The sequence below is a fragment of the Paraburkholderia sp. CNPSo 3076 genome, assembly GCF_026343935.1.
Lineage (GTDB): Bacteria > Pseudomonadota > Gammaproteobacteria > Burkholderiales > Burkholderiaceae > Paraburkholderia > Paraburkholderia nodosa.
The window spans coordinates 1-56,093 of sequence record NZ_JAPMAL010000036.1 but is presented as its reverse complement, the minus strand read 5'-3'; the positions used below and the strand labels follow the sequence as shown (position 1 = coordinate 56,093).

Annotated in this window: 52 protein-coding genes, 2 tRNA genes and 5 pseudogenes (1 of these 59 running past the window's edge); 24 read left to right on the top strand and 35 right to left on the bottom strand. The window is 64.7% G+C overall.

Annotated features, from left to right (window positions below; all coding sequences use genetic code 11):
- Window positions 1–905, bottom strand: the 5' end (the start) of a protein-coding gene (locus tag M3A49_RS33615) for a PAS domain S-box protein (RefSeq protein ID WP_266232799.1). It extends 1,486 nt beyond the left edge of the window; only the first 905 of its 2,391 coding nucleotides appear in the window; it begins with the start codon at window positions 903–905; the stop codon falls past the left edge of the window.
- Window positions 906–1,684: 779 nt separating this feature from the next.
- Here M3A49_RS33615 and M3A49_RS33610 point away from each other — a divergent pair.
- The gene (locus tag M3A49_RS33610) at window positions 1,685–2,575 is read left to right on the top strand and encodes a phophatidylserine decarboxylase associated domain-containing protein (protein ID WP_323183453.1); all 891 of its coding nucleotides are present in this window, start codon (window positions 1,685–1,687) and stop codon (window positions 2,573–2,575) included.
- Here M3A49_RS33610 and M3A49_RS33605 read toward each other — a convergent pair.
- Window positions 2,549–3,283, bottom strand: a complete 735-nt coding sequence (locus M3A49_RS33605) for a PIG-L deacetylase family protein (protein ID WP_266232798.1) — start codon at window positions 3,281–3,283, stop codon at window positions 2,549–2,551. The two genes, M3A49_RS33610 and M3A49_RS33605, sit on opposite strands and share 27 nt — an antisense overlap.
- Window positions 3,284–3,425: 142 nt before the next feature.
- Window positions 3,426–4,005: pseudogene (locus M3A49_RS33600) on the bottom strand (hypothetical protein).
- 208 nt (window positions 4,006–4,213) lie between these two features.
- On the opposite strand from M3A49_RS33600, the gene M3A49_RS33595 reads away from it, so the two are divergent.
- The 3 genes from M3A49_RS33595 (at window position 4,214) to M3A49_RS33585 (ending at window position 6,496) form a co-directional block, all read left to right on the top strand.
- On the top strand, window positions 4,214–4,696 hold the full coding sequence (locus tag M3A49_RS33595) for a PRC-barrel domain-containing protein (RefSeq protein WP_266232797.1): 483 nt from the start codon (window positions 4,214–4,216) through the stop codon (window positions 4,694–4,696).
- A 118-nt stretch (window positions 4,697–4,814) separates the two neighbouring features.
- Window positions 4,815–5,855, top strand: coding sequence for an acyl-CoA dehydrogenase (locus M3A49_RS33590; RefSeq protein ID WP_266232796.1), 1,041 nt, complete (start codon window positions 4,815–4,817; stop codon window positions 5,853–5,855).
- A gap of 23 nt (window positions 5,856–5,878) precedes the next feature.
- A complete protein-coding gene (locus tag M3A49_RS33585; protein WP_266232795.1) occupies window positions 5,879–6,496 on the top strand; it encodes an SAM-dependent methyltransferase in 618 nt (205 codons plus the stop codon).
- Between the two features lie 14 nt (window positions 6,497–6,510).
- Here the strand turns inward: M3A49_RS33585 and M3A49_RS33580 are convergent, their stop codons facing one another.
- Both M3A49_RS33580 and M3A49_RS33575 read right to left on the bottom strand, forming a co-directional pair.
- Window positions 6,511–7,194, bottom strand: a complete 684-nt coding sequence (locus M3A49_RS33580; protein ID WP_266232794.1) for a glycosyltransferase — start codon at window positions 7,192–7,194, stop codon at window positions 6,511–6,513.
- 274 nt (window positions 7,195–7,468) lie between these two features.
- Window positions 7,469–8,590 carry an NRAMP family divalent metal transporter gene (locus M3A49_RS33575; RefSeq protein ID WP_266232793.1) on the bottom strand — a complete coding sequence of 374 codons (1,122 nt, stop codon included), beginning with the start codon at window positions 8,588–8,590 and terminating at the stop codon, window positions 7,469–7,471.
- Between the two features lie 129 nt (window positions 8,591–8,719).
- Between M3A49_RS33575 and M3A49_RS33570 the strand changes: the two are divergent.
- The 3 genes and pseudogenes from M3A49_RS33570 to M3A49_RS33560 all read left to right on the top strand — a co-directional run.
- A pseudogene (locus tag M3A49_RS33570) lies at window positions 8,720–8,962 on the top strand (pyridoxamine 5'-phosphate oxidase family protein); the annotation flags it as partial.
- Window positions 8,963–9,103: 141 nt separating this feature from the next.
- A complete protein-coding gene (locus tag M3A49_RS33565; protein WP_266232815.1) occupies window positions 9,104–9,298 on the top strand; it encodes a hypothetical protein in 195 nt (64 codons plus the stop codon).
- Window positions 9,299–9,371: 73 nt separating this feature from the next.
- A complete protein-coding gene (locus tag M3A49_RS33560; protein ID WP_266232792.1) occupies window positions 9,372–10,667 on the top strand; it encodes an Nramp family divalent metal transporter in 1,296 nt (431 codons plus the stop codon).
- Between the two features lie 53 nt (window positions 10,668–10,720).
- On the opposite strand, the gene M3A49_RS33555 is transcribed toward M3A49_RS33560, so the two are convergent.
- Window positions 10,721–11,158, bottom strand: a complete 438-nt coding sequence (locus tag M3A49_RS33555) for an ester cyclase (RefSeq protein WP_266232791.1) — start codon at window positions 11,156–11,158, stop codon at window positions 10,721–10,723.
- Window positions 11,159–11,251: 93 nt separating this feature from the next.
- Between M3A49_RS33555 and M3A49_RS33550 the strand changes: the two genes are divergently transcribed.
- Window positions 11,252–12,163, top strand: coding sequence for a LysR family transcriptional regulator (locus tag M3A49_RS33550; protein ID WP_266232790.1), 912 nt, complete (start codon window positions 11,252–11,254; stop codon window positions 12,161–12,163).
- Between the two features lie 122 nt (window positions 12,164–12,285).
- Here the strand turns inward: M3A49_RS33550 and M3A49_RS33545 are convergent, their stop codons facing one another.
- The 4 genes from M3A49_RS33545 to M3A49_RS33530 all read right to left on the bottom strand — a co-directional run bounded on the left by M3A49_RS33545 (window position 12,286) and on the right by M3A49_RS33530 (window position 14,998).
- A complete protein-coding gene (locus tag M3A49_RS33545) occupies window positions 12,286–12,618 on the bottom strand; it encodes a DUF4148 domain-containing protein (RefSeq protein ID WP_416339066.1) in 333 nt (110 codons plus the stop codon).
- Window positions 12,619–12,736: 118 nt separating this feature from the next.
- Complete coding sequence (locus M3A49_RS33540; RefSeq protein ID WP_266232789.1) at window positions 12,737–13,420, bottom strand: amino acid ABC transporter permease; 684 nt, start codon at window positions 13,418–13,420, stop codon at window positions 12,737–12,739.
- Complete coding sequence (locus tag M3A49_RS33535) at window positions 13,417–14,148, bottom strand: amino acid ABC transporter permease (RefSeq protein ID WP_266232788.1); 732 nt, start codon at window positions 14,146–14,148, stop codon at window positions 13,417–13,419. The genes M3A49_RS33540 and M3A49_RS33535 overlap by 4 nt, the downstream gene beginning before the upstream one ends.
- 16 nt (window positions 14,149–14,164) lie before the next feature.
- On the bottom strand, window positions 14,165–14,998 hold the full coding sequence (locus tag M3A49_RS33530) for an ABC transporter substrate-binding protein (protein WP_266232787.1): 834 nt from the start codon (window positions 14,996–14,998) through the stop codon (window positions 14,165–14,167).
- Between the two features lie 543 nt (window positions 14,999–15,541).
- Between M3A49_RS33530 and M3A49_RS33525 the strand changes: the two genes are divergently transcribed.
- Both M3A49_RS33525 and M3A49_RS33520 read left to right on the top strand, forming a co-directional pair.
- Window positions 15,542–15,961, top strand: a complete 420-nt coding sequence (locus M3A49_RS33525) for a hypothetical protein (RefSeq protein WP_266232786.1) — start codon at window positions 15,542–15,544, stop codon at window positions 15,959–15,961.
- Window positions 15,962–16,332: 371 nt separating this feature from the next.
- Entirely contained in the window at window positions 16,333–17,544 is a 1,212-nt protein-coding gene (locus M3A49_RS33520) for a GNAT family N-acetyltransferase (protein WP_266232785.1), read from the top strand.
- A 16-nt stretch (window positions 17,545–17,560) separates the two neighbouring features.
- On the opposite strand, the gene M3A49_RS33515 is transcribed toward M3A49_RS33520, so the two are convergent.
- Window positions 17,561–18,253 (bottom strand): pyridoxamine 5'-phosphate oxidase family protein, encoded by a 693-nt coding sequence (locus tag M3A49_RS33515; RefSeq protein WP_266232784.1) that lies wholly within the window; start codon window positions 18,251–18,253, stop codon window positions 17,561–17,563.
- Window positions 18,254–18,496: 243 nt separating this feature from the next.
- Here M3A49_RS33515 and M3A49_RS33510 point away from each other — a divergent pair.
- Together M3A49_RS33510 and M3A49_RS33505 are read left to right on the top strand one after the other, a co-directional pair.
- Window positions 18,497–18,572 (top strand) — tRNA-Asn (locus tag M3A49_RS33510).
- Window positions 18,573–18,577: 5 nt separating this feature from the next.
- Window positions 18,578–18,653 (top strand) — tRNA-Gly (locus M3A49_RS33505).
- Between the two features lie 39 nt (window positions 18,654–18,692).
- Here M3A49_RS33505 and M3A49_RS33500 read toward each other — a convergent pair.
- The gene (locus M3A49_RS33500; protein ID WP_323183452.1) at window positions 18,693–18,911 is read right to left on the bottom strand and encodes an ATP-binding protein; all 219 of its coding nucleotides are present in this window, start codon (window positions 18,909–18,911) and stop codon (window positions 18,693–18,695) included.
- A gap of 272 nt (window positions 18,912–19,183) precedes the next feature.
- On the opposite strand from M3A49_RS33500, the gene M3A49_RS33495 reads away from it, so the two are divergent.
- The 3 genes from M3A49_RS33495 to M3A49_RS33485 all read left to right on the top strand — a co-directional run bounded on the left by M3A49_RS33495 (window position 19,184) and on the right by M3A49_RS33485 (window position 21,246).
- A complete protein-coding gene (locus tag M3A49_RS33495; protein WP_266232783.1) occupies window positions 19,184–19,513 on the top strand; it encodes a hypothetical protein in 330 nt (109 codons plus the stop codon).
- A gap of 129 nt (window positions 19,514–19,642) precedes the next feature.
- A complete protein-coding gene (locus M3A49_RS33490; RefSeq protein ID WP_266232782.1) occupies window positions 19,643–20,572 on the top strand; it encodes an anti-sigma factor family protein in 930 nt (309 codons plus the stop codon).
- A 230-nt stretch (window positions 20,573–20,802) separates the two neighbouring features.
- Window positions 20,803–21,246, top strand: a complete 444-nt coding sequence (locus M3A49_RS33485; protein ID WP_266232781.1) for a universal stress protein — start codon at window positions 20,803–20,805, stop codon at window positions 21,244–21,246.
- Between the two features lie 47 nt (window positions 21,247–21,293).
- On the opposite strand, the pseudogene M3A49_RS33480 reads toward M3A49_RS33485, so the two are convergent.
- Window positions 21,294–21,518: pseudogene (locus M3A49_RS33480) on the bottom strand (sensor histidine kinase); the annotation flags it as partial.
- On the opposite strand from M3A49_RS33480, the gene M3A49_RS33475 reads away from it, so the two are divergent.
- Window positions 21,510–21,905, top strand: coding sequence for a ketopantoate reductase family protein (locus M3A49_RS33475; protein ID WP_416339065.1), 396 nt, complete (start codon window positions 21,510–21,512; stop codon window positions 21,903–21,905). The pseudogene M3A49_RS33480 and the gene M3A49_RS33475 sit on opposite strands and share 9 nt — an antisense overlap.
- 15 nt (window positions 21,906–21,920) lie before the next feature.
- Window positions 21,921–23,123: a cytochrome P450 gene (locus M3A49_RS33470; protein ID WP_266232780.1), complete on the top strand. Its 1,203-nt coding sequence runs from the start codon at window positions 21,921–21,923 to the stop codon at window positions 23,121–23,123.
- 78 nt (window positions 23,124–23,201) lie between these two features.
- On the opposite strand, the gene M3A49_RS33465 is transcribed toward M3A49_RS33470, so the two are convergent.
- The 3 genes and pseudogenes from M3A49_RS33465 to M3A49_RS33455 form a co-directional block, all read right to left on the bottom strand.
- Complete coding sequence (locus tag M3A49_RS33465) at window positions 23,202–23,567, bottom strand: cupin domain-containing protein (RefSeq protein WP_266232779.1); 366 nt, start codon at window positions 23,565–23,567, stop codon at window positions 23,202–23,204.
- A gap of 259 nt (window positions 23,568–23,826) precedes the next feature.
- Window positions 23,827–24,207 (bottom strand): annotated as a pseudogene (locus M3A49_RS33460) (alpha/beta hydrolase); the annotation flags it as partial.
- A 118-nt stretch (window positions 24,208–24,325) separates the two neighbouring features.
- Complete coding sequence (locus tag M3A49_RS33455) at window positions 24,326–24,829, bottom strand: DUF3331 domain-containing protein (RefSeq protein ID WP_266232778.1); 504 nt, start codon at window positions 24,827–24,829, stop codon at window positions 24,326–24,328.
- A 395-nt stretch (window positions 24,830–25,224) separates the two neighbouring features.
- Between M3A49_RS33455 and M3A49_RS33450 the strand changes: the two genes are divergently transcribed.
- The 6 genes from M3A49_RS33450 (at window position 25,225) to M3A49_RS33425 (ending at window position 31,099) form a co-directional block, all read left to right on the top strand.
- Window positions 25,225–26,298: a catalase family peroxidase gene (locus M3A49_RS33450; RefSeq protein WP_266232777.1), complete on the top strand. Its 1,074-nt coding sequence runs from the start codon at window positions 25,225–25,227 to the stop codon at window positions 26,296–26,298.
- A gap of 173 nt (window positions 26,299–26,471) precedes the next feature.
- Window positions 26,472–27,017: an RNA polymerase sigma factor gene (locus M3A49_RS33445; protein WP_266232776.1), complete on the top strand. Its 546-nt coding sequence runs from the start codon at window positions 26,472–26,474 to the stop codon at window positions 27,015–27,017.
- Window positions 27,014–27,937: an anti-sigma factor family protein gene (locus tag M3A49_RS33440; RefSeq protein WP_266232775.1), complete on the top strand. Its 924-nt coding sequence runs from the start codon at window positions 27,014–27,016 to the stop codon at window positions 27,935–27,937. The genes M3A49_RS33445 and M3A49_RS33440 overlap by 4 nt, the downstream gene beginning before the upstream one ends.
- 71 nt (window positions 27,938–28,008) lie before the next feature.
- On the top strand, window positions 28,009–28,845 hold the full coding sequence (locus M3A49_RS33435; RefSeq protein ID WP_266232774.1) for a hypothetical protein: 837 nt from the start codon (window positions 28,009–28,011) through the stop codon (window positions 28,843–28,845).
- A 19-nt stretch (window positions 28,846–28,864) separates the two neighbouring features.
- Window positions 28,865–29,758, top strand: coding sequence for a c-type heme family protein (locus tag M3A49_RS33430; RefSeq protein WP_266232773.1), 894 nt, complete (start codon window positions 28,865–28,867; stop codon window positions 29,756–29,758).
- 3 nt (window positions 29,759–29,761) lie between these two features.
- A complete protein-coding gene (locus tag M3A49_RS33425) occupies window positions 29,762–31,099 on the top strand; it encodes a serine/threonine-protein kinase (protein ID WP_266232772.1) in 1,338 nt (445 codons plus the stop codon).
- On the opposite strand, the gene tagF is transcribed toward M3A49_RS33425, so the two are convergent.
- The 15 genes from tagF to M3A49_RS33350 form a co-directional block, all read right to left on the bottom strand.
- Window positions 31,096–31,656 carry a type VI secretion system-associated protein TagF gene (gene tagF / locus M3A49_RS33420; RefSeq protein ID WP_266232771.1) on the bottom strand — a complete coding sequence of 187 codons (561 nt, stop codon included), beginning with the start codon at window positions 31,654–31,656 and terminating at the stop codon, window positions 31,096–31,098. The genes M3A49_RS33425 and tagF overlap by 4 nt on opposite strands.
- The gene (tssM, locus tag M3A49_RS33415) at window positions 31,653–35,177 is read right to left on the bottom strand and encodes a type VI secretion system membrane subunit TssM (protein WP_266232770.1); all 3,525 of its coding nucleotides are present in this window, start codon (window positions 35,175–35,177) and stop codon (window positions 31,653–31,655) included. The genes tagF and tssM overlap by 4 nt, the downstream gene beginning before the upstream one ends.
- The gene (tssL, locus tag M3A49_RS33410) at window positions 35,174–36,526 is read right to left on the bottom strand and encodes a type VI secretion system protein TssL, long form (protein ID WP_266232769.1); all 1,353 of its coding nucleotides are present in this window, start codon (window positions 36,524–36,526) and stop codon (window positions 35,174–35,176) included. Before tssL ends, tssM begins: the two co-directional genes overlap by 4 nt.
- A gap of 24 nt (window positions 36,527–36,550) precedes the next feature.
- Window positions 36,551–37,885 carry a type VI secretion system baseplate subunit TssK gene (gene tssK, locus M3A49_RS33405; protein ID WP_266232768.1) on the bottom strand — a complete coding sequence of 445 codons (1,335 nt, stop codon included), beginning with the start codon at window positions 37,883–37,885 and terminating at the stop codon, window positions 36,551–36,553.
- A gap of 8 nt (window positions 37,886–37,893) precedes the next feature.
- Window positions 37,894–39,255: a type VI secretion system-associated FHA domain protein TagH gene (tagH, locus tag M3A49_RS33400; RefSeq protein WP_266232767.1), complete on the bottom strand. Its 1,362-nt coding sequence runs from the start codon at window positions 39,253–39,255 to the stop codon at window positions 37,894–37,896.
- Complete coding sequence (locus M3A49_RS33395; protein ID WP_266232766.1) at window positions 39,252–41,237, bottom strand: type VI secretion system Vgr family protein; 1,986 nt, start codon at window positions 41,235–41,237, stop codon at window positions 39,252–39,254. Before M3A49_RS33395 ends, tagH begins: the two co-directional genes overlap by 4 nt.
- Window positions 41,224–43,827 carry a type VI secretion system ATPase TssH gene (gene tssH / locus M3A49_RS33390; RefSeq protein ID WP_266232765.1) on the bottom strand — a complete coding sequence of 868 codons (2,604 nt, stop codon included), beginning with the start codon at window positions 43,825–43,827 and terminating at the stop codon, window positions 41,224–41,226. The genes M3A49_RS33395 and tssH overlap by 14 nt, the downstream gene beginning before the upstream one ends.
- A 4-nt stretch (window positions 43,828–43,831) precedes the next feature.
- Window positions 43,832–44,848 (bottom strand): type VI secretion system baseplate subunit TssG, encoded by a 1,017-nt coding sequence (tssG, locus tag M3A49_RS33385; protein WP_266232764.1) that lies wholly within the window; start codon window positions 44,846–44,848, stop codon window positions 43,832–43,834.
- Window positions 44,833–46,686: a type VI secretion system baseplate subunit TssF gene (gene tssF / locus M3A49_RS33380; RefSeq protein WP_266232763.1), complete on the bottom strand. Its 1,854-nt coding sequence runs from the start codon at window positions 46,684–46,686 to the stop codon at window positions 44,833–44,835. The genes tssG and tssF overlap by 16 nt, the downstream gene beginning before the upstream one ends.
- Window positions 46,683–47,192 (bottom strand): type VI secretion system baseplate subunit TssE, encoded by a 510-nt coding sequence (gene tssE / locus M3A49_RS33375; RefSeq protein WP_254356072.1) that lies wholly within the window; start codon window positions 47,190–47,192, stop codon window positions 46,683–46,685. Before tssE ends, tssF begins: the two co-directional genes overlap by 4 nt.
- A 7-nt stretch (window positions 47,193–47,199) precedes the next feature.
- Entirely contained in the window at window positions 47,200–47,691 is a 492-nt protein-coding gene (locus M3A49_RS33370; RefSeq protein ID WP_028207605.1) for an Hcp family type VI secretion system effector, read from the bottom strand.
- A gap of 49 nt (window positions 47,692–47,740) precedes the next feature.
- The gene (gene tssC, locus M3A49_RS33365; protein ID WP_266232762.1) at window positions 47,741–49,255 is read right to left on the bottom strand and encodes a type VI secretion system contractile sheath large subunit; all 1,515 of its coding nucleotides are present in this window, start codon (window positions 49,253–49,255) and stop codon (window positions 47,741–47,743) included.
- 10 nt (window positions 49,256–49,265) lie between these two features.
- A complete protein-coding gene (gene tssB / locus M3A49_RS33360; RefSeq protein WP_133188563.1) occupies window positions 49,266–49,781 on the bottom strand; it encodes a type VI secretion system contractile sheath small subunit in 516 nt (171 codons plus the stop codon).
- Window positions 49,782–49,824: 43 nt separating this feature from the next.
- The gene (gene tssA, locus M3A49_RS33355; RefSeq protein ID WP_266232761.1) at window positions 49,825–50,874 is read right to left on the bottom strand and encodes a type VI secretion system protein TssA; all 1,050 of its coding nucleotides are present in this window, start codon (window positions 50,872–50,874) and stop codon (window positions 49,825–49,827) included.
- Between the two features lie 82 nt (window positions 50,875–50,956).
- Entirely contained in the window at window positions 50,957–51,460 is a 504-nt protein-coding gene (locus tag M3A49_RS33350; protein ID WP_254356077.1) for a DUF3455 domain-containing protein, read from the bottom strand.
- Between the two features lie 184 nt (window positions 51,461–51,644).
- On the opposite strand from M3A49_RS33350, the gene M3A49_RS33345 reads away from it, so the two are divergent.
- Complete coding sequence (locus tag M3A49_RS33345) at window positions 51,645–52,331, top strand: hypothetical protein (protein ID WP_254356078.1); 687 nt, start codon at window positions 51,645–51,647, stop codon at window positions 52,329–52,331.
- Between the two features lie 31 nt (window positions 52,332–52,362).
- On the opposite strand, the gene M3A49_RS33340 is transcribed toward M3A49_RS33345, so the two are convergent.
- The 4 genes and pseudogenes from M3A49_RS33340 to M3A49_RS33325 form a co-directional block, all read right to left on the bottom strand.
- A complete protein-coding gene (locus M3A49_RS33340) occupies window positions 52,363–53,250 on the bottom strand; it encodes a YopT-type cysteine protease domain-containing protein (protein WP_266232760.1) in 888 nt (295 codons plus the stop codon).
- A 77-nt stretch (window positions 53,251–53,327) separates the two neighbouring features.
- Window positions 53,328–54,338: a lysylphosphatidylglycerol synthase domain-containing protein gene (locus M3A49_RS33335; protein ID WP_254356080.1), complete on the bottom strand. Its 1,011-nt coding sequence runs from the start codon at window positions 54,336–54,338 to the stop codon at window positions 53,328–53,330.
- Window positions 54,339–54,397: 59 nt separating this feature from the next.
- Window positions 54,398–55,663 (bottom strand): bacteriohopanetetrol glucosamine biosynthesis glycosyltransferase HpnI, encoded by a 1,266-nt coding sequence (gene hpnI, locus M3A49_RS33330; RefSeq protein WP_266232759.1) that lies wholly within the window; start codon window positions 55,661–55,663, stop codon window positions 54,398–54,400.
- Window positions 55,663–56,093: pseudogene (locus M3A49_RS33325) on the bottom strand (hopanoid biosynthesis associated radical SAM protein HpnJ); the annotation flags it as partial. The gene hpnI and the pseudogene M3A49_RS33325, both read right to left, overlap by 1 nt.

Sequence of the window (56,093 nt, the reverse complement as noted above, 5' to 3'; positions counted from 1 at the left end):
TCCAGGTTACCGCGTAACACCTGCAGCACATTGTTGAAGTCGTGCGCGACGCCGCCGGTCAACTTTCCGAGGGCCTCCATCTTCTGCGACTGGAGCAGCGCCGCGCGCGCCTTTTCAAGTTCTTCCTGAGCGGTCTTGCGTTCCGTGACATCGCGCGTAATCTTGGCAAAGCCGATCAGCTTTCCTTCCTCGTCGCGTATCGCGTCAATGACGACATTGGCCCAGAACCTGCTGCCGTCTTTCCTGACCCGCCATCCCTCAGTCTCGAAGCGCCCCTCTGTCGCAGCGGTGCCCAGGCTGCGCTCTGGCAGCCCCTCTGCCGCGTCTTCGGCCGTATAAAACCGCCTGAAATGAGAGCCGATTATATCGCTCGCCTCATATCCCTTGACGCGTTCCGCTCCAAGGTTCCAGTTCGTCACATATCCTTCCGGTGACAACATGAATATCGAGTAGTCGGCCACGCCTTGCACCAGCAGCCTGAATCGCCGCTCGCTTTCCGTCACAGCTTCATGAGCGCGGCGCTTGTCGGTCATGTCACGCACGATCTTGCCGTAGCCGATGAATGTACCGCCAACCGTGCGGAGCGACGTGATCAGGACACTGGCCCAGAAACGCGTGCCGTCCTTACGCACCCGCCAGCCTTCGGTTTCGTATTGCCCGTGCTCCCGCGCGGCATGAAGCCCGGCTTCCGGGACGCCGTTGCGCCGGTCCTCCTCCGTGTAGAAGGTGGAGAATTGCCGGCCGATGATTTCGGCAGGGTCGTAGCCAGTGATACGCCTGGCGCCAGGATTCCAGCTGGCAACCTCCCCTAGCTCGGTGAGCCTGAAGATTGCGTATTCCGAAACGCGCATGACCAGGGACCGCAGCCATAAAGAATCGATGTCGTGGTACTGGTCGCCTTCCATCAGCCCCCCCTCGTCGATGTCGACGTCCGATAAAATTCAAGACTGCGCCCTTGCAGCGCATAGGCAGGCGGCCATTGCGCGTTCCGTCGTTACCAGGCGAAACGAACCGGCATGTTCCCCGGCCGCGAGTCCGCCGTCTACCAGATTATGCAACACGGGCAATCCGCATCCGCCTTGTGCACTGCGCAATGCCGATCCATGTGCGAAGCACGGCTCGGTAGCCTGCAGCGATTGGGCATCATGGCGTAGGATCAGGCTTGGCGTCGTGGCGTTCGCCGCACACAGCGCCCGGCAATCTGGGAGGGCCACCATGGCGCACACAAGGCCGATAGACGAACATGCCATGATCGACGCGAAGTTACGCGATTGCGAACAACGAATAGCGGACCAGGAGCATCGTCTTGAGTCGATCGGCCAAAGCCTACGCACCCGCGAGGATTCTGAAAAATGACTTGAAAACCTGATAGTCAGCCTGAAGGCACTTCAGGAGCTTCGAAGACTGGTCAGGAAGGAAGTGCAAGAAGACGAAAAAGGGCATGTCAATTTTTTCGGGCAATGAGACACGCTACGACTGCCGCCAGATCACCGGGAAGCCGCCTCGGACGGCGAGCGCACACGTGGAGGCTTTTTCGCTGCAGACGATCGCGCGGCCCGCGACGGCGGATTTCCCATCGCGGGTTTCTGCGGCTTCACCGCAACACCTTTTGCGGTGTCTTTTGAACCGTTCGCGCGCGCTTCCCGACTGGATCGCGCGAGCAGGCCGCTGAGGCTCGAGCCACTTGACGCCGTCGGGCTACGCCGTGTTTCGCGACCCTGCCTTCAATACGCAATTGCGCAACGTGCTCTCGTACTGGTGCAGTTTCCTGAGCGGTCCGCATTCGCGCTCGCATCTGACCACGCAGGCGCCGCACGGCTGGTTCAGCGAGCGAGCGCAGGAGACGATGCATCTGGACGACTACCTATGCGAACGCTCGCAGCCTTATTGGGGCTTCGCATCCTGGAACGACTTCTTCACGCGGCGCCTGCGCGAAGGCGCGCGCCCCGTCGACGACCCGTCGAACGCAGCCGTGATCGTCAACGCCTGCGAAGCGTCGCCCTACGACGTGAGCGACCGTTGCCAACTTCACGACCGCTTCTGGATCAAGGCGCAGCCGTATTCGCTGCGCGAAATTCTGGCCGGCACCGAACGAAGCGTGGCTGAACGCTTCGTGTGCGGCAGCGTGTATCAGGGCTATCTGAGCGCGTTCAACTACCACCGCTGGCACGCGCCCATCGCAGGGACGGTACGCGAGGCGTACAACGTGGATGGCACCTACTACTCAGAAATCGAGGCCGAGGGCACCGACGCACGCGGCCTGAACGATTCTCAGGGCTACACAACGGCGGTCGCGGCGCGCGCGGTCATGCTGATCGAAGCCGATGAAGCGGCGCTTGGGCTCGTGGCCTGCGTGTTTGTCGGCATGGCCGAGGTTTCTTCCTGCCGCATCGTGGCGCTGCCAGGCCAGCATGTGGACAAGGGCGAAGAACTCGGCTTCTTCCAGTATGGCGGCAGCACGTATTGCCTCATCTTCCAGCCCAACGTGATTCGCAGGTTCGAACCGCGCCCGCCGTACCGCGACGACGCTTGCGCTCTCAAGGTCAATTCACGGCTCGCGCTCGCCGCTGTTTGACCGCCGCTCCACCCGCCAGTAACGCTCGGCCCGCTCCACATCCGGTGGAAACGGCCCGAATGCACGCACCTGGCTCGGGTACGCCCCCACCGCACGCCGCTTGATCGCCGCGAGCCGCCGAGCCGGATACCGGCCGAACGCCTGCGCACTCATCGGGCTCACCCGCAGGCGCTCTGCTTCGAGGCGCCGGAAGCCCACGTCGAGCACACCAGGCATTGCGCGGTAAATAGCGTCCTCATAGGCGATATATCGTGTAAGACGCTCGGTTTGCAGCAGTAAACGGCACGCGGCGCCCACGAGTTGATGATCGGAATGCCACAGGCCGAACGGACACACGGGCAAATAGGCGCCAAAACGCGCAAACTGCTCGGCCAACGTGCGCGCAACGTCTTCGACAGCCGGCGTCGCGCCATACTGTCCATCCAGAAAATCCAGCCACATCGGTGTAGCGCCACACAGTGCAAGCGCACGTTCGTCCTCCCGCTTGCGTGCACGCACGGCTTCGTGCGCATCGGCAAAGCCGCCGGCTTCATCCCATTGCGTATGCATCGGCGCGGCAGGCTCGCCCGCGAACACCGTGCAAACGATCGAACCGGGGCACCTCGCAAGCAGACCTGTGCAGCCGAGTACTGCATCGTCCAGATGTGGCGAAACCACGATCAGCCGCGGCGCGCCGTCGCATATGTCGTGAGGCGCAGCATTCGACATCGTCTCTCCTTTTTTCGCTTCAAGCTCCAGACGCACAATGGGCATGCACGCGATATGGCGCAGTGGGGCTGCAATTCGTACAGCTTGCAGCGCTTGCACGTAGCTTCTACAACTGCACATTGCTGTGCAATGCTGAGCAGATTTATTTGGCACGCGGTGGCTCGATACTTTCGTCGGCGCAATGCAGCTTGCCTGCGCGGAGCGCGACCACCGCTTTCCCAGCCACCTCCTCCCGGAAGCGCATGTCGGCGTCGAGCGTGTCATGCGAGCTCGCGTAGGGTTCGCAGTAACCCATACGATCGATGCGCGCCATACCCGCGGCGATCCATCCAGTCGAGCCAGTCGGCAAGCGCGCGGCGCGTGCCTCGATGCCAGCCACATCGCCATGCACGATCGCGCCGTACGCACTCCCCGCAAGACGCTTAGGATAACGCCAGCCCGCCAGTTCAAGCGCCTTCGCTTCGTCCGGATGCTTGCCGTGGAGATCGGGTTCGCATTTCTCCCGGGCACGTATAGTCATTGCGCGACGAAGCATTCACCACGAGCGCGCGGGAGCGCGTACCGCCCTCCCGCTGGCGCCGCTGCGCGGCTTCAAGGCGCTCGTGCGTCAAGCCCCATTCCGTGGAGAGGTCATAATCGGAACCGGCGTAACCCTCCCCCGCCTTCGCGGTCAGCGGCGCCTTGCGTCCTTCGCTATAGGCGTCCCAGGCAATCGGTTTCATGATGGATTCCTTCTCGATTCGGCTCGTCGAACGTCTCTCCCACGCAATTGGCGTTCCGGCTGGCCCCGCTGCCATGGCGTGTCGACCCGGGCGCGCGGGTTGCGGAATGATCGATGCACCGTCTCCGCGCGGTCTGCGGGTAAAACCGCCGGGTCGCGCGGGCGATGCGAACGCTTCACGCAACCTTCGATCATTTCAGGAGCCCATCATGGCGATGAACCCCGATTCCCCGCAGACCGGCGCGCGTATCGTCGGCAAAGGCAGTGAGACCGCGGCCGGCCCAGGCCCATCCATCATGGCCTCGAGCACGCTCGAAGGCGATCGCGTCTTCAGTTCGGATAACGAAGAAATTGGCAAGATCAAGCACATCATGCTGGATGTCGAGCGCGGACGGATTGCCTACGCGGTCATGTCGAGCGGCGGCTTTCTCGGCATTGGCGACAAGCTGCTCGCGCTGCCGTGGGCCGCGCTCACGCTCGACACCACACAGAAATGCTTCGTGCTGAACGTGACCGGCGAGCGCGTCAAGAATGCGCCGGGCTTCGACAAGGACCACTGGCCTTCCATGGCCGACATCGGCTGGGCGGCCACGGTGCACGACTACTACGGCGCGCGCGCGCATTGGCAGGATGATCCGCTCGCGCCGGGCAGCGGCATCGAGCCTCCCGGGATGGGTGGCCCGAAGCTCTAGGACTGGCATGCGCCTGAATGAAGCGGGCTCGCACACGCGTCCTACCCATCCAGGGTGGGCGCGCGAAGGCATGCCGCTTGCTGAAATTCAGGCAACTCACATGGGTCAGGAGTCCACCATGTCCGATTTACCCGCGCACTGGCAGGCGGAACTCGATGCACTGTTGGTCAGCGAACCCATGCCGCTCGACACGACGACGCTCGCCGGCGCGACTGCGCGTCTTGCGGCGGCGTTTCCTGTCCTGCCGATGCCAGGCGCGGGCAACACGCTCGCGCGCTGGCAATTTCTCGCGGAGGTAGCAGCGCGCGACCTCGCACTAGTCAAGATTTATGAAGCGCACGCCGACGCCCGCGCGATCCTCGCCGAACTCGCGCCGGCTGCGCGCTGCGAAGCCCCTTCCCTTGCCAGGCAGCCTGTCTGGGCCGTCTGGGCCGCTCGCTCGCCGGGCAACGAATTGAGCTTTGCTTCGCGCGACGGCAAGGCCGTGAAGCTCGCTGGCACCAAGGCATGGTGCTCGGGCGCGCGCTTTGTTACGCATGCGCTCGTGACCTGCGTCGATGCAGACGGGAGCGACTGGCTCGCCGCCCTGCCCGTGGACCAGCCAGGCGTAACGGTCAGCGAGCGCGGCTGGGAAGCGGTCGGCATGGAAGCCACTCAAAGCGTGGAAGTCGACTTTGCCGATGCGCATGCAACGCTCGTGGGCGACCCTGGTGCGTATGTGCGCCGCCCCGGCTTCTGGCACGGCGGAGCGGGTATCGCGGCTTGCTGGTACGGTGCCGCTTCGGCGCTCGCGGCGAGACTGCGCGACGCGGCGCAGCGCCGCGACAATCCTTATTTGCGTGCACACCAGGGCGCCGCCGACGTGGCGCTCGTCGCCGCGCGTGCGTGCCTGCGCGAGTGCGCGGCCGCCATCGACGGCGCGCCGCGCGCGGACGCTACGCGGCACGCTTTGCGCGCGCGATGTGCCGTGGAAAGCGCTGTGGACAGTACCCTGCGTGCTTGCGCACGCGGCATGGGCGCGGCGCCGTTGTGCCGCGACCGCTGGGTCGCGCGCGTGAGCGCCGACCTGCCGGTCTTCGTGCGCCAGAGCCATGCGGAAGCCGATCTTGCCGCGCTCGCCGGCGCGGTACTCGAGTCCGGCGAAGACTGGCGGCTCTAAAACCGGTAATCGCAAGGATAACGATGGACGGTCCCCCCGCATCGCTCGCCAGCTATTTCGACAGCAAGTTCGCCGCGAGCCCCGATCCATGGCACTACCGCGACAGCTGGTACGAGGCGCGCAAGCGTGCGCTGCTGCTCGCGTCGCTGCCGCGCGAGCGGTATCGCAATGCGTTCGAGCCGGGTTGCGCAATCGGGGCCTTGTCCGCCGGCCTGGCGCGGCGTTGCGAGCATCTGCTTTGCGCGGACTTCTCGTCTCGCGCCGTGGCCGCGGCACGGGCGCGCCTTGCCGCGTTCGCGAACGTGGACGTGCACGCGCTCGCCATGCCGCGCGACTGGCCCGCCGGCCAGTTCGACTTGATCGTGATGAGCGAATTCGCGTACTACCTGAACGCAAGCGACTGCACTTCACTCGCCACGCTAGCCGCGTCCTCGCTCGCCGCCGATGGCACGCTTGCATGCTGCCACTGGCGTCACGGCGGCGAGACGTGGATGCTGCAAAGCGTCCAGGTGCACGGCATCTTCGCGCAGGCGGCGGCAAACGCCGCGCTGCTTGCCGTCGTTCAGGTCGAAGATACGGATTTCCTGCTCGATGTCTGGAGCCGCGATCGGCTCAGCGTCGCGCGCCGCGAACGCGCGTGAAGACACGCTGAGACTCAAGGCGCAACCGGCCGCTCGCTGTCGTCCACACCGTCTGCCCACGCGGCGAGCGTGTCGCCGAAGCCGCCGCGCGCACGCGCGTCGCGCCGCCCGCTGGTCACCACGCGCGGCGCCGCGCTCCACGCGAGCGTGGCGCCCGTCGCGATCAGCAGGTCGACCAGCGCGACGTCTTCGCTGCAGGCAAGCGGCGGAAACCCTCCAGCGCGCAAATACGCGTGCGCCGCGACGCCCAGGTTTGCGCCATGAATGTGGCGATGCCCGTCTGCGTCGCGGTAGCGCCGTTCCCAGGCCGCGCGGGCGCAAGGCGCCAGCGCGCTCCAGTCGTCCACGCTCACGGGCCCGCACACGGCGTCCGCGGCAAGCGCGAGTTGGGCGGCAAGCCAATCGGGCGCGACGTGGCTGTCGGCGTCGGTAAAGGCCAGCCAGCGGGCGCCGCATGCAAGCAGAGCCTGCGCACCGGCGGCCCGGGCGACGCCAACGTTGCGGGCTTCTACGCATAGCGCCTCGAACCCGAAGTCCAAGACGATCGCAGCCGTTGTATCCGTGCAGGCGTCGAGCACCACGAGCAGACGAACCGCTTCGCCTCGCAGCGCAGGATGCGACGCGGCGCACCGCACCGAGGCAAGACACGCGGCGATCAGGCGCGCTTCGTTGTGTGCAGGAATAACTACCCCGATCATTCGAACTCCCTAGTATTGGCGTGACATTGCGTCATGCCACCCGAAGTCCGATCGTGGCGTACGCAGCAAAGGCCAGACTGCATGCGCATGCCGGATGCCTGCGCCCACCGCCTATGCGCTCGCCTGTGTCCATCGACGCAGCGCGCGAAATGCTGGGATTTTGATTGGGCGAGGCGCGGAAGGACAGGCGAGCACCTGCGAGCTTGTGCGCGCCAGGACGCGGATATCCAGACACAAGATACCGGTTGCGCGTGACTTCGCCATTCATGGGCTCTCATGTGAACTGCAAAACGGTATGCACTGCCAACGCCGCGCCCGTAGCAAGGGTGGCCAGCCAGCATAATGCGCGAGTGATCGCGCGCGCCTTCATTTCACCCACCGCCTCGCGGCGCCGGCTCAACAGCAAGAGCAGGATGAGGACCGGCGCAACGGTCATGCCATTGGCCAAGGCACTCCAATAGCAGGCCTTGACTGGATCGACCCCGGAAACATGGAACAGCAACGCAATGGCCGCACTCACCACCATGAGCACAACGAGAACGCCGGCAATGCGGCGGTCTCGCCGCGCACCCTGCGGCCAGCCGAACGAACTGGCGGCAGCGTGCGCCGCCGAACCCGCCAGAGGCGGGAGCGCAAGCAGCGCGGTGCCGAGGAGCGCAAGACCGAGCACAGGCGACGCGTATCCACGCGCGATCGGAGCGATCGCAAGTGCAGCGGCCTGGGTGCTGCTGACCGGCTGGTGCGCGGCGTGGAGCGTAACGGCAGCCGCGACGAGGATAAGCGCCCCGCAGGCGTTGGAAAACAGCGTGCGCACGAGCGTATCGCGTCGCATCTTTTTCAGCTGAGGTGGGTCTTCATGACGCCGTTCGCAGCTTTCCCCCGCGCGCGTACGCTCTTCGACTTCCTGTTCCGCCTGCGAAAACAGCAGATACGGGCTGACCGTGGTGCCAAGCACCGCAAGCAGCATCCCGAAGTAGTCTTCGGACCAGGTGAAACCGGGCACCAGGGCATGCCACGCCACGACGCGCCACGGCACGTCGGTCACGAACATCACGCCGGCATACGCGAACAGCGAGAGCGCTAGCCACTTGAGCACGTTAGCGTAGCGCGCATAGTGCTCGCGCATGTTCTCCGTAAGGCCCTTGCCCGTGACAGCGGCGACGCGCGTCGCGATCAACTGGAGCGCTACCATCGACGGATACGAAAGAACGCACACCCATAGCAGATCGAAACCATATTGCGCGCCGGCCAGCGAATACGTCAGGATGCCGCCCGGGTCATTGTCCGTTGCGACTGTGCCGAGACCCGGGCCAATGTCCGCCGCCCAGGCGTGCGCCGGGAGTTCGCTTCGATTGGCATGCTCGCGTCGAAAACGTAGGCTCAGGCCGGCTTTCATCGAGAAGAGGTACAAGACGTGCGGAGTGCACCCTGCCCCGCAGGGCACGTTCCCGGGCATTGAGCGTGCTCTTCTCTTCTGATTCCGGTCCGTCGTCACGTCATAGTCAGCCTGCCAGGAACGAACTCGATGAACCTCGATCAGATTTATGCCCGAATCTGGGATTGCCTCGCTGCCGCTGTACGCGAAGATGGCCAGCCGTTCAAGGTGATGCAGGCAGCGACGATCAGCCTTGATGGTTCCCCGAATGTGCGCACCGTCCTGCTTCGGAGCGCCAATGAAGCCGAGAACCGGCTTACTTTCCATACCGACCTGCGCTCGCCGAAGATTGCCGAACTAAGCCGGGAACCTCGCATCGCGCTCGTCGGTTGCGATCCCGTACGCAACCTGCAAATCCGCGTATATGGCGAAACCCGAATCCTTCGCGACGGGCGAGCGCGAATCGATGCATGGAGGTCCAGTCCAGACCACGATCTTATTGTCTACCGCACGCGCCTCCCGCCCGGAACTCCCATGAGCCATTCGGGTGATGCGTTCGACGAGACACACGATATTCCTGGTCAGGCCGAAGGCCTCAAACATTTCGGCGTCGTCGAGTTGCGTCCCGCGCGCCTGGATTGGCTAGACCTTTCGTCGACGGATCGTCAGCAGCGCGCGCTGTTTGTCCGTCACGGTGACGTCTGGATCCACAGCTGGATCGCCCCCTGATCAGGCCATCATGCGGCACGAGACTTGCGAGTTCATCGCGACGCTGCATCCCGAGCGCTCCAGGAAGATCTCCGTGGCCGACAACGAAAAACTTGAACCTGAAAGCGCCGTCACTGATCGGACGGAACGCTCGTGGCTGTCGCGGCTAGGGCCCGGGCTCGTAACGGGCGGCGCGGATGACGATCCGAGCGGAATTGGCACGTACTCCCAGGCCGGCGCGAAATTCGGTTTCGCGCTGCTATGGACGCTTCTGTTGACCTATCCGCTGATGGTCGCCATCCAGATGATCAGCGCACGAATTGGACGTGTGACTGGCAAAGGACTTGCCTCCAACATGCGAGCTTTTGGTCCCCGCTGGCTTGTGATCGTTCTGGTGCTGCTTCTCGCGGTCGCCAACACGATCAACATTGCCGCGGACCTGGCGGCCATGGGCGCAGCCATCGGTTTGCTGGTGCGTGGCCCTGAGCAACTTTACGTGGTCGCGCTGGGCGCGTTTTCCGCAATCCTCCAGATCTGCGTTCCCTACGAAAGTTACGCACGCTTCCTGAAGTGGCTGACCATCGTGCTCTTTGCGTACGTCGCAGTGGCGTTCGTCGTTCCGGTCGACTGGGCGCAAGTCGCTCTTTCCGTGGTCCGCCCGCGTGCACCACTGTCTGGCGACTATCTCACCACCGTCGTCGCCGTCCTCGGAACCACGATCAGCCCTTACCTGTTCTTTTGGCAAGCTTCACAGGAAGTCGAGGAACTTCGATCGAAGCCGGGCGAACATCCGTTACGCTGGGTCTCGTCATTCCGTGCATACAGGCAGCTCGACAGGATCACCGCCGATACCTGGATCGGCATGGGCGTCTCGAATGGCGTGGGATTTTTCATCATGTTGACCGCAGCCGCAACGCTGCACGCGCACAATATCAGCATCCAGACTTCGGCGGATGCGGCGAAGGCGCTTGCTCCCATTGCCGGGCATTTCACAGCGTTAGTGTTTGCCGCGGGTATCCTGGGAACCGGGCTGCTCGCGCTGCCCGTGCTGGCCGGTTCGGCGGCCTATGGTGCGGCGGGCGCGTTTCGGTGGCGCAATAGCCTGTCTTTACACCTCACGCTGGCGCGCGAGTTCTATTCCGTCATCGTCGTGGCCATCCTGGGCGGCGTCGCGATTACGTTCTGCCACCTCGACCCGGTGAAAGCGCTTTACTGGAGCGCTGTCGTCAATGGGCTTGCCGCCGTACCCGTCATGATCGTCGTCATGTTGATGGGAACCAGTCGCCGCGTGATGGGAAAGTTCGCAATATCAGGGGTCCTGAAATTTGGCGGCTGGACTGCAACTGCCGTTATGGCCGTAGCAGCCATCGGCATGTTCATTCCCGCATAGCTGTGCGACTGTTTTTTGCCTTGCACCTGTCAGCTCTGCGCACCTGCGTTGGTTCAGGGTTGCGCCGGAAATTGGCCGATCTGAAGAAAAAGGCCAAACCAGTCCTCCATGTGCCACGTGGTGGTCACGCGCTGGCCGTCCAGCGCGTGAAACTCATGCAGACGGAAGCTGACCTGCTTGCCGGTGGGCGCAATGCCGAACAGCTCGCCGTGATGCGTGCCGCTGATTTCGGCACGCACCGCGATCTGGCCGGGCACCTGGATCAGGTCATGGATGACGATGCGGACATCTGGGAAGGCCTGACTCAGGCTACGGATAATCGGCTTGATGCCTTCGGGTCCGGGACCTTGCCCCGGTGCCAGAGGAATGTCGCTCCAGTCGGGGGCCAACACAGTGTCGACGAGATCGGGGTCCTTTTCGCTGAACGCGCGGTACAGCGTTTCCACGGCCAGGCGCTCAGTGCGGAGACGGTCGGAGTCGAGTGCATTCATAGGTTTGCTCGCGGATAGTTAGCGATGGCGAGAGTGTGCGAGCCCCTGCCAAATCCGTCCAACAACTACACGATATAAACTATTATTCGCCATATGGATTTTCATGGCATTGATTTGAACCTGCTGGCGGCCTTTGACGCCCTGATGAGCGAGTGCAACGTGACGCGTGCCGCCACACAGGTCGGCGTGAGCCAGCCGGCCATGAGCGCGGCGCTGTCGCGGCTGCGCAGGCTGTTCGGCGATCCGCTGTTCCTGCGCAGCTCTGACGGTCTGTTGCCGACGCCACGCGCGCGGGAGCTGGCCGGGCCCATCTCGCGGGCGCTCCGCGAGATCGAAGCCACGTTGGTAAAGAAGCCCGAATTCGTGCCCGGCAACGCGGCGCTGACGTTCAACCTGGGCCTGTCCGATTACCCGGCCCACGTGTTTCTGCCAACGTTGCTGCAGGCGGTCGGGCAACAGGCACCCAGTATCTCGATCAATGTGCGCGCCTTCACCGACCGCGACCATGCCGTCGACTTGCTCGATGCCGGCATGATCGACGCGGCCATCGGCGTCACGCCCACGCATCCGGAAGGTCGAATATTGACGCGCCCGATTCTGCGCGACGAGTTCGTCACGATCATCGCCCGCGATCATCCCGCGGCACGCCGCGGGATGAACATGAAGACGTATCTCGCCCTGCCCCATGTGCTTGTGTCGCCCGAAGGTGATCGGCATGGCCTGGTGGATCAGGCGCTGGCGCAACAGGGCAAGCAGCGCACCCTCGCGCTGACCCTGCCGCAGATGTTCGCGGTGCCGGCCGTCGTCGCGCGCACGGGCATGGCCGCCACGGTCATGAAGCGGGTTGCGCTCAATTCGCCGGCAGGCAGGCAACTGGCATTGTTTCCACCGCCTGTCGCACTGCCAGAGATCGTCTTCCATTTGATCTGGCATCGCCGAAGCGATGCCAATCCTGCGCAGCAGTGGCTGAGGACTCTGATTGAATCCATCGCGTCATCGTTGTGACAGGCTTGATCAGAGCGCTAGCCACGCCCGTGGGATCTGGCCCGTTGGCTGTCAGCCGAAAGTCTGCCCAGGGTAGATCAGGGTCATCGAGCCGACGCGGCCGTCCTCGGCAATCCGGTGAGTCATTGGCCGCTGTAGATCGGTCGCAGACCCGGAATATCCGCCTGGGGTGCGGCCGGCGCGGCTTGCCCGGATGAGGAAGTCCCACTGGCCACCCCGCCATAGCCGCTCGACGCCGCCGCCGAACCGGCCACCCGCGCTTCGGCCTGCTGGATCTGCTGAGGATAAGTCGTCTGATCGCCGTCTCCGGGCCGATATCCTGCCCTTTCGAGCTGGACGAGCTGATTGCGAACCTGCGCACGGGTGAGTGCGCCGTTAGATTGAGCCAATGCGATTGCAGGCGCGGCGAGCGCCACTGCGATTGACAGGGCCGAAGCCACAACTTTCACTTTCATGATTCACCTCGATGTCTATGAAGGGCTGCAGACGGTCGTTTGCAGCAGCTGAACGCATCGTAGACAGGTGAGCACTCGAGATAAAGAACCGCACGGGAACAACATTTGTGCGCATCGGTTAAAAGCGTGGCTCACGGCGCGCGAGCAGCGCATTGGCGCCCCATTGCAACGCACCGCACAGCAGCAGATAGACGAGCCCGACGAACAGGAAGATTTGCGCCGGGTACACCAGCAGACGGTTATTGAGCTGATTGGCGAGGAACGTGAATTCCGGCACGCCGACGATATAGGCGAGCGACGTATCCTTGATCAACGCCACCCCCTGATTGACGAACGACGGCATCATCACCCGCACGGCTTGCGGCAGGATGACTTCGCGTAATGCCTGCCAGCGCGTCAAGCCAAGCGAGAGCGCTGCCTGCCGCTGCCCTGCGGCGATCGACGTGATGCCCGCATAGACCGAATGCGACAGATACGCGCCGCCGATCAGCGCCAGCGCACACACGACCGTTGCAAGACCAGGAACGTCGACGTGCAGCAGGATTGGCATCAGGAAGAAGGTCCAGAAAATCAGCATCAGCACGGGTATCGCGCGAAAGAACGCGACCGCCGCGGTCAGCGCGAGACGGACGACTCCGCGCGTCATTGCGAGCGCAACGCCAAGCGCGAATCCGATCAGGGCCGCGAGAAGCGCCGACACCACCGAAAGCGCGATCGTTAGCGCAACGCCTCCCAGCGGTCCCGCCGGAAACGCGCCGATCAGCAAATAACGCAAAGCCGGTAACCACGCGAACCCGTTCACGCACGGCCTCGCTGCGAACCGTGCTGGCCGGCGCGTTGCCAGAGCACCAGCGCGACCTCGATGACCGCGATGGCCAGCACATAGAATACGGTCGCGGTGCCGAATGCCTGGAAGGTCCTGAAGCTTTCGGTATCGACCTGCCGCGACATGTACGATAGTTCGCCGATGCCTATCGCCATCGTCAGCGACGAGTTTTTGATCACGTTCATGTATTGGCCAGCGAGTGGCGGCGTCGCGATGTGCAACGCCTGCGGCAGGATCACGTAGCGCAGGCTCGCGTACCGGCGCATGCCAAGCGCGGTGGCCGCCTGCCACTGTGCGTGGTTCACGCCGCGCATGCCGGCCAGAAACTCTTCGCCGATGAACGCCGTGGTGTAGCACGTCAATCCGACCCAGCCGGCGAACAGTTCGAAACTCGGCCAGCGCAGCGTGAGCGGTCCAAACGTCGCCAGGTGCGGCATGTTAAGCCAGGTCATCCATCCGGACGGCAAGACGGCCGCGACGCCGAAGTACCAGAACAGCAATTGAACGAGCAGCGGAGAATTGCGGAAGACGAACACGTAGAGCACCGCAGCGCGCGCAATCGCGCCAGTGCGCGCCGTGCGCGCAACCGCCAGCAGAAAGCCCAGCGGCGTCGCACACGACGCCGCGCAGGCAGAGAGCATCAGCGTGACGAAGAAACCTTGTTCGAGCCACGCGAGATACTTCGGTTCAAGCCAGTTATGCATGAATCGGGCGCCGCGCTCAACCGTTCTTTTGCGGGTCGCCGATCTTGAACAGACGGGGCAGCGGTGCCGCACTCTTCGGGCCGAACCACTTGTCGTAAATCTGCGCGGCTTCGCCGTCGCTTTCCAGGTGCGTCAGCGTGCTGTTCACCGCATCGAGCAGCCGCGTCTCGCCTTTGGGCACGCCAACGCCTTCGTAGTCGTTCGAGATCGTGAACGGGGAAATCTCGTAGCCCGCCTTGTCCGGCGCGCGTGCAAGCAGCGCGACGAGCTTCGGGCCGTCCTGCGTGATGGCCTGCACGTTGCCCGTACGCAGCGCAGCGAAAGCGAAAGGCGTGTCATCGTAAGCGACGATGGTTGCGCCAGGGAATTTCGCACGCACCTGCTGTTCGTTGGTCGTCCCTTTATCCGCGCCGATACGCAGACCATTGAGCTGTTCCGAAGACTTCAACACACCCTTCTTCGCAATGAACTGGGTGCCGGACGCGAAGTACGGTGTGCTGAAATCCACTTCCTTCCTGCGATCGTCGGTAATCGTAAAGTTGGCGAATACCAGATCGACCTTGCCCGACTTCAGAAAGGCGATGCGATTGGCGGGATTGGTGGGCTGAACTTCGAGTTTCACACCCAGGCTTTCGGCGACGGCGCGCGCATAGTCCACGTCGAGCCCAACGATTTGATTGTCGTTCGGATCGACGAAACCGAACGGCGGATTGCTGTCGAATGCAGCAACGCGCAACACGCCCGCGCGTTTGATGTCGTCCAGACGATCCGCATGCGCGGACGTCGATGCCACGACCAGAAGTGCCGTCAACAGTGCGCCTGGCACTGCGCCCCAGATGCTGCTTTTCATTATCGGTTTTCCTTCTCTTCTCATTGCCGTTGCGCTGACACCGAACCTGCGCGCTGGCGAAGTACGCAGCCTATCTGCATGACGGGTGCGAACGAACCAACATTTTTTCAGATCGAAAGCGCTGCTGGCGATATGGACCAACGGCATGCTGTAACCGTGTATTACGCCGCGTTATAAGCGCCGGGATACAGCGTTTCAGTGACCCACTCCCGCTCCCCACGAGCCGCAAGTAACGTTGACGCATGCTTCTTTGCATGCAGCCTCGCGCTGCAACTCTTGCCGGGAAAATCGCATCGAGCCGGTAATGTCGACTATCGCCCATGCCATCGACGTGCATTTCTTTCGCGCGAGAAATTGAATGCGAACAGGTTCGTAAGTTCTTACAACTTCAAGGGGCTATCACGCTTGACCTGGGCACATCGGCTGCTTAGGATCAACGTGGGACTTTGCTTTGAGCTTATTCATCGATGAGTCGATGAGTCAGTTTCAGACGTCAGCATGGCTCACTGCGAAGCCCGGTTTGTCTGCATTAGGGGGACTTTTATGTCTTACCGCCGCTGGACGTCTCCTGCCGAGACCGCAGAATGGATCATCCTCGTCGGCGCAGCTTTCGCAGTGCTGGGCGGGTGGATACCATGGATGGGCCACGCGCCTTATTACTTCGTTGCCGGCGTTGCACTGATCGGCGCTGGCATCCTCATGCTATGGAACCGCTCAGCGGGACTATGGTGGTATTTCGGCATGTTCGCCGCCGCCCTCGGCTGGTCGATCTTCAAGGTTGGGCTGGATGGCTGGAGTCTGCTGCCGCGACTCTTCGTGCTCGCCCTGATCGGCATCGGGATAAGCCTGGTCATTATCACCAACAGTTCGGCAGTCGGCCGGCCACTGCGCGTGGCGGCGATCACCACGGCAGTGTTCTACCTCGTCGCAATCGCCAGCATGCTCTGGTCCGCCATCGCCTGATCAGCACCGCACGCGTCCACTCGCAAACCAGGTTTGCGGGCTCGGCAATAACCGTATTCGTCGTCGGTCGAATCTCCACATAGTTGATCATTCAACCGACTCGAGCGGCAACTCATGCCGAAGGCAAAACGCATCCATGCGATGGTGCGGTGCGTTTTACCACAAGTCCGCATTCCTGCTACCACGCTTGCACCACGCATTAGTCGTCAACCGCCAATTTCAAGCAATCGGAATACTTTCGCGCGCTGCGCAAGTTATTTCGATGGATCATATGGATATGCCTCCGATGTTCATACGCATCTTGTTCGGAGTCCATATCGATAAGCAAAATGTGAGATTGACGCTCCGCCGAATCGGACTACCGGGACAACATGATGCGAAACTCACCGACCGAGACTGCTTTCCTTCCCGACGTCGCCACCCGCGCGAACACGGGTAGTATTCGCCATGAGATCCGCGTATGCAGCACCCACGCGGACTTCCTGAAACTGCGCCCTTCCTGGGAAGCCGTCTGCACTGCGTGCCCAGCCACGCTCGAATTCGCCTACTGCGAACTTGCAGCGGCCAAGGCATTCGCCCGTGGCGCGGCAGTCAGTGTCGCGCTTGTCTACGACGGCGCCGCGCTCATCGCGCTCTGGCCGCTGTGCATTGCGCGCGAACGCGCATGCCGGGTCGCGCGCGCGCTCGGCTGCGGAAGCAACGAGGAATATGGCGGCCCGCTCGTATCCGATCGAGGCGACAGGCGCTTCTATGATGCCGCCGTTGATGCATTGCGCAGCGTCGACGCCGACGTGCTGGAGATCCGGTTCGTCGAAAGCGGTAGCCCGCTTCACCAGGCGCTCTCGCGTGCGCCCCTGTCGTGGGTCTTGCGCGCGCTTCCTGAGCGCTGGCGCCTGCTGTCCGGGTACGCCATGGAGCTGTCCCGGTTCCCCACCTTCGACGCCTTCATCGCCACGAGGCCCGACTCGCTGCGGCGCCCATTGCGACGCCTCGCAAGGCGGCTTTCGGAAGACGGCGCGGTTGAATACGGCTGGTGCAAGGACGTTGACGACGCCCGAGCGGTGCTCACGTGGCTCTTTGCGACGAAGCGCCACTGGGTGCTCTCACGTGGCCTCGACGCGCCTTATCTGATGAACGACGACGTGCGCGACTTCTTCATCGAACTCGCCGGGCGGACCGATCTCGTTACGACTCCGCTGGTCTCGTTCGTCAAACTGGACGGCGTACCCATTGCGGCATCGGTGAACCTGACCGGGCCGCGCAGACTGGAGTATTTCATCACGACGTATGACGAAGCCTATGCCGCGCGCTCCGTCGGCAACCTGCTGGTCGACAGCATGGCGCGATGGGCGCTCGCGAACGGCCGTGATTTCGACTTCCGCCCATACTTCTCTAGCTACAAGGAGCGTTGGTCAAATCATAAAAGCTGGTACGAGTCGCATTTCGTCATACTCACCTGGCGCGGCAGGCTCGTTGAGTTTCCCCTTGCCGCGGAGCAGCTTCGGCGCGTATTGCGCAGAGCGCGCGAGTTCGCCATCGACCCGCTGCGCGCAAAGCTACGTGCCCTCACGTCGGCGCGGTGAACGCGGCAATCCGCGGTCAGCCGTCGTGCGGGTTTGACCAGGCCTTCACGTAAGCCGGGGCCTCGCGCTCCGGCGCGACTGTGTCGACCACGGGCGGCAACGGTGCGAGCGTCAAAGGCAACACGCCAGCCCAGACGGGCCGATCCATGTCCTCCTCGTCGTCCTTTGGGCCGCCCATGCGGATCTTCGTCACCGATTCCGCGAGCGCAATGCGCATGACCGTGGTCGCCGCCAGCTCCTTGCGATTGCCCGCACGCACTTCATGCCTGCGGCCCGGCGCGATGTGCTCCATGAAGGCATCGAGCACGGCCGCCTTGTGCTCCTCTGTCACCACCTCGAACACGCCGTAGATCACGGCGGAACGATAGTTCATCGAATGATTGAACGCCGAGCGCGCGAGCACGAGGCCATCGAGATGTGTGACGGTCACGCAAACCTGGGCGCCATCGGCCGCGAGGCGCAGCATGCGGCTGCCGTTCGAACCGTGAATGTAGAGATGATCGCCCTCGCGCCAGCATGCGGTGGGGATGCAATGCACGCCGTGCCCGTCGGCGAAGGCGACATGGCAGACGTAGGCTTCGTCAAGAATCGCGTGCAGCGTCTGTGCGTCGTAGTGCGCGCGCTGCGCGACCCGGCGCACGCGCGTGCGTTGCGAAGGTGCCGCGCTGGTGTCGGCGGCGGGTTCGTTGACGGCATCGGCGAGGGACATCGTTTTGCTTCCTTTACGTTCGGGTTGAGATGCCGCCTACGATAGACAAGGCGTGGCCCCATGGGTAGATCCAGACTTGCCTTGCGCGCTGGAGCCACGAAATGGCCGGAAGCCAATTGACCGTATGTAATACACCGTAAACCGTTAAATTTCCCACTAAATCATCCCCAATACGCCTCACGAGATTCATCAGGAAAAAGCTGCAAGATCAAAAAATCTCCTGTACAATCCGGCCTCCTTGATTCCCCGATAGCTCAGTCGGTAGAGCGCCGGACTGTTAATCCGTAGGTCCCTGGTTCGAGCCCAGGTCGGGGAGCCAGCCATGCGGGAGTAGCTCAGTTGGTAGAGCGCAACCTTGCCAAGGTTGAGGTCGCGAGTTCGAGACTCGTCTCCCGCTCCAGCATCCAGGCAGGCCATCCGCCTGCGATCAGCGCAGCTTCTAATCGCCCCTGCCCCAGCCTTGCGGCAGCGAAAACCGCAAGCACGCCCCTTTCCCCTCCAGCGAAGCCACTTCGATCTGTCCGCCGTGCGCCTCGACAATCGACTTGCAGATCGACAGCCCCATCCCCATGCCCGCTTCTTTAGTGGTCGCGAGCGAGTCGAACCGATGGTGCACGGCCTTCGCGGCAATACCTGGGCCCGTATCGGTGACCGACACCCACACGCCGCGTGCGCATCGCCGCCCATGCCGTCCAGCACCGAATGATGGGCGGCGAGAATGGTGGCTGAGCCACTTTCGCCCTGCAACAAGGTTGCGCGCACAAGCGGTGCAGTCGACCAATCGAAGGGCGTGTTCAGTTCCCCCGCGGCCTCGGCTTGCCACGATGCCCGCGCATTTTCGACCACGCGCAGCGGAATCCGTGCGTCGGGATCACGATAAAAGGCAGGAGCCGCCCCACCATCGGCGACGATACGCGTGGAGAGCAAGGGATGCCGCTGCTGGAGCGCAAGCAACACCGCTTGCCAGGCGCTGGGCTCGAACACGCGGTCGATTTACGCGACCAGTGCGATATGAATCGCGCGATTGCGGTCGAGCAGCCAGAACAGATGTTCCATACCGCCGAGTGCCCGCACCAGAGCGGTCGCCTGCTTCAGGTTGTTTTCGCTATCCGTTTGCTGATTTCGCATCTGAATTCCGTGTTCTTCAGAAGAGAGGGAAACGTTGAACGCAATCGTTGGCGCGTACGGAATTTTGTTCGCCCGCCGGGTGTTCTGCTCAAGGCGACGGTTTCGCCGCTTTACCCTATCGTCGAAAAATGAAATCTACCGAGACGATGACTGTCGCCGAATTGGCCGGGTGTGCGCGCGCTCGAACGTGCGCATCAACTCGAACCCGGAACGGCGCCACTGAGCTGGAAAAGACGCGGCGAACAGCAAGCAAATTGGGGCATGACGATGGATGACATCCTGCTCATGGCTTACGTCGACGGCGAACTCGCGCCGCATGAGCGCGAGGACGTGGAGAAGACGATCAGCGCGTCGCCCGAGATCGCGGAGCGCGTTGCGCTAATCGCGGCCTCGGCGCTGCGGTATCAGCACGCATTTGCGCACCAGAAGCTACCACCCGTGCCCGAGCGGCTCACGCTCAAGATCGCGCAGCTCAGGCGCGCGTATGCCGATGCGCCGGAAGCCTCGGGCAGCGCTCGACGCAGCGCTGCCGAACCTGCGGGGTTTTCGCGGCTTTTCGCGCGCTTGGCCTTTCGCTTTCCGCTCAATTTATCGCTGCCGGGTCTCGCCATGACTTTTGCCGCGGGCGCGTTAAGCTGCGCGCTGGTGCTGCGCTTCGCGACAGACTGGTCACATAACGACCACGGCGCAAGCTCCAGCGCGTTGCACGCCGCGGCCGCGAGAGTCTCGCCGTGGGTCGCGGCGGCGGTGAACTATCAACAGCTTTACACGCGCGACACCGTAGCATTCGACGCGCTCACACCGGAAGTGGCCTCGCAGGTGATCTCGCAGATTCACAGCAACGACGGCGTGCCGATACGCGTGCCCGACCTGCGCCCGGCGGGGCTCACGTTCACGCGCATTCAACGGCTGCGCTTTCACAACAGGCCGCTCGTGCAGATCGTGTATCTGCCCAAAACGGGTTTGCCCGTGGCCCTGTGCGTCATGAAGGACGAAAAACCGGACGCGAGCATGACGCATGAGCATGTCGAAAGCATGAACGTTTTGACGTGGCGGCGCGCCAAGCTCAGCTACGCGTTGATTGCGTCGCTCGACGACGATCAGCTGCTGGCAATCGGCAAACAGATTGCCAAAGGCCAGACGGACGAAACCGTGGGTCAGGTGGCGCCGCGCGGCAACGCCGCGGGTTGAATGACTGCGCGCACTGTCCGTTACTCCGGAGCCCGAATTATGTCGGAATATATCCTCTCCGACGAGAACACCGCGGCGTAAACCAAACCAGTCCGCCACCTGGAATAAACACCGATAACGGACTGTTCTGATTGCGCGGCCAGGCAGCTCGCCCTCCGGGGCGAATGCACTGGCCAACCTTCATGTTCAGTCAGGCGCCGCCAGCGGCTCCGTTACGTTATCGGCACATCATGTCTTCCTTTTCCCGCATGCTGCTCGTGTATGACGGCACGAGCGAGGCCCAGGCCGCGCTGCACCGCTGCTCGCAGCTTTCGCTTGCCTTGTCCGCGCCTGTCGATGTGGTCGCCGTCGTCGATACCGAAGCGGTGAATGCGAGCTGCGGCGGTCTGCTGACCGACGTTGCCTATAGCCACCTCGAGGAAATCGCCCGCAATACGCTGAGCGATGCCGTCTCGCAGCTGGCCAATATTGGTATTGCCGCGAACGGCTGCGTCAAATACGGGCGAATCGCCGATGTCGTGGCGCGCCACGCGCAAACGTTCAACCCCGACCTCATCGTGCTCGGTCACCGCGCGCGAGCAAGGCGCTGGTGGAGCGGGCGCCCCGCTCATGTCGATCTCGCCGAGCGTCTGCGCGGAACGACCATCGTCACCGTGACGCTGGCGTCTACGTAGTCATGCGTAACGCAGCGCCGATGGTCCGACGATTCAACATGCCAGCTTCACGTTGCGGCCAACGGCAGCGTGAGGCGCGCCTGCAGACCGCCTGTGCGCCGGTTTTCGAGTTCGAGCTCGCCGTGCATCGCGAGCGTGATGCGTCGAGCAATGGTGAGGCCAAGCCCCGAGCCCGACGCCGCCGTCTCGGGCGCGCGAGACCACGCGGCGAAAACCGCTTCCAGACGGGCGGGAACGATCCCCGGCCCCGAATCGAGTACCGTGTGCACGAGACGCTATGGCAAAAGCTCATTCTCAACTGCGCCTATAACGCGGTCTCCGCCATCGTCCAGTTGCCGCTCGGCGCCATGGCGCATCGCGACGCACTGCGCGAAACCATGCGCGAAGTGGTTGCCGAGTGCCTCGCCGTCGCAGCCGCCGAAGGCGTGCATTTCGAGCACGATGCCGCGCGCATGATCGAGCAGATCGAAGCCACGATTCCCGGTAGTCAGTATTCGTCCACCGCCCAGGATCTCGCGCGCGGCAAACACAGCGAAATTGACTTTCTCAACGGCGCGATCGTGCGGCGCGCTATGATCGCGGGAATCGCGACGCCTGCCAACCGCACGCTCCACACCCTCGTCAAGGTGCTGGAAGGGAAACCCACCGCTCACGCCTAACCGTCTCCCATACCCATGCAATTCTCCGACTTCTCCTCGCTCGCCTTCTACGCCAATCCTTATCCCCTGTACGAAAAGATTCGTGCAGCAGGGCCGATTCTGCCGGTTGGACCCAAGGCATTCGTAACCGGGCGCTTCGAGATCATCGACGCCTTGCTGCGCGACTCGCGCATGGGCAAGACCTATCTGCAGAGCGTGGCCGCGCGCTACGGCGAGGCGGCGACCGCGCAGCCGGTTTTTCAGTCGCTGAGCCGGACATTGCTGATGATGAATCCGCCCGCGCATACACGGCTGCGCGCCCTGTTGATGAAGACGTTCAACGCGCGCGGCATCGAGAAGCTGACTGCGGTTGTCGAGGCCACGACGCATGAACTGCTCGAACGCGTGGACTCGCGCGCCGAGTTCGATCTGGTCAGCGACTACGCGTTCCCCTTGCCGGTGCGGATCATCTGCCGGCTGCTCGATGTCCCCGTGGCGGACGCGACCGCGCTAGGCGACGCGGCAAGCCAGCTCGTCGCGGCATTCGATCTCGCGCCGCTCGACGAAAACGGCTTGCGCGCGGCCGACGAAGCCGCGCTCACGCTCGAGCGTTACTTTCACGGCGTAATCGAACAGCGCCGCGCACAGCCCGGCGACGATCTGATTTCCGCCATGCTCAGCGTGGAAGACGAGGGTGCGCGGCTCACCGACGAAGAAGTCGTAGCGAATGCCGTGCTGCTATTCATTGCCGGCCACGAAACGACGTCGAACATGATCGGCAACATGATGATCGCGCTCTTTCGCCATCCTCAGCAGATGGAGGCGTTGAAGCAGGACCCGAAGCTGTTGCCGCGGGCGATCGCGGAGTGCATGCGTTACGACGGCGCGGTGCAGATGCTGGTCCGCACGGCGCTGGAAGACATCACGCTTGGGGAAGCCTCCCTCGCGCGCGGCTCCGTGGTGTTCATGCTGATCGGCTCGGCCAACCGCGATCCTGCCGCATTCCCCGCGCCCGACACGCTGGACTTCGCGCGCGGCGCGAGCACGCCTTCGCTCGCGTTCGGCGCGGGCATTCACTATTGCCTGGGCGCACGGCTCGCCGCGCTCGAACTGGATGTCGCGATGCGGTCCCTGCTTGCGCGTTTCCCGGAACTCCGCCCTGTGGATCTGGACGGTCTGGTCTGGCATCGGCGCAACAATTTGCGCGGCGTGACGTCCTTGCGCGTGTACACGCGTTGACGTCGGGTGGAGCCGGGTCAGCTTCGTCCTGCCCGCTCCATGAAAATTCCGTCGATCGCCATTGCGGCGCGCGCGGCCTTATTGCTTCGCATCGTCGGGGCTATACGTCACGTACAGCTTTGTATAGCCCTGCGTGTCGAATTGGCCCGTCCATCCTTTGGGAAGCGTCACGGCTTCGCCTGTCCCGACGTTCAGCACCGAGCCGTCCGACGAGGTGAGCTTCACGCCGCCAGAAAGAAAATACAGAAGCTCGGTGTAGGCGAGCCCCTGCGGTCCCTTGATGACCTCGTGCGACGGGCCTGACTTGAACACGCCGGTTTGATAAGCCTTGTCCGGCGACGTAAAGCCGACCACGTCGGTCATCTGCGTGCCGTTTTCAACCGACTTTTGTGCGTCCTTGCGGTTGAAGACGGCGCCGTCGAGATCGGCTTTCGAAAGCTTCACAGGCTTTACCGTCTGTGTCTGTGTCTGTGCCTGTGCCTGTGCGCAAACGCATGCAAACAAGGAGACCGCCAGCACCGCAGCGAGAGCGGATCTACGAGTCTTGGCCATGACCATGAGTCATCCGTTGAATTTGCCCCGGATCGCTTCGAGATCTTCGGGGCTCAGGTTGATATCCTTTGTGTCGGATTGCGAATCGACAAGCCTTACCTCCCAACGATACGTCGAGCGCTCACCAATGCCTTAAGCGCCGGAAGCGTCGCTACAGATGCTGGACTTGCAGCATAGCATCGGCAAACGCCTTGGGCGCTTCTTGCGGCAGATTGTGGCCAATGCCGCCGCTGATGTCCTGATGCTGATATTTGCCCGTGAACTTCCCGGCGTAAGCCGCCGGCTGCGGATGCGGCGCGCCGTTCGCGTCCCCTTCCATCGTGATGGTGGGCACCGCAATCGTGGGCGACAGCGCCAGCTTCCTTTCGATGTCGTCGTACTTCGACTCCCCTTGCGCGAGACCCAGCCGCCAGCGATAGCTATGAATCACCACCGCGACATGATCGAGGTTCTCGAAGGAAGCCGCCGTGCGATCGTAGGTGGGATCGTCGAAATGCCACTGCGGCGAAGCGAGGCGCCAGATCAGCTTGTTGCGTGTTCTACAGTGTTACGGTGTGCGCGTTTGGCGGGAGAAACTGAATCGGACCAGGAAATCCCAGATAATGAGTTTTGTGTGCCGGAATTTAGTGCCTTTGCGGCGCCATGCCTGGCTATTCTGGCGATTCGGGGTCGGCCAGGCGAGCGCCCCGCGCCTCCAGCGCCGCGGCGAGGATCATCGCCCCCGAATTCAACGGGATCTTGTAGCGGCGCGCGAGCGGCCGGAAAACCGCATCGCCTCGCTTGATGTGCTCCCCGGACAGCACACAGATGCCCGACTTTCTGGCGATTGCGCGTTTCCAGACCTGCTCGCGGTAGCTGCAGCGCGTCGGGTCGCTCCACGAGAGCGTGAACGACGAATTGGCCAGTCGCTCTTCTATCTTGACCGTGCAACTTGCGTAGGTGTTGTGATCCGCGGCCCGCAGATCGCTGCGCGTGCGCACCGCGGGCGCGCAGCGGGCAACGCTGGTCCTCGAAGCCGGGGAGGCTAGCAGGCCAGAGACCACGTGCGCCCACGGACTGCGCGCGCAGTCCGGCGCAGTGGCGGCTGCGTCGTCGTCCGGCGCGTGTGTTGGATCGTTGGCGTCATCGGCACCAGCGGGCTGCACGAGGCGCATGTTTTCGCCAGGGCCGCCGCCATCGAGTGCGCCTCCCGCATATGTCGACCTCCACGAATCCAATCTCACCACGGCTAACTCCCATTTTCTGGGTGAGCGTGTCTGTCACGCGTGTCCCGTCGCCCGAAACCGGAACGGCCTGTGTATTGCGCCCACTCATTTCGAATGAGTGAAGCTTAAGGAGAAGCGCGGCGAGTCGCTATTCTTCCCGCGCATAAACGGATAGACGCTTTTGGATGACGACCCCATACGTAGGTATACCTTCGTCGTTCAGTGCACACTGAATAGCGGCAAGCGGATTACCATAGCGGCGTCGCCGCACGACGGCACCGCACGAGATTCATAGAGGGCCTTTTCCATGCATCAGCGGCTGTATGAGGCCCCTGCGCTGATTTATGTCCCGTCTTTCGCTTTCGCAACTTCTTGTCCGATACGCATTCATCGCGATCACGCTCGCGGCCTTTGCCGCGGCGTTCGCATGGGCCGCGGGCTGGATACACTGGCCCGGCGCCCAGGCCGCGCTCACGCCCGACCGGCTCATCGACGCCTTCGAACGCAGCGCCGGCAAGCATCCCGGGTTTCGCCGCAACCATGCAAAAGGCATCTGCGTGAGCGGCTATTTCGACAGCAACGGCAACGGCACGGCGCTTTCTCGCGCGGGCGTATTCGAGCGCGGCCGCACGCCGTTGATTGGCCGCTTCTCCGCGCCCGGCGGCAATCCCGCCGAAGACGACGCGGACACGACCGTGCGCAGCTTTGCGCTGCTTTTCGCGCTGCGCGACGGCGAGCAATGGCGCACCGGCATGAATTCCGCGCCCGTCTTCGCGGTGCGCACGCCACAAGCGGTTTACGAACTGCAAGAGGCAATGCAGCACGACAAGCGCACGGGCCGCCCCGACCCCGCGAGACTCGACGCGTTCTTTGCGAGCCACCCCGAAACCGACGCGCTGCGCGACTGGCTCGCGGCGCACCCGCCGGCTTCCGCGTTCTATAACGCGAGCTACTACAGCATCGATGCGTTTCGCTTCACCAATGCAAGCGGCAACATGCGATTCGTGCGCTGGAGTGTCGTGCCCGATACGCCTTACGCGCCGCTGGACACCCGCAATTCGAACGCGAGAGACCCCGACTTTCTCGCGCACGACCTGAAAGTGCAATTGCAATCGGCTCCGGTGCGCTGGCACCTCATGCTGACGCCCGCGGGTGCCGGCGATCCGGTGGACGACGCCACCCGCGCCTGGCCCGTCGAACGCGAGCAGCATCGCGTCGATGCGGGTACCATCGTCATCGAGCATGCGCAGTCGCAGATCGACGGCCCCTGCCGCGACATCAATTTCGACCCGACGCTCCTGCCGGTGGGCATCGCGCCCTCTGACGACCCGCTGCTCGCCGCGCGCGCGGCCGCTTACGCGGTGTCGTTCGACCGGCGCACGAGCGAAGAAGCGCACGCCGACGTGAAAGCCCGCTGAAGGCAGCGCGGGCGCAACCCAAACGAAAGCATGGAATAAAGCCCACCGGCCAGGTGTTTCGTTTCAAGTTCACCCAAATGGCCCGAGCCGCGCGCCCCTGACCAGACGGTCGCACACGACCGCTAAGCGCGCGCCGGTCCGGATTGAACGGGGATCGTGGAGAAAACCCTTCGATGAGCGGTACAGACTTACCGGGCATGCTTCCCGCCATGATTCCGCGGCTGTGGGCGTTTGCGCTGCGCCTGTCCGGGGACCACCACGATGCCGAAGACCTCGTGCAGCGCGCCTGCCTGCGCGGGCTCGAACGCGCGCATCAGCTTCAACCCGACACGGCTCCGCTGAGCTGGATGTACTCCATCATGCATTCCACATGGATCAACGAATTGCGAGCCCGCAGCGTGCGCAAGCGCGCGAGCTTCGAATGGGACGACGATTTCCTCGAAAACCTCCCCGATCCCGTTGATAAAGGCCCCGAAACGCAACTCATGCACAGCCAGATCATCGAGGCGGTCGAGCGCCTGCCCGAAGCCCAGCGTGTGGTGATGCTGCTCGTCGCGGTCGAAGGCATGACGTACCAGCAGGCCGCCGACGTGCTCAAGGTACCCATTGGCACCGTGATGAGCCGGCTCTCGCGAGCGCGGCAATCGGTCGGCGCCATGTTCAGCGGTGCAGCGCCCAAGGCGCCGCCCGCCCCGCAGCACAAGGACTCACTCGCATGATTGCCGACGACGCACAGTTACTCGCCTATGTGGACGGCCGCCTGTCGCCGGACGAGCGCGCCGCGATCGAAGCGCAGTTGCGCGAGTCCGCCGAGGCGCGCAAGAAGGTCACGCTGCTGCGCACCTCGCAGGTCGATTTCGCCGCTGCCTTCGCCCAGCAAACGCTGCCGCCCGTGCCCGAATCGCTGCGCCTTGGCATCGAGGAAATGGTGCGCGCACAACCCGGGCAGCCTGCGCAACCGTCTTCGAGCGCGAACGACGCGGCGATACCAGCCGCGGAACAACAGACTTCCGCGCCCGTGAGATCGCGCCTGCGCCGCGTGCCGGTCTGGCTCGCGGCGGCGTGCGTGGCGGGCGCGTTCCTGGCAGGCCAGTTCGTGCGCTTCGACGGGCTGTTCGGGCCTGCCGGTCAAGGCTCCGGCGCCTCGCAGCTCGCGAGCGCATCGGAGCTGTCGCCGTGGGTGAAGGCGGCGGTTGGCTACCAGAAGCTCTATACGCGGGAGACCGTCGCCTACCGTCAGGACGATCCGGCGCTCGCCGCCAGGGTCGTCGAGGACATCCGCCGCGACGACCGTCTCGCGCTGCGCGTGCCCGATCTGAGCAACGCCGGGCTCACCTTCAAGTCGGTGCAGCGCCTGCGCTTTCACGACAAGCCGCTCGTGCAGATCGTTTATCTGCCGCGCAACGGGCCACCTATCGCGTTGTGCGTGATGAAGGACGCGCGCCCGGACGAAGCGGTCGCCTCGCGCACCGTCGACTCGATGGGCGTCACCACGTGGCGGCAGAACGAGCTGACCTACGCGCTCATCGGCCAGGCGGGCGATGTCGATCTCGCCGCGCTCGGCAAGCGCATCTCGAACCTCGATACGGCCGCGCTATTCAGCGAGGCGCAGGAAGCCGTACCGCCGCACAACGGGTAGCGCCAAGGTCGGCGCGGAATAATTTCGCCGCCGGGCTGTTGTGTTGAGGAACCCTCGACCAATGGCTCGGCATGATTCATCGATGGCACCTCTGGGCAGCGGGCATCGTCATCGCGGCGGCGCTTGCGTCGCCCGCGCACGCCGCCTGGCGGCTCGCGAGCAGCGATGCACCCGTCAGCGTCGTGCGCGGCACGAACGCGACCTCGGCAGCGGCGGGCGACACCTTGCGCGACGGCGACCTGCTCGAATCTCGCGAAGGCGTGACGCATCTGCAGGACGAGCACGGCACGCTCGTCGCGCTCGGTCCGCGAACTCGCGCGATGCTCATGGCCGACGCCCATGTGGCCTTGCTCAGCGGCTGGCTGAAGATCGCCGCTGCCGCGTGCGCCACCGCGCCCTGTGCCCAGGTGCGGGTGGACTCGGAATCCGGAGCGCTCGATGTTGGATCGAGCGCAGCGGCGATCGTCGCAGCGCCCGAGGGCACGCAAACGGTCGACGTATTCAGCGAAACCGGAACGCAGACCTTCGCGGCCAAGCCGCCCACGTCGATACCAAACGGCCGCTTCGCGAGCATCGGCAGCCTTGGGCATGTGCAATTATCGGGGCGCCCCACCGACGCCTTCGTCACGGCCATGCCGGTCGCGTTTCGCGACGCCTTGCAGCCGCTCGCCGTCGCCAGGCCCGCACGCAGTGCGCCGCCCTCGCACGCCGCCACTTACGACGACATCGCGCCGTGGCTGGGCAGCAGGCTGCCCGCGCGCAAGAGCTTTCCCGCACGCTTTCGCTCGCGTCTGACCGATCGTGCATTTCGCCACGATGTTCAGGCGCATCTGAACACCCTGCCCGACTGGCGTGCCCTGCTCTATCCGCCAGAGCGCCCGGCCGTTCGCAAAGTGCGCTATCCATAAGGCTCGATCCTTCACCGCCATGAAGCCCGGACTCTCGCTCAGCGTCAAATTCAACCTGGTATTCCTGATCATCTTCGCGATCGCGCTGGTGGTGATCGGCGTGGTCTCCGACCGTCTGCTGCAAAAGCAGGCGCTCGAAGAAACCGCGCACGACGCCAACATCCTCGCGAGCGCTGCATCGTCGATGCAGAGCTACACCGCGGCGCACGTCACGCCGCTGCTCGCCACGCAGATCAAGTACAGCTTCGTGCCCGAATCGATCCCCGCGTTTTCGGCCATCGAGATGCTCAAACTGCTGGGGAAGGACTTCCCGAACTTCTCGTACAACGCCACGATGCTCAACCCGACCAATCCGCGCGACCGCCCGACCGACTGGGAGACCGACGTCATCCGCCATCTGCACGATCATCCGGAACTCAAGGAACTGACCGGCCAGCGCGATGCGCCGGGCGGCCGCTCGTTCTTCCTCGCGCGGCCCAGCAGCATTACCGACACCGCCTGCATGCAGTGCCATAGCACGCCGAACGCCGCGCCCGCGACGGTGATCGAGAAGTACGGCACCTCGAACGGCTTCGGCTGGACCATGAACGAGGTGATCGGCGCAGAGTTCGTGTCCGTGCCGATGGCGCAGCCCATTGCGCGCGGTCGCGCCGTCTGGCGCACGTTTATGCTTTCGCTCAGCGCCGTGTTCGCGGTCGTGCTGATCGTCATGAACGTGATGATGCACGTGCTGATCACGCGCCCCATTCGTGCGCTGTCGCGCGCCGCCGACGAAATGAGCCTCGGCAAGCTCGACGCAACCACGCTGCCAACGGGCGGATCGGACGAAATCGCCTCGCTCGCGGTGTCCTTCGGACGCATGCAGACCAGCCTCATCGAAGCGTTCCGCATTCTCGACGAAGAGCAGACGTAAGCGATGTCCCACTCCGCCGACATCCCCACGACATTCGACCGCTACGTGATCGAGCGCGTGCTCGGGCGCGGCGCAATGGGCGTGGTGTATCTGGCGTTCGACCCGCGCATCGAGCGCAAGGTGGCGCTCAAGACCATCGAGCGGCCCGCAGGCGGCGAAACGGACCATGAACTCACCGCGCGCTTTCTGAACGAGGCGCGCGCCGCAGGACGTCTCGCCCACCCGCACATCGTGGCGGTGTACGACTATGGCGAAACGGGCGACACCGCCTTCATCACGATGGAATACGTGCGCGGCGAAACCCTCGCTGCGCATCTCGCGCAGCACGCGAGCGCGGGCACGCAGATGAATCCGCGGGCCGCCCTGCGCTGGTTCGCGCAACTACTCGATGCACTCGACTACGCGCACGGCTCAGGCATCGTTCACCGCGACATCAAGCCCGCCAATCTGCTGATCTCGCCGCGCGGCGAATGCAAGGTCGCGGACTTCGGCATCGCGCAGCTCGACACATCCACGCTCACGCAAACCGGCACGCTGCTCGGCACGCCGAGCTATATGTCGCCGGAGCAGTTCACCGGCGACGCCGTCGATGCACGCTCCGATCTCTTTAGCGCCGCCGTCGTGCTCTACGAAATGCTCACCGGCGTGTGCCCGTTCACGGGAACGCCGGGCGCTGTGATGCGCAAGATTCTCGACGAGATGCCGCCGCCCCCTTCCGCAGTCGTGCCCGGCTTGCCTGCGTACGTCGACGCACTGGTGATGAAGGGCATGGGGAAGCGCCCCCCAATGCGCTACGCCGGCGCGCGCGAATGGCGCGATACGCTGCTTGCGGTGCTCACGACCGATGTCCATGAGGATGCCGAACGAACCGTGCTCGCGCATGCGGCCTTTGAATCGCCGATCCCCACGCCGCCAACGCAGACCCCACTTGACCCCGAACTCATCGCGCACCTGGAGAAGCGCCTCGCGAGCCATGTCGGGCCCGTGGCGTCGCTGCTGGTACGGCGTGCGTGCGCAGGCGCGACGAACATCGATATGCTGCGCGAACGCCTCAGCGCTCACTTGCCCACCGACGATGCGCGGCGCGACTTCGATTCGCTGTTGATTCCGGTGGGCGCGGGCGCGCCGCGCACGATCGGCGCGCACATCATCAGCGCCGAAAGCGTGAGCGAAGCCGCCTCGCGCCTCTCGACGCTGCTGGGCCCCATCGCCCGTATCGTGGCGCGCCGTGCCGCAACCCAGGCCACCGATCTGCGCACCTTCCACGCGCAACTGCTCGACGCCGTGCCGGAGTCGCACCGCGAAGCGCTGCGCCGCGAATGGGGCATCGACGGCGACTAGTCCACGCTGTCGTGCGCTTCGAGCAGATCCAGGAACATGCGCGCATCGAGCGGTCCCTCGTGCCGATGCGTCACGCCATCCTCGTGAGTCCACCACACGCTGGCGCCTTCGCACGATGCCAACGCGACTGACTGCTCGCGCAGCGCAGCCAGGTTCGACTCGAACGCCTTCAGCGAAAACGAAGGCGCCAGCGTGGACAGGGCCAGCGCGCATGCCTCGTCGTGCCAGCGCGAATCGACGGCGCGCGCTGCGCTTTCGATCTGCCGCGCGATCACGAATGGAAAATAGCGCCCCACAGCGTCGATGCCCGGCATGAGCACGCCGGTGCAGGCGCAGTCGTCGATAACGGAGGGCGGAGCCGAAAAGCGCCACACGGGCATCTCCAGGTAACGCTCGAGCCAGCCTCCGGCATGGCGCTCGCGCGCGGCGAGCAAGCCGCGTTGCAGCCACGCGTCCCAACGGCCGACGAAAGCCGCGGAAAGGCCGCGTCCGACGAAATCGCCATGCGTGCGGACCTTGCCGTAAAAACCGGCGTCGATTCGATCATCTGCGTTCATAGCGACGTCGGGCAACGAAAGCCATTGAGCACGCCCGCGCGCAACGGATTGTTCACGCTGCCGGCCACGAGCGCGAGCGTCACCTTGCCGCCGTCGAAGGTGGCGTTGAAATGATCGGCCTGTCCGGTCTGCTCGATGCGCGCGGCGTCGAGCAGATGGAACAGCGCCCAGGGTCCTTCCGCGCGAGGCGGCGGCGCAGCTGCGGGGTCGAGTTCGACATGCGCCTGCCCCGTGCCCTTCCCGCTCGGCCACTGGAACGCGGCGGTGGCGTTGGGCGCATCGCTCGTCGCGCTCAGTTGAGTGCCGTCGATATCGAGCACGAAGCGCTTCACCGAAGGATCGAGCGTGACCACCTTCGCCGAGAACCGCACGGACACGTCGTGGCCGCCGTCGCGGAACAAGGCGTCCCGCAGCGTCGCCGCACGCTGGAACGCCACCGGCACATCGTCAGGAATGCCGAGGGCTTTCGCTTCGGGCCGCCACTTCCATACCGTGCCGGACGTATCCACCCGATTCTGCAGGTTCTTCTGGAAGAACGCGTCGATCAGGCCGCCAGGCGCCAGCACGCGCGCGAAGTCGTCGGGCGCGGCGTCGCGCGCCGACGCCCTCACGAGCGGATAGCGGCCGTCGAGCGCCTGCCTGCACGCGGGCGCGACGGTCGTGGCCCACAGTGTCTGCAACTGCGCACGTTGGCCCTGAATCTGCACGGTATCGGCATTGCCCGCTACGCCTTGCAGCACCGCCGCGAGCGGCGCGGGCGCGTTCTGCGAGAGCAGCTTCAGGCGGTCGAGCGGGCCCGTGGCGGGCGGCGGCAGCGACTGCTTGCGCGCCGTGTCTTCCGCCTGCAGGGTCGCGGCGGCGTCCTTGAGCGCGTTGATGTATTCGTCCAGTGCCGCGCCAGCCAGATCGTGCAGCGCCTGAAAATGCGTATCGACGGGCGTCGGCGCGGCGGGCTGCTCTGCATCCGCGCCGATGCGGTTCTTGAGCGCGTCGAGTTTGCCGGGCGCGGCGGCCGGCGGCGTGAAGGTCGTTTCGCGCGCAACGGCCTGAATCAGCGCACGCAACGGCGAATTCGCCGAGCCGAGCAGGTTCGCGATGCGCGCGCCCTGATCCGGCGCACTGAACGGCACAACGGCGATATCGACAAGCAACGCGTCCCACTGGCGGATCGCCTCCTCGCTGTAGAGCCGCGTGAGCGCCGCGCGCAATGCCTCGGTGCTCTGCGCATCCGTATGCGTCTGGCCCGCGCCGAGCACCCAGTCGTCCTTCGACAGATTGGCGAGCGCATCTTCGCGCAAACGCACGAACGCGTCGAAGCCCGCACGCGTGTAGGCGCCCTCTATGCCTTGCGTGAGCGGCGCGCCGCTCCTTCTCACGAACACGATCTGCCCGCTCGGCCCCGCCGCTTTCGCCACGGTGAATTCCGGCAGGCGCAGTTGTGCCAGTTGCTGATCGATACGGCCATCCAGGCGCTGCGCGAGCGGCACGCGATTGAGCACGGCGCGCGCCTGTGAAATCAGGTTCTGATCGAGCGGCAAGTTCGAATCGAACTCGCCACGCCGGAACAACGCCTGCAAATGCTGCTCGATGTCCGCGCGCTGCGCGTCGCTCGCATCTTTCATCGAACCCGTTCGCCAGGTACGCAGCGCCCAGACCTGCAGCGCGTCCGGGTCGAAATGCGTCGGGTCGCCCAGCATCAGGTACGCGCGTAGCGCCTCATAAAGCGTGGCGGGATCTTCCGCGCTGCCGCGGCGAAGCTGGTCCTCCATGCGTTGCACGACGATCGGCAGCAAGGTCTGCCGCAACAGGCGCTGGTACACACGCTGCGCCTCCTGGCCGAGTTTCTGACGCTGATCGAGGCCGAGACCGGCCCACCACGGCGCGTCACGCGAAGCGCGCTCCGCTTCGCCGCCGGGCAAATCGCGCGCTGCGTCGAGCAGCGGCAGGACCGCAAGCGGACTGTCACCCGCGCTGGTCTTCTTCGCAAGCTCGGCGAGCGCGGCGATCTGCTGACGGCTTGCATCGACGAAGCGGCGATTCGCGCGATCGCTCGCGAACAGGGCGATCAACCCCGCCGCCAGCAACACGGCGATACCCGCGATCGCTGCCTGCTGAAAGCGCGCGCGCCGCCGCAGCGCGCGCGGATCGCTGCCCGCGATGCCCTGCTCGGCGAAGATCACGTCGCGCAGCAGCCGCTTGACGAAATACGCGCGCCCGCTCGAGGCGTCCGCCATCACGACCTCGCGACTCAAGCCCAGCGATGCCCCCATCGCGCTCATCATGCGGTCGAGCGGACGTCCGCTCTGCGTGCCGCTCGTGAAGTACACGCCGCGCAGCGATGCCGCGCGCGCGAAACGCGATTCACCGAATGCCTCTTCGAGAAACCGCCGCAACGCTCGCTCGATGCCCGCGAACTGCTGCGGGAACGCATAGATCAGCGCGCGCCGCCGCGCATCGGTTTCCTGCTGCATGCGTTGCAGCACGCGGCCTTGCAGTTGCGCGTGCAACAAGCCGAACTCCTCGGAGAAGCGCGCGAGCGGCGCACTGCCTTCGCCCGCCTCGTTCTCAGACGCGAGCGGGAACGTCATGCCCCACACCTGCTCGCGCTCGTCGCGCCCGAAGTCGTCGAAATACTCGGAGAAGCCTGCGAGCATGTCGGTCTTCGTCACGACGACGTACACCGGCAGGTGCACGCCGAGTTGCTGGTTCAGTTCGGCAAGGCGCTCGCGGATCGCGGCGGCATAGGTGGCGCGTACTGCGTCGGACTGCTGCAGCAGATCGGCGGCCGATACCACGGCCATCACGCCGTCGAGCGGCCGGCGCGGCCGGTACTTGCGCAGCAGCCCGAGAAAGCCGAGCCATGCGCCGCGATCGGCCTGCTCGTGGCTGTCCTGCGTGGTGAAACGGCCCGCCGTGTCGAGCAGCACCGCGTGGTCCGTGAACCACCAGTCGCAGTTGCGCGTGCCGCCCACGCCACCCACCGCCTGCGCGCCAAGCCGGTCCGCGAGCGGGAAGTGCAGCCCCGAGTGCGCAAGCGCGGTCGTCTTGCCCGCGCCCGGCGCGCCGACAAAGAGATACCACGGCAAGTCGTAGAGCGTTTCCCGGCGCGGGGCGAGCCACGCGAACATGCGCCGCATGCCGCGCGCGCCGGCGGCAGACGGGCGCGACTCGCGCAGTGTCTTCAGCGCCGCTTCGAAGCGCGTGCGCAGTGCCGCGACGTCGGCGTCGGCGGCCTTGCGCGCGGGGTCCGGTGCGTGCTTCGCGGGATCGAGCGCATCGGCCACGAGGCTCTGCACGAACGTCGAACTGGCGATGCGCGCCTTGGCAAACCGGACGCCCCAATAGAGCGCCCAGCACGCGAGGATGAGCGCGATCACGGTCCAGCGCCGGGCGCTGCTCTCGAGCGGCGCCGTACCATTGAACGCCACGAGCGGCCCTTCGAACCAGACCAGCGCGCAAAGCGCCAGTACGCCCGCAAACGTCACGACAGCGGGCTTTTTGAACCGCTGGATCCACTTCATGGCGCGGCTCCCGGCGCAAGAATGGCGATGGTCACGCGGCGGTTGCGCGCGCGGCCCGCCGCGGTTTCGTTCGATGCGACAGGCTCGGTGTCGCCACGGCCTTCGGCGCTCACGCGGGCAGGGTCCGCGAGATGCGCCGCGAGGATCGCGCGCACCGTCTCCGCACGCGCCTGCGAGAGCGCGACGTTGGAGGGAAAGCGCGCCGACACGATGCGCTGGTCGTCCGTATGCCCGATCACGACGACATTGCCCGGCTTGTCCGTCAACGCCTCGCCGATGCGCTGCACGAGCGGGACGAAACGCGGATCGAGTTCGGCGCTGCCGGACGCGAAAATCTGTGTGCCTTCGGCGCTGTTGGTGATGGTCACGGTCGTGCGGTCACCCGATTCGCCGACCGTGACCAGCCCTTGCGCTATCTCGGGCGCAAGAAAGCCATCGAGCGCCGACGCGAACTTCGGCGCCGCCTGCGTCTTGGCCGCGAGCACGGGCGCGGGCGCCACGCGAATGCCGCGCATCGCCTCGAACACCGGGTCGGAGAACGCGTTGATGCGCAGCCCGAGCACGAGGCTCGTCGCCATCAACACGAGGCCCGCGAGCGCCAGCGCGACCCACAGCGGCACGAAACCCAGCGTCCGTTCGCGCGCGGGCTCCGCGGGCTGCCAGTGCGGCGACAGCGCGCGCTCGACCGGGCCGCGTTGCGCGCGGATCATCTGTTCGAGGCGTTCGCGAATCTCGTCGAGCTGCCGCTTACCGCCTTCGATGAGCCGGTAGCGCCCGTCGAAGCCAAGCGCGAGCATCACGTAGATCAGTTCGAGCAGGTCGATATCGGCAGCGGGGGTTTGCGCGAGCCGCTGCAACATGACGAAAAGCCGCTCGCCGCCAGAGGCCTCGTTGTGAAACGTCACCAGGAGGCTCCTGCGGCCCCAGACCCCCGCGCCCCACGGCGTCGCCGCAATGGCCTCGTCGATGAAGGTGCACAGGCAATAGCGCGCCGGACCGAGCTGCGTGTCGGGCACGCCGAACGCGCGGCCGTCTGCCTCGAAGCGGCGCACCATCTGGATCAGTTGCGCGCGCAGCGTGTCGAGATCCGGGTGGCTCGGCAGGCGGCGCAGCGGCAGCGCGAGTTCCAGCAACGGATTGGCCGCCCGCAGCAGCGGGTTGCGCCCGGCGATCAAGGCATCGAGCGGCGTGAGCGCGGGCTCTGTGGCTTGCGGCTTGCGCTGCGGCGTGGGTTCCGCTTCGGCGCTGGCCGAGCGTTCGCGCTTGCGCCCTGGCATCGGCATGCGGATCGTGCGCGCCGCGTCGAGATAGTCCGCATCGTCGAGCGGCGCGTTCGTGCTGTCGGTCATGGCAAAGGTCCTCGATGCGAGACTTCAATGACGGATGGCCCAGAGTTCCATCGCGAGCCCGGGGAACTCGCCCGCCACGTGCAGCGCCATGCCCGCGGAAGCCGCCAGCGTTGCCCACGCTTCGTTCTGGTCGTCGAGTTCGAAATAGCTGTAGCCCGCATGGAACGGCAACTGGCGCGGCGCGACCGCCAGCGCTCGCAACGCGATGCCTGGCAGTTGCAGGTTCACGAGATCGCGGATCTTCTCGATGCTGCCGATCTTCACCTGGCTTGCGAACGCGGAGAGCAGCGTGCCGGCCGGCACCTGCGCCCGCACCGCGAGCACGAAGGTCGCGCCGGCAAAGAGCGTGCGGTCCGCGACCCGCGCCACACGCAAACCATATTTGCGTTCTTCGAGGGCGATCGCCACGACCTGCGGATCGGCGACGCGCGACAGCGCGAGCCGCAGCGCATCGATCACGGGTTCGAACGTCTCCTTGAGCCGGTCGTGCCGGTAAGCCGCGAAGGTGGGGGGCCGCCGCCCCGCCTGGCTGAACGTGGCAAGCTCGCCCGCCAGCGCGAGGCACGACTGATAGAACGCTTCGGGATGCAAACCATCCATGGCATTGAAGTGGGTAACGAGCGGCTGTGCACGATTGACGATCTGCAGCAGCAGGAAATCGGCGATTTCGGCCATGCCCGCGCCGTCGGGTTGGGCGAGACGCCCGGCGAGCGCTTCGCCGCGCTGCTGAAGGAGCCCGCCCAGCTCGGTCGAAAAGCGCGTGAGGCGCCCCGCCACGCGATAGTCGAGGCACGGCGCGCAGTAGTCGTCGTCGAGCACGACGCGGCCGTCGCTACGGCGCTCGACCACGTGCGCCACGCCCGCGCACGCATGCGCATTGGCAACCTCGGGCGCGAGTGCGAGGCGCAGGCGCAGCTTGCCGATCTGCAGCAACGTGCTGGGCGCGTCGGCGTCGTTGCTGTCATGCACTTCGAAGTCTCCCGCGCCGTACCGCGCGAGATCGTCGGCGTGCCCGTCGCGGCCCGATTCGGGCGCGCCGGCGCGGCGCACCGGCAGCGCGAGCATCACCGTCACATTCGCGGCGTTTTCGGGGATCTCGAGCGGTTCGGGCAGATCGTCGTCTGCGGGCAGGTTGAACGGCGTGCCGTCGGGCAGCACACCCGCCGCTGCGCGCAACGCCAGTTTGCCGAGCTTGAGCAGCGCCTCGTCGATCTCCAGCGTCGTAAAGCCCCAGCCATAGGCGCGCAGGCCGTTCACGCGGCCCGCGAGCAGCGCCTCGACGTGCCGGTCGTGCTGCTGGAGATGGTGCGGCTGAAGGAACATGCCCTCCGACCAGATGACTTTGTTGTTCCAGTACATGCTATGACTCAATCCTTCGGAAATTGCAGCGCGTCGAGCTGCGCCTGATAGGCGCGGCCGAACGGTTCGCCAAAGCGCTGCTGGAAATCGTCGCCCGCGTCACGCGACACTTGCTCCCACGTCTTCACGAAGCGCTGCCACAGGCGCGCCCGGCGATTGCCGACGAGCGCTTCGAGCCCGGCGGGCGCGTCGAGCGAGCGTTCGATCGCGGCGGGATCGATGCGCGCCATGGCGTCGTCGAACGCGGCGCGCATACCCGCGACGAGCGCGAGTTCGTGTGCCTGGATATCGCGATAGGCGGCGCGCAAGGCTTCGTCGGGCGCGAGATAGCCGCGCCCGCGCGCGCCCAGCATTTGCGTCAGGGCGCGGTCTGCGTCGGGGAAGAATTTGAGCGGGTTGTTGTCGCGCGCCTCGATCATCGTCATCGCCATGCGGGCCTCGCGCCGCGCCATCGCGCGCGAGCGCAACACGCTCATCGTGCCCTGCGTGGCTTCGCGCAGCAGCGCACCGGCCAGGCGTGCGACTTCCGGCGCGCTCAGGTGGGCGACCTCGGCGGGCGCGATGCCGAGACCCTCCAGCAATGCGTCCAGCACTGCCGAATCGTCCACGCGCGGGGCGGCTGGGCGGGCCTCCGGCGTCGCGGCGCGCGAGTCCTCGGACCGGTGCGCCGGTAGCGCAGCCAGCGCTTTTTCCGGCGACACGTGCTCGAAACTGCGTGACGGCGCGGCAGGTTCGCGCTCCGCCCGCGCGGGAGCGTCGCGCAACGGGTCGGCGGAGCCCAGCACGTCCAGTAGCGCCTCGTTCGCTTCGCCGCCGAAATGACCCGATTCGCGCAGCAGCGGGGTCGCAGCGAGCGGGTCGGGCGTGAACGGCGCGTCGTCGCGCAGGGGCTGCGGCGTGCCGGAAGCGCGCGGCGCGTCCCAGTCGTCGGGGATGAGCGGCGCGCCCGGCGGCGCCTCGAATTCGGGCGTCCCCGGCAGGCTCGCCGCGGGTGGCTGCGTGGGCGGCGTGGGTTGCGTCATCAGCGTTTGATCGACTGGCGCCCAGCTTTCCTCGCTTTTTTCGAGCGAAACTGCAAGCGTATAAGCGCCAATCCGGATCTGGTCGCCATCGGACAGCACCGCCTCGTGCGCGCCGTTCAGCGCCTCGCCGTTCAGCAGTGTCGGATTGCTGCCGGTATCGACCAGTACGTAAGTGGCCCCACGGCGTTCGATGCTCGCCTGCATGCGCGAAATACCGCGTTGCGCGTCGCCCAGCACCACCGTACTTTCCGGCGCGCGCCCAATGGTTGCGCGATCATCGATCTCCATCGTGCGTGGCGCGGCGTTCTCGCCGGCATCGCCGCCCTCAACAGTCAGCGTCAATCTCACGGGGCCTCCTGATTGCGAATCTTGCTCGTGCCGTCGTCGGCGTCGCGCGGCGGCCTGGGCGGCGCGGGCGGTAATGAAAGCGGCACCGGTGGCACGCCCGGGCCGAGCGGAATCGGGAAGCTCGACATCTCGATCGTCTCCGGACCGATGAGGATGTAGGCCGCCCCTGCACGCAGCGCGATGGTTGCGCCAGCCTCGATCTCCACGGCCGCGCCCGCCTTGATGTGCACGGCCGCGCCGGCGTCGAGCGAATACGCCTCGCCTACGAACTGCTCGTGCGTCGTCATGCTCGCTGCCGAGACGCTGCCAAGCACGCGCGACGTGCTGCTGCCCAGCACCGAATCGTTGCGCGCGCCGCGCGTCTCGCGAAACTCGCCGCCGCCGACGCGCAGATGCCGCTCGCCGGTGACGTTCATCAGCGCGTCGTGCTTGATCCATGTTTCGTGATCGCGCTCGGCGTGAAAGAACATCTGCTCGCCGCCCTTGCGGTCGTCGAAGCGGACTTCGTTGTAGCCGTTGCCGCCCTTCGTCGACTGGCTCTTGAGCGTGGACACCGCGCTTTGCGCGGGCAGGTCGTACGGCGGCATGTTGGTCGAGTTGTAGACCGCGCCGACGATCACAGGCCGGTCGGGATCGCCTTCGATGAAATCCACCAGCACCTCCTGGCCGATGCGCGGCAGGCACATCGCCCCCCAGCGCCGGTTCGCCCAGCCCTGCGCCACGCGCACCCAGCAGCGGTCGAGCCGATCCCCGCCGCCTGTTTGCGAAAGCTGCTCCCAGTGGAACTGCACTTTCACGCGCCCGTACTGGTCCGTGAGAATCTCCTCGCCCGGCGGCCCGATCACGACCGCCGTCTGCGGGCCCGCCGCGCGAGGAACGGGCGTGATGCGCGGTGAACGAAACGTGTTGTCGCTGCAAATCGCCCTGAAGTGGCAATCAAATAGCGGCTGCGTGGGGTCGTTCGTGGATACATAGGCATCCGATACGATTTCGGCCTGGTTCTCGATCACCAGATACTGGCGGTTCTGCGCGCCGCCCGGATGATCGCGCAGCCCGAACAGGCCGCCCGCCGCGATGCCACGCGCGGTGGTGCGCCCTTCCATCGCGTCGTTCTGCGTTTGATGGATCTCCACGTTGACGCGCGCGAGCCGCTCGCCGTCGCCCGCTTTCAGATGTCCGCTCAGATGCTCCTGCATCAGATAGCGTGGCGGGTCGTAGGGTGCACTGCGGGTCGCGCGCGAAACGAGCCCTTCGCTGTTGCTCACCGAGGCCTTTTCGAAATCGTAGTCGTTGACTTCGTAGCGCCCCGTTTCAAGCGTCGCGCCCGCGTGCCAGCGGTAGACGCATTCTTCGTCGGGCTCAGGCGTGTCCCAGCCCTGAAACGGCACCGACTCATAGTGCGCGATGGGCCGATGCTCCGCGCCGGAATCGGCCAGCACGAGCGTATGCTTGCCGCCTGTGTGCTCGAAGAAGTAATGCATGCCTTCGCGCTCCATGAGGCGGCTCACGAAGTCGAAATCCGTCTCGCGGTACTGCACGCAATGGTCGAGCGCCGGATAGCTCGCCGTGCATGCATTGCGAAAGTCGACGTCGTACGCCTCCAGCACCTGCGCGACGATTTGCGGCGCCGTGCGCTGATGGAAGAAGCGCCGGTGCGAGGCGCGCGTGAGCAGCCACAGGCGCGGATGCACGACCGCCTCGTAGCGCGTCATGCGGTTTTTTGTGGTGTCACCGGGCGCGAGCAGACGCAGCGTCGTGACGATGCCGTTGAACTCGCGCGACCCGCCCGCCGGATAATCGAGCGTCACAGACAGGTCCTGCCCGAGCACCGCGCCCGGATCGATATCGTTGTGCATGCTCAGAAATGCGATCTCGAAGCGGCTCAGGCGTCCCAGCGCCTCGCTCGCCGACATGCGCAGAAACACCGCATCGTCGCCGAGCGCCGCACAGGTCATGCGCACATGGCGATCAGTCGAAGGCATAAGTGAACTCCTCGCCCTCGACGCTCACGTGCACACGCGCAAGCGTTTTACCGTCCATCACGCGCGCAAGAAACTCCGTGCTGATGCGCGGCAGCACGCTGTTGGTGAGAATGGCGTCGATCATGCGGCCGCCACTATCCATGCGCGTGCAACGCTGGGCGATTTGCGTCACCACGCTCTCGTCATACGTGAACGGCACACCGTGCGTAAGCGTCACACGCTCGGCCACGCGGCCGAGTTGCAGCCGGATGATGGCGCACAACATGTCGCTGGAAAGCGGGTAATACGGAATGGTCACCATGCGCCCGAGCAACGCGGGCGGGAACGTCTCCAGCAACTGCGCGTGCAGTTCGCGTTCGATCACCTCCATCGGTGGGCTCGTGCGCGGATCGCGGCACAACTGCGCAATGCATTCGGTGCCGGCGTTAGTCGTGAGCAGAATGAGCGTATTGCGAAAGTCGATGGAACGGCCTTCGCTGTCGTCCATGCGGCCTTTATCGAAGACCTGAAAGAACAGCTCGTGCACGTCGGGGTGCGCCTTTTCCACTTCGTCCAGCAGCACGACGCTGTGCGGCCGCCGGCGCACCGCTTCGGTCAGTACGCCGCCTTCGCCGAAACCCACGTAGCCCGGCGGCGCGCCCTTGAGCAGCGACACGGTGTGCGCTTCCTGATACTCGCTCATGTTGATGGTGATGAGGTTCTGTTCGCCGCCATAGAGTGCCTCGGCAAGCGCGAGCGCCGTCTCGGTCTTGCCCACGCCCGATGTGCCCGCGAGCAGAAAGACGCCGACGGGCTTGTCCGGATCGTCGAGGCCGGCGCGCGAAGTCTGCACGCGCCGCGCGATCATTTGCGTGGCATGCTGCTGGCCGATGATGCGGCAGTCGAGCACCTCGTTCAGGCGCAACACATTGCCGATCTCGTTCTTCAGCATGTTGAGCACGGGCACGCCGGTCCAGTCCTGCACGACCGCCGCCACCGCATGACGGTCCACGCCCGGCAGCACGAGCGGCGCGTCGCCCTGGTGCGCGGCGAGCTGCGCCTGCCGTTCGCGCAACGCGGCCAGATCGGCGTGCGTTGCGCCTTCGCGCAGTGCCTCGCGGCGCGCGAGGATGTCCTCGACCATCTCGCGCTCCACCTGCCAGCGCGCGTGCAGATCGGCAAGGCGCGCGGTTTCGGTTTGCAATGCCGCCGCCGCGGCTTCGCGACGTGCCGCCGTATCGATGCCGATAGCCGCCTCGCGCCCGATCACCTCCAGCTCCGTGTTGAGCGCATCGATACGCCGTTGCGCATCGTCGACGGCGGGGGGCGTGGCGTGCTGGCTCACCGCAACGCGTGCGCATGCGGTATCGAGCAGGCTCACCGACTTGTCCGGCAACTGGCGCGCGGGCAGATAGCGATGCGAGAGCTTCACGGCAGCCTCGATCGCCTCGTCGAGCACCTGCACGCCGTGATGCGTTTCCAGCGCGGCGGCAAGTCCCCGCATCATCGTCACGGCGCGCGCCTCCTCGGGCTCGTGGACCTGCACGACCTGAAAGCGCCGCGTGAGCGCCGGATCTTTTTCGATGTGCCTGCGGTACTCCGACCACGTCGTCGCCGCGATGGTGCGCACGCTGCCGCGCGCGAGCGCGGGCTTGAGCAGATTCGCTGCGTCGCCGGTGCCTGCCGCGCCGCCTGCGCCGATCAGCGTGTGCGCCTCGTCGATGAAGAGGATGACGGGATGCGGCGCCGCCTGCACGGCTTCCAGCACCTGGCGCAAACGCGCCTCGAATTCGCCTTTTACGCCCGCACCGGCCTGCAGGAGGGCAACGTCTAGCGTGCGCAGGCTCACGTCGCGCAGCGCGGGCGGCATGTCGCCCGCCGCGATGCGCAGCGCGAGGCCTTCGACCACGGCCGTCTTGCCGACGCCCGCCTCCCCCGTGAGGATCGGATTGTTCTGCCTGCGCCGCATGAGGATGTCGACGACCTGGCGAATCTCCGCATCGCGGCCCACCACGGGATCGAGCCGGCCCTCACGCGCCTGGGCCGTGAGGTCGACGGTGAAGCGTAGCAAGGCGTCGTCCGTGCGATGCGCCATGTCGGGTTCCTGCGTCACGACGGCCGCTGGCGTCGACGCTTCCGGCGAACCGTCGAGCACATCGGCGAAGTTGGCGACGAGGTCATCCAGCTTCACGCGATCGAACTCGCGCGACATGCCGCGCAGTGCGTTGCGCAGCACGGGCGTCTGCAACATGCCGACGAGCACATGCGCGCTGCGCACCTTCGGCGCGTCGAAGAGCAGCGACGCATAGACCCACCCGCGCTCCACGGCCTCTTCCAGTTGCGATGAAATATCGCTGACGGAGGCCGCCCCGCGCGGCAGCCGATCGAGCGCCTCGGTCAGATCGCGCGCGAGCGCGGCGGGCTCGATATGGGCGTAGCGGATCACGCGATGCAGGTCCGAATCGGGCAACTGCAGCATCTGATGCAGCCAGTGTGCAAGCTCGACATACGCATTGCCGCGCAAGCGGCAGAACGTGGTCGCGCTCTCCATCGCGCCGAAACTGAGCGTATCGAGCTTGCCGAACAGGACGGCGCGGCTGATGTCTGCCATTGAACTAGTCCTTTGCATGAGATGGGGCCAACGGACGAAGCTTGAGTTGCACCGCGTCGGCCGTGGCCGGGCGCGCGTGCAGCCAGGTCGTGTAGCCGAGGCGCAGCCTGCGCCCCAGCGCGAGACGCGGCACCTGCGCGCGCCGCAATTGCAGGTTCACGTCCCATTCGAGTGGATCGCGCACGTACAGACGCACCCAGTCGGCGAGCCGCACGAGGCTTGCGCCGCCCGGCAGGAAGCGCTCGTAGTCGCCCAGCGAAAGCGGTCCGAGCACGACGCGGAACTTGTGCTGCCGATCGAAGACTCTCGCCCCGAGCATCGTGGCGACGCCCATGCGGGCGTTTTCGTCGCGCGAACCGACGCGCGTTAGCGCAGCTTCGGGCAGCTTCATCCAGTGCCCCACGTTTTGCACGACCTCCACCGGAAAGCCGAAGAAGTGCGACAGCACGATCCGCAAACCCGCCGCGTGGCGCGTGGGCCCCGCGAGCAGCCCCGCGAAATGCAGCTTGGCGAAATCGGGCACAGTGTCGCGATTGCGCAGCGCCGCTTCGTTGAGCCCGAACACGGTGCCCACGTATGCGGAGAACCGGTCGTCGTCGTCGCGGTCGAGGCTCACCACCGGCTGCGCCGTGGCCCACGCGCGATAGAACAGCGAGGCCATGCGGTGATGAAATACGTCGAGAAAGCGCGCGAAAGTCGGATCGCCCGCGTGACGCGCGCGGTGACGCACGTATTCGGTCAGATGCGTGGGCATCGGTCCGTTCGGGCCGAGCAGCCCGAAGAAGTTCACGGCGAGCTTCGGCGCCGTGTCCTGCGTGCTGACGAATCGGCGTAGCGCCGTTGGAAAGAAAATCAATTCGGGTTCCTGACCGAATCGCACTGCGTCGTCGCGCGGGCGCAGCGACGACCCCACGCGCGGCAACCCGCGATGCGCGCATTCGACCAACCGCACAGCCTGAAAGAAGTCGAAGCGGTTCGCATCGGCGGAGAAGCGCTCGAATAGCATCACAGCGTCCGGCATTGCCCGCTCCCCGGCGCCCAGCGCATGATTTCACCGCGTGTGGTCGAACTCACGCAGGTTTCGGTAAACGAATTCACCGACACGTATTGCGCGAAAAAGCGCGCGAGCACCGCGCCGAACAAAAACGCGCTCGCACCTTCAAAACCGCTCTCGTCGAGCAACACTTCGAGCGCGAGGCCGCGCCCGAACACGATCGGCCCGCGCGAAGGCAGGCGCCGCGTGACCGCCCGCGAGCCGACGGAGCGCAAGCCTTCGATCTGCCGCGCGGCCGCGTCGTCGCCTTCGGGCGCGTAGAGCGCGAGCAGGTCGCGCATGGCGCGGGCGCCGCTCCCGTTCGCGTCGTCCACGAGCGATGCGTAGTTGAGCGACAGGTGGCTCAGGAGACGCCACGCCACTGCTCCTTGCGCATAGGATGGCAACGGGCGGCTCGGCCCGGCGACACAGCGCACGCCGGAAACCGGCGCTTCGAGCTCCAGCGTGAAGTCGGTTTCGCCGCGCCCGAGCGGCAGGGTCAGCGTGAGATCGCGGTTGGTGCACAGCACGCTGACACCGAGCTGATGCAGATCGCCGGGATACGGTGCTTCGTGTGTATCCACCAGCGCGATCCAGGTTTCGCTGCCCGCATACGACGAACGCGCGCCGCGCTCCTGCTCGCGGGCGGACGGCAGACGCTTTTCGCGCCGCACCTGATAGAACGCTGTGTCGGGGTCGCCTGCGCCGAGATCGCGCATGCGGTAGAACGGCTGAAACTCGACCAGCGCGCCGCCACCCGAGCGATGGCCCGTCACGCTTTGTACGCGATAGACTTCGAAGTCGCGCGGCCGCGTGCGGTCTACCACGACGTGATGCTCGAACTGCTCGCCCGTCACCGCGATGCGATCGGCGCGGCGCGCAAACAGATTGATCGCAGGCGTGCAATGGAGCGCAAAATTCTCGTGGTCGATCCGTTGCTCGAGTGCGGTATCGCCCTTCGAAAGCAGGACGACAAGCTCGATTTCATTGCTTTCACAACGAGCGAAATGCGAGCGCAATCCATCGATGCCGACGAACATGAAGCGCTGCGCAAATGCGAAATACTCCTGCAGCAGCCGATAGCCTGGAAACGATTGATCGCTCACGGGCAGCAGCGCTTCTTCATCCGAGAAGCCGAGCGGGCGCAGCGACGAAGGCGGCAGCACGCCACTGGGCGTCGCGATGCCGAGCGTCGAACCGACCAGAAGTTCATGGAGCTTTGCCGCCGTGCCGTCGCTGCCGCGCAGGTAGATGGGCAGATGATCGATGGCGAGGTCGCTAATCGAGCGTTCGCCGAGCGCGCGCAGTTTGAGGCGCAAGCCTGCCTTCACGCCGCGCGGCATGGCGGCCGCGATGCCGGGCAGCGCGCCGGTGTGGGTAAAAAGGCGCGCCTCCACCAGTTCGAGCGGCGACAAGGTGAGCGCGTGCGCCGTGCGAAACTCGCAGCGCGTCGCGCGCTCGCCGTCGAACCGGCCCTGCAGGGGCGTGCCGCGCGGCACGGCAACCCCGTCCGCAAGCGCGGGGTGAGTCTTGTCGGGCTGCAGTTGCACGACCGTCATTGCGGGCGTCGGCGCTAGATAGTGCGGATACACCAGTTCGGCGAGATGCTGCGTGAAGCGCGGAAACTCGGCATCGATTTTCATCTGCACGCGTGCGGCAAGAAAGCCGAAACCTTCGAGCAAGCGCTCCACATAGGGATCGGTGCAGTCGAAACCTTCGAGGCCGAGCCGCCCCGCGATCTTCGGAAACGCCTTGGCGAACTCGCCGCCCATCTCGCGAACATGCTGCAGTTCGCGGCTGTAGTACTGCAGGAAGTCGGGGTTCATCTGGGCGTCACCTCTTCGTACACGTTCGCCTTGCCGGCCTCCAGATCGAGTTCCGTGCGCAAATAAAGCCGCTCGGGCACCGGATGCGCATGGAGATCGCCCTCGACGATGAACGCCAGCGCGTTGTGCGCGATCGCCACGCCACCGGACTGAATGGCGCGCACGCGCAAGGTGCCGCGCACGATGCGCGGCTCGAACGCGCCGATCGCCTCGGCAATCAGCCGTTCGATCCGCGTGAGCTCCACATCCGACGCGCTCTTGCCCGCCAGCTCCGCGAAGCCAAAGTTCAGCACCGAGTCGGCCACGCACGGATAGCGCGCGATCTCCTGCGCCGACGCGATGCCCCGCGCATTGAGGAGCCAGCCGATGTCGCGCATGACGCTCAGGCGCTGCGCGCGCGCCGAACTGGCCCGATGCTCGCGGACTTCGCTGGTCGCCTCGGGCGCGTGGTCGGTCAGCCGCTCGAGCAGCGAGGGCAGCACGCGCTCGGCGTTTCTCGTGCGCATGATCCGCTTACGCCGGCGCGCTGGCCGGAATGTTCCACTTGCACTCGACCACGCCGCCGAGCGCCGAGCCGGTGGTCGGATCTTGCTGCTGGTAGGTCACGTGGAATTTCTCGAAGTTGAGCGTCACCGTTTCGGTGAAGCGGTCTTCGCCGTCCGAACCGCCTGTCGCGTAGTTCGTGACGAGCACTTTTTCCAGGTCGATCGTGTAGTACTCCAGCGGTTTGTTGCCGCCCGCCTTGCGCACGGTGAGTTTGCCCGTCGGGAAGTGCTTTCCGGTCACGCAGGCGGTCATGATGGCCGGCGTGGCGTGATCCGTGTACTTGGTGATCGATAGGTCATGCACGTCGACCTTGCCGCCGCCACCGCCCGTGCCGAGGTGCATCGTGCCGGACTGATCCATGCTCCAGCTCCACGAGAGCACGTCGATTTCGTCCTTGTGAGTCGTATCCAGCGACTCGCCCGTGACCGTGCCAAGCTTCAAAAAAATATCGACTGCCATTTGGATTCCTTATTGATCGGGTTCGTTCAGAGTTGAAAACCGCGGCGACTCACGCCGCTTTGGTCGACGGCAGCCGCGAAACGAGCCGCAACGAGACGGTCAGGCCTTCGAGCTGATAATGCGGACGCAGATAGAACTTCGAGGTGTAGTAGCCCGGATTGCCCTCCACTTCTTCGACCACGACTTCCGCCGCCGCAAGCGGCCGGCGCGACTTGGTCTCCTCCGACGAGTTGGCGGGGTCGCCGTCCACGTACTGAAGAATCCAGTCCTGCAGCCAGCGCTGCATGTCGTCCTTCTCCTTGAAGCTGCCGAGCTTGTCGCGCGCAATGCACTTGAGGTAGTGCGCGAAACGGCTGCAGGCGAACAGATAAGGCAGACGCGCGGCGAGGTTGGCGTTCGCCGTGGCGTCCGGGTCTTCGTATTCGATCGGCTTGTTGAGCGACTGCGCGCCGATGAAAGCCGCGATATCCGAATTCTTCTTGTGCACGAGCGGCATGAAGCCGTTCTTCGCCAGCTCGGCCTCGCGGCGGTCGCTAATCGCAATCTCCGTCGGGCACTTCATGTCGACGCCGCCGTCGTCGGTGGGAAACGCGTGGACCGGCAGATCCTCCACCACTCCGCCCGACTCGATGCCGCGAATGCGCGAGCACCATCCCCACGTCTTGAACGAGCGGTTGATGTTCACGGCCATCGCGTAGGCCGCATTGGCCCACGCGTACTTCGACGCGTCCGCGCCCGCGGTGTCTTCCTCGAAATCGAACTCCTCCACGGGGCTCGTTTTCGCGCCATAGGGCGTGCGCGCGAGAAAGCGCGGCATGGCAAGGCCGATATAGCGCGAGTCTTCGGAATCGCGCAGCGAGCGCCATGCGGCGTGCTCGGGCGTCTGGAAGATCTTCGTGAGATCGCGTGGATTCGCGAGTTCTTGCCACGAGTCCATCAGCATGACGGCCGGGTCCGCGCCGGCGATGAACGGTGCGTGCGCGGCGGCGGAAACCTTGCCCATCTGGGTGAGGAAATCGACGTCGGGGCCGCTGTTGTCGAAGTAGTAGTCGGCTACCAGTGCGCCGTAAGGCTCACCGCCGAACTGGCCGTACTCTTCCTCGTAAAGCCGCTTGAAGAGCGGGCTTTGGTCCCACGCTACGCCCTTATACTTGCGCAGCGACCGGTGCAGGTCGGCCTTCGAAATGTTCATCACGCGCAGCTTGAGGCTCTCGTCGCTCTCGGTGTTGGTGACGAGGTAGTGGAGCCCCCGCCACGCGCTTTCGAGCTGCTGGAACGGCCCTGCATGCAGGATGACGTTGATCTGCGCGCTCAGCTTTTCGTCGATGCGCGCGATCAGCGCTTCGATGGTCGCGAGCGCGTCGTCGGACACGCGGTGCGTGTCGAGCAGCGCCTGCTCCGCGAGCGTGCGCACGGCGCTTTCCACCGCTTCGCGCGCTTTCTCCGTGCGCGGGCGGAATGCCTTCTGCAGGAGCTGTTGAAACTCGCCGGATGGGCTCGCCGCGTCGGCTTCCTGCCTTTCCGGCTGCGCGAACGCGGATGGATCGAGTTGGGTGTCTGCCATCTTGGGTCCTCTATTCGGAGTCGGGCGCGCCCTCGGGCTTCGGCGCGGCGGCGAGCGCATTCATCAGCGCAGGGTCTTCGAGCAAGCGGGCGACGAGCTTTTCCGCGTCGGTCTTGCCGTCCATATAGGTCAGCAGGTTCTGCAACTGGCTGCGCGTTTCGAGCAGCCTTGCGAGCGGTTCGACGTTGCGCGCGATCGCGGCGGGCTCGAAGTCGTCCATGCTCGAAAAGGTCATGTCCACGCCGATCTTGCCCTCGCCGGTCAGCGTGTTGTCGACCTGCATCGCCACACGCGGCTTCATCGAGCGCAGCCGTTCGTCGAAGTTGTCGATGTCGATTTCCAGAAACTTGCGTTCCGCAACGGGCGGTAGCGCTTCCTGCGGCTGCCCCGAGAGATCGGACAGCACGCCCATCACGAAGGGCAAGTTGACCTTCCTTTCCGAGCCGTACACTTCCACGTCGTACTCGATCTGCACGCGCGGCGCCCGATTGCGCGCAATGAACTTCTGACTGCTCTCCTTGGCCATTTGACCGTTCTCCTGGTTGAACTGCGTTGCAGTGCGGCTTCGATCATTCCACCGGCGTTTCGACGGCAGCCGTACCGACCACCTGGGTAAGTTGCGCGAGCCCTTCTGGCGCGAGGTCCTTCAAGAGATCGACAAAGGACTTCTCGACGAGGCCGCGCGCCCTTTCGAGCAGTAACGGCACCGGGCTCGCAGGTTCGTGTTGCGCGTACCAGGCGCAGATCCGCTTCAGCGTGGCGGCCACGTCGGCGCGGTTGCTGATCGTGCTGGAGGATGCGTTGCCGATGGCGGCGGCAGGCGACGCGACACCGGCCTCATCTGCGTAACGCATTTGCGCATCGTCCGGGTGCTCGCCCACGCCCGTTGCGAGCAGCGACGAGGCGCGCTCCAGCAACGCCCTCAACGAAGCGAAATCGAGTGGTTGGATAGCGCCTACCCGTTCGGCAAGCGTCGCTTCGATCGCGCGGACGCTGTCGTGTGCGGCATCGAACGCCTTCTTCGCGCTGCGCGCAGCATCGGGCGACACGGCGATCGACGCTTCGATCGCCGTGAGACTCATCATCGTGTGCCCTTCTGGTGCCACGGTTTCGCCATTCGCATACGACCACTCGCGCAGCGTGACCGGAGAACGGCCTTGCAGCAGCGGGCTATCCATGAGACCGGCAAGCACGCCGCCTGCCTCCGTCCACGCGGCAAGCGCGTTGATGCGGGCCGTCGCGTCGTCGCCGTCGCTGGCGTCGAGTTGCGGATGCACGTGCTCCCAGTGGCGCTCCAGCAGTGCGGCAGTCAGGACGAGCCCGTCCGCGAGACCGGTGATGCCCTCGCGGACCCAGCGCGCCCGCGCCAGATGCATCACCACGCGCAGGTCTCGCGTGCGGGCCATCAATGCGGTGCCAAGCGCATCGGCGGCTTCCCAGTCGGGCGGCACCGCGGCCACGAGCGTGTCGCCATACTCGGCTTCCGGACGTCCGCTGACCGCCTCTTCGAGTTCGCGGAATTGCGCGTCGTATTCGAGGTCGGGGCCGCACGGCTGTGCTTGCGTGAGAGGTTCGAGCCACGCGGTCCAGTCCTGATGCGTGATGAATTCGATGGTCATGGCGCTTTGACTGTCTTAACTTCGCATTCCGAATTAATTGACGATGTACCTTTCCAGAGAGACCGTTCTATGATCTGTCTTCTTACTTATAAAAGATGTAAGTCGCGATATAAGGCGAGCTACCCGACTCGTGCTCGACTGTGCACGGCGCGGCCGGCTTCACGCCGCCAACCGTCCTGACCCGCTGCACGTAGCGCACGGATGCGAGCATGCCCGGTGATCCGGCGGAGTGCGCCTCGAGCAGCAGTTGCGGCACGCTGCCTGGCGTATCGCTCGGCTCTTGCGCGACGACCTTTCCCTCGATGCGGCTGCCATCGTGCGCTTGCCACGACGGGCCGGCCGAATGCTCGATCACCTCGGCGCCGTGCGCGTCGTAGAGCGTGGCTCGTGGCTGCCGGAAGACCCAGTCGAGCGTGTGATCCGCACCGTACTCGCAGGCGTAGATCTGCACCCCCGCTGCGGTCGTCTTCAGGAACGGCTGCACGCCAGGCACATCGATCGATTCGGCTTGCGCGGAAGGCCCACTCATCATCGAAATCAGCCCAGCCCCAATCGCAATATGCTTCCCGCGTGAGAGGTGATTCATGGAGAAGCTCCTTTAGCCCAACGGGTCGATCCAGTTCGATCCGCTCTTGCACAACAGCCCGGCGAGGAGAACTATTCCATTTGTTTTTTGCAGCCTGTCGCCGTGCATGGGAGGGAATATCTGGAAACGTTCAGCTGTTATCGCTGCATCCCGAATTGCACAGAGGTGAGCCATGAAAGCACGCATGACGATTTCCAATCTTGCCGTGCCCGTGGAGCGGATCAAACCCATTGGCGGGCGCTCTTCCACTGGCACCGCCGGTCATCAATTCGATCTGACGTTTCGCGCCGAGGTAAAGGCGCCCATGCTCGGCAAGCTCATGGCCGATGACATCGAATGCCCGCAACTGGAGTGGAACGAGTGCATCGAATGGTTCAGGTTCGACACCGTGACGCAGCAATGGGACTTCGAAGGCAAGGTCGAGAGAAACATGTATGCGCACAATCGGGAGTCGAATACCTTCAGGAATTGGCACAGGTCGCGCTATACGATCGCGACCGATGTGACCAACCATCCGCCCGCTGCGCTCATGGCCATGAAGCGCGAGGAGGATGCAAAGAAGTGGATCGCGCGCAATGGCTTCAGCTGGAATCTCCTCATACGGGATATTCCCCAAATGGGCGTCCTTGGCGGGTCGGGCGGCGGGGGCGGTTTGAGCCTCGTCACCGGGGATACGCGTCGCCGCGTCATCTATTTCGATCTGGGCTTCAAGGGCCACCAGGAGCGCGCACGGCTAGTGCAGATCCTGGAGACACAGCAGGGTCGGCTCACGATTCATCACCTGATTCGCGGCGACATCGAGAAGAAGACCATGGATGAACTCTCGAATCTCGAGCGTTGGCGCTTTCAGTTGCGCACGAGTCACGGTTAATGCTCGCGAGGGCTCCGGGTTCTTTCAGGCGTTAGTCTTCCGTGGGGGTAGTGCCGGCTTTCTTGGGGGCAGTGCGGGTATAAACTGAATACCAGCGGTGTTCATCCTTCGTCTTCCAGTTTTTCGGAGTGGGCACGCCATTATCGTCTTTGTCCTTCGTGTAGACATCGAGCCACGCCTGCACGAATCCCAGAAGGTGTTTCTCATACGGACGAGAAATCTCGTACACGCCGGCGTTCGGGTCGAAAAAATAGAGCGTGCCTCCCCGGCTCTTGTAGAACGCAACGGCGTGCCCGGTACCACCAGCCTCTTGCTTCAAATCGAGCACGATTGCATTGCCCTTGGGTAACTGCTCCCCGGCTCCGGCAATCGTGGCGTCGTCCACGCGCTCGGCTCCGAAACTCTCCTGGGGGCGGCTTGTGCCAGCATTCTGCGCGACATACTTTACCTTGCGCGTTTTTTCTTCTGGCGTATATCCGCCCGGATCGAGCTCGAGTTCAGCGACCAACTCGTCAATGGTCTTGTAGCGGTTGTAATTTTCCTGATTCTTCGCGCCCTCCAGCATGGCCGCTTCGTTGCGCGCCCCGCTCTTTCTGCCGCGTGGTTGCCCGGGTTCCTTGCCGATGAGTTTCCCCAGCGTGGAATCCGTGGGCGGGGAGATGCCGTTGCGAATGCGCGAAAGGGGATTGAGTGGATTTGAAAAATGCTTGACGGCCGAATTGCGCAGGGGACCATCAGGACGAAGTAGCCCGTTCGAGGTCGACAACTTCTCCTTGACCCAATTCAACACGACTCCCATGCACGCCCCGCCATCCATATCTGTCCCGTAGGTCTGCCTGACCTGACGATATGAATCGGCCTGAACAAATTTGTATTCGCGGTGAGCGTGCTTGTTCAGCGCGCTGAAATCCCTTGCCATGTCGAGTCCTTTCGGGCGATTGCCGACAATAGAGCAATGTGAAGCGACCTGTCTTCAATAACAGGTCACTTCCGGGATTATTCCGTGCGGGTGCGCGTGGCCGTGCCCTCTGTCCGGCGTCGTGACGGCCAGCCGTATTCGGCCGCCTGCCAGGCAAGCAGCCCGGGCAAATAGAACATCAGATCGCGCACGCGTCTTGCGCCCGCGAGCGCGAGACAAGTGGGCGCATCGAATCCCAGCAGTCCGCCGATCACGACGAACCCGCCCTCCTGCACGCCAAGGCCGGCTGGCACGAGAAACGCGATGCTGCTCAGCATCTGGATCAGGGCTTCGATCACGAACGCCTGCCCGAAGGTCGCGTCCGTGCCGAGCACGCGCAACGCGATCCAGATTTCAAGCGCGTAGCCGAGACATTGCAGCGTTTGCCAGATGAGCACATAGCGCACGACCACGCCGGTCTGCCGCCAGATCAGCTTGAGAGATAAATCGACGCGCGCGGACTTGCCCACGAGATCGACAACCTTGCCGCTCGTGACGCGGTTGAGCGTGCGTGCCGCGCGCTCGAACGGCCGCGCATGCTGCACGAGCGCGAAGAGCACGAGCAGCGGTATGAAGCCCGCGAGGCCCCATGCGATCCGCCCCACGACCCGCGCGGTGTCGGATGAGGAATGTTCGAGCAGATAGCCAGCTGCGAGCAAAGCAAACAGCACCTGGCTGATCAGCGTGAGCTGCATGTCGGCGATGAGGCTCGCCACCGCCGTGGCCGGCCGTACGCCCGCACGGCCGAGCAAGCGGAACGACACGAGTTCCCCACCCACGCGCGCAACGGGCAGCAAGCCGTTGATCGACTCGCGAATCCACACGAGTTTGAGCATCGTCGCGAACGACGGACGCTGCGCCGCCCGAATCAGGCTGCGCCAGTCCCACGCGTTCGCGCACATCGGCAGGATATGCACGATGGCCGCCAGCACGAGGCCCATGCCCGCGCCGCGCAACAGTTGCAGCACCGCCGCGGGATGTTCGCGCCATACGAGCCACACGGCGATCGCAAGACCGACCAGGGCGGCGATACGTCCCATGTGCTTCATCTGCGGGTGCTCTCTAGTGGATGCTCCCGTCTCATTGTGCCCCCCATCTACTGTGACGCTCAGGTCTCGTGGACTGGCGAAAGCATGCCATTCCTGTCGACGCGAAAGCGCGTGCCGCGCCAAACGACGCCAGACGAACAAAAGCTCGCGACATAGATCGCGAACTGGACCATTTCCCAAAGGGGTAAGCATAACAGTCCGCTGGACTTGTCGCCGGTCGCGCGGTCGGTCCGCCACATCAGCCACGCGCGCGCGCACAGCGCCACGGCGGCCAGTATCCACGCGGGCGCTGCGCCGCCGGACAATGCCACGGCAAGCATGGCGAGCGCGAACGGATGCATCAGCACGGCGCCCAGATGCCCCGAGCGGTCCGCCGCGCGAACCGTGCGGCTCCAGCGCAGTTCGTGCGCAAAGAGTTGGGCAAACGTATTCTCCACGCACGCGTGTCGCACGAGAATCGGCGGAATAGAAACTTCCGCGCCGGCGCGGCGCACGGCTTCGCCGATCGCATGGTCTTCGGCGAGGTGATGCGCGAATTGCGCCAGCCCGCCAATGCGTTCGAGCATTTCACGCGTCATGGCGATGGACTGGCCGAAGCATGGCCGCGCGCGCCCGATTGCGAGCCCCGTGACGACGCCGGGCAGAAAATGATAGTTGGTCAGTGCCGACGCCACGCGAGGCCAGAATCCCGGCGCGCACAGGCCGCGATAAACCGCGGTCACGAGGCCGATGCCCGGTTGCTGCAGCGCCCCGACCACCTGGCGCAGATAGTTCTTGTCGACGAGCACGTCGCTATCGGCAAAGCACAGCACGTCATGCTCGGCCTTTTCGAGCATGTTCACGAGATTCGCGATCTTGCGGTTGGGACCGTATAGGCGCGCATCGGCGACGACCGTGATGTGCGCATCGGGATAACGCGCGCGTAGCTGCTCGATGGCGTTGAGCGCTATGTCACGAGCATCGTGCACGCCGAACAGATACTGGACTTGTCCAGGATAGTCCTGCTCGAAAAAGCTGGCGAGGTGCTCCTCGAGGTGCCATTCGTCGCCATGCAGCGGCTTGGCGAGCGTGATGGCCGGAAAGTGCCGAGGTGTCGCCACTTCGCGCGCGAAGAAACGGCCGACCAGCGCGCTCGCCGTGCAGGTATAGATGATGCCGAGCACGGCGCAAAGACCGCTAAGCACCGCGAGCGAATTGAAGAGCAGGTGCGAGAACGCGGGCAATTCAGCGCGAATGACTTCGATTGCCGCAAAAGCGACGGCAAGCACCGTCACGGCCATCGCAACGATGGCACCCGTTCGCCCCGTCGCATGCGCGCGGTCCATCATGCCTCGTGCGCGCGCAGGAAGCGGAAGAACTCCACGCCTTCGCGCAGACGCCGCTTCATCATGTCCCAGCTCGTGAGCATCTCGCGCACGATCTCCCAGATCTTCGACGGCCGGAAATAGAACTGACGGTAGAACTGCTCCAGGTGGTGATAGATCTCGTCGCGCGACAGATGCGCATAGCCGATCGCCGCGAGCTGCACCCCTTCCTTGCTCACCAGGTTGATGGTCTTGTTCTCTTCCATCCAGCCGTTTTCCACGGCCTGCTTGTAGAGCGTCGTGCCCGGATAGGGCGCTGCGAGCGACACCTGAATCGTATGCGGATTGATTTCCTTCGCGTACTCGATCGTCTTTTTGATGGTGTCCTGCGTCTCGCCCGGCAGCCCCAGAATGAAGGTGCCGTGAACCTTGATGCCGAGATTCTTGCAGT

Coding starts and splice junctions, on each gene's coding strand:
- M3A49_RS33605 (WP_266232798.1), bottom strand. CDS start 3,283: ATGTCGAATGCTGCGCCTCACGACATATGCGACGGCGCGCCGCGGCTG.
- M3A49_RS33595 (WP_266232797.1), top strand. CDS start 4,214: ATGGCGATGAACCCCGATTCCCCGCAGACCGGCGCGCGTATCGTCGGC.
- M3A49_RS33590 (WP_266232796.1), top strand. CDS start 4,815: ATGTCCGATTTACCCGCGCACTGGCAGGCGGAACTCGATGCACTGTTG.
- M3A49_RS33585 (WP_266232795.1), top strand. CDS start 5,879: ATGGACGGTCCCCCCGCATCGCTCGCCAGCTATTTCGACAGCAAGTTC.
- M3A49_RS33580 (WP_266232794.1), bottom strand. CDS start 7,194: ATGATCGGGGTAGTTATTCCTGCACACAACGAAGCGCGCCTGATCGCC.
- M3A49_RS33575 (WP_266232793.1), bottom strand. CDS start 8,590: ATGAAAGCCGGCCTGAGCCTACGTTTTCGACGCGAGCATGCCAATCGA.
- M3A49_RS33565 (WP_266232815.1), top strand. CDS start 9,104: ATGAGCCATTCGGGTGATGCGTTCGACGAGACACACGATATTCCTGGT.
- M3A49_RS33555 (WP_266232791.1), bottom strand. CDS start 11,158: ATGAATGCACTCGACTCCGACCGTCTCCGCACTGAGCGCCTGGCCGTG.
- M3A49_RS33550 (WP_266232790.1), top strand. CDS start 11,252: ATGGATTTTCATGGCATTGATTTGAACCTGCTGGCGGCCTTTGACGCC.
- M3A49_RS33545 (WP_416339066.1), bottom strand. CDS start 12,618: ATGAAAGTGAAAGTTGTGGCTTCGGCCCTGTCAATCGCAGTGGCGCTC.
- M3A49_RS33535 (WP_266232788.1), bottom strand. CDS start 14,148: ATGCATAACTGGCTTGAACCGAAGTATCTCGCGTGGCTCGAACAAGGT.
- M3A49_RS33530 (WP_266232787.1), bottom strand. CDS start 14,998: ATGAAAAGCAGCATCTGGGGCGCAGTGCCAGGCGCACTGTTGACGGCA.
- M3A49_RS33525 (WP_266232786.1), top strand. CDS start 15,542: ATGTCTTACCGCCGCTGGACGTCTCCTGCCGAGACCGCAGAATGGATC.
- M3A49_RS33520 (WP_266232785.1), top strand. CDS start 16,333: ATGATGCGAAACTCACCGACCGAGACTGCTTTCCTTCCCGACGTCGCC.
- M3A49_RS33515 (WP_266232784.1), bottom strand. CDS start 18,253: ATGTCCCTCGCCGATGCCGTCAACGAACCCGCCGCCGACACCAGCGCG.
- M3A49_RS33495 (WP_266232783.1), top strand. CDS start 19,184: ATGCCGCTGCTGGAGCGCAAGCAACACCGCTTGCCAGGCGCTGGGCTC.
- M3A49_RS33490 (WP_266232782.1), top strand. CDS start 19,643: ATGACGATGGATGACATCCTGCTCATGGCTTACGTCGACGGCGAACTC.
- M3A49_RS33485 (WP_266232781.1), top strand. CDS start 20,803: ATGTCTTCCTTTTCCCGCATGCTGCTCGTGTATGACGGCACGAGCGAG.
- M3A49_RS33470 (WP_266232780.1), top strand. CDS start 21,921: ATGCAATTCTCCGACTTCTCCTCGCTCGCCTTCTACGCCAATCCTTAT.
- M3A49_RS33455 (WP_266232778.1), bottom strand. CDS start 24,829: ATGCGCCTCGTGCAGCCCGCTGGTGCCGATGACGCCAACGATCCAACA.
- M3A49_RS33450 (WP_266232777.1), top strand. CDS start 25,225: ATGTCCCGTCTTTCGCTTTCGCAACTTCTTGTCCGATACGCATTCATC.
- M3A49_RS33445 (WP_266232776.1), top strand. CDS start 26,472: ATGAGCGGTACAGACTTACCGGGCATGCTTCCCGCCATGATTCCGCGG.
- M3A49_RS33440 (WP_266232775.1), top strand. CDS start 27,014: ATGATTGCCGACGACGCACAGTTACTCGCCTATGTGGACGGCCGCCTG.
- M3A49_RS33435 (WP_266232774.1), top strand. CDS start 28,009: ATGATTCATCGATGGCACCTCTGGGCAGCGGGCATCGTCATCGCGGCG.
- M3A49_RS33430 (WP_266232773.1), top strand. CDS start 28,865: ATGAAGCCCGGACTCTCGCTCAGCGTCAAATTCAACCTGGTATTCCTG.
- M3A49_RS33425 (WP_266232772.1), top strand. CDS start 29,762: ATGTCCCACTCCGCCGACATCCCCACGACATTCGACCGCTACGTGATC.
- tagF (WP_266232771.1), bottom strand. CDS start 31,656: ATGAACGCAGATGATCGAATCGACGCCGGTTTTTACGGCAAGGTCCGC.
- tssM (WP_266232770.1), bottom strand. CDS start 35,177: ATGAAGTGGATCCAGCGGTTCAAAAAGCCCGCTGTCGTGACGTTTGCG.
- tssL (WP_266232769.1), bottom strand. CDS start 36,526: ATGACCGACAGCACGAACGCGCCGCTCGACGATGCGGACTATCTCGAC.
- tssK (WP_266232768.1), bottom strand. CDS start 37,885: ATGTACTGGAACAACAAAGTCATCTGGTCGGAGGGCATGTTCCTTCAG.
- M3A49_RS33395 (WP_266232766.1), bottom strand. CDS start 41,237: ATGCCTTCGACTGATCGCCATGTGCGCATGACCTGTGCGGCGCTCGGC.
- tssH (WP_266232765.1), bottom strand. CDS start 43,827: ATGGCAGACATCAGCCGCGCCGTCCTGTTCGGCAAGCTCGATACGCTC.
- tssG (WP_266232764.1), bottom strand. CDS start 44,848: ATGCCGGACGCTGTGATGCTATTCGAGCGCTTCTCCGCCGATGCGAAC.
- tssF (WP_266232763.1), bottom strand. CDS start 46,686: ATGAACCCCGACTTCCTGCAGTACTACAGCCGCGAACTGCAGCATGTT.
- tssE (WP_254356072.1), bottom strand. CDS start 47,192: ATGCGCACGAGAAACGCCGAGCGCGTGCTGCCCTCGCTGCTCGAGCGG.
- M3A49_RS33370 (WP_028207605.1), bottom strand. CDS start 47,691: ATGGCAGTCGATATTTTTTTGAAGCTTGGCACGGTCACGGGCGAGTCG.
- tssC (WP_266232762.1), bottom strand. CDS start 49,255: ATGGCAGACACCCAACTCGATCCATCCGCGTTCGCGCAGCCGGAAAGG.
- tssB (WP_133188563.1), bottom strand. CDS start 49,781: ATGGCCAAGGAGAGCAGTCAGAAGTTCATTGCGCGCAATCGGGCGCCG.
- tssA (WP_266232761.1), bottom strand. CDS start 50,874: ATGACCATCGAATTCATCACGCATCAGGACTGGACCGCGTGGCTCGAA.
- M3A49_RS33350 (WP_254356077.1), bottom strand. CDS start 51,460: ATGAATCACCTCTCACGCGGGAAGCATATTGCGATTGGGGCTGGGCTG.
- M3A49_RS33345 (WP_254356078.1), top strand. CDS start 51,645: ATGACGATTTCCAATCTTGCCGTGCCCGTGGAGCGGATCAAACCCATT.
- M3A49_RS33340 (WP_266232760.1), bottom strand. CDS start 53,250: ATGGCAAGGGATTTCAGCGCGCTGAACAAGCACGCTCACCGCGAATAC.
- M3A49_RS33335 (WP_254356080.1), bottom strand. CDS start 54,338: ATGAAGCACATGGGACGTATCGCCGCCCTGGTCGGTCTTGCGATCGCC.
- hpnI (WP_266232759.1), bottom strand. CDS start 55,663: ATGGACCGCGCGCATGCGACGGGGCGAACGGGTGCCATCGTTGCGATG.